Source organism: Pseudomonas sp. MWU16-30323 (assembly GCF_020515595.1).
Lineage (GTDB): Bacteria > Pseudomonadota > Gammaproteobacteria > Pseudomonadales > Pseudomonadaceae > Aquipseudomonas > Aquipseudomonas yamanorum.
Genome location: NZ_JAIWYM010000017.1, coordinates 56,704 through 112,958, shown reverse-complemented (window position 1 = coordinate 112,958; position 56,255 = coordinate 56,704). Strand labels below are relative to the sequence as shown.

General features: G+C 60.0%; 53 protein-coding genes (2 of these 53 only partly in view). 32 read left to right on the top strand and 21 right to left on the bottom strand.

Annotated elements, in window-relative coordinates; genetic code table 11:
* The 9 genes from LIY45_RS19690 to LIY45_RS19650 all read left to right on the top strand — a co-directional run.
* Positions 1–160, top strand: partial view of a beta-ketoacyl-ACP synthase III gene (locus tag LIY45_RS19690; RefSeq protein ID WP_226477313.1) — the 3' portion only. Its footprint begins 869 nt before the window's first position; 160 of the gene's 1,029 nt are visible here — the last part of the coding sequence; its start codon lies beyond the left edge, outside the window; its stop codon occupies positions 158–160.
* A gap of 46 nt (positions 161–206) precedes the next feature.
* Entirely contained in the window at positions 207–437 is a 231-nt protein-coding gene (locus LIY45_RS19685) for an acyl carrier protein (RefSeq protein ID WP_226477312.1), read from the top strand.
* Positions 437–1,654, top strand: coding sequence for a beta-ketoacyl-[acyl-carrier-protein] synthase family protein (locus tag LIY45_RS19680; protein ID WP_226477311.1), 1,218 nt, complete (start codon positions 437–439; stop codon positions 1,652–1,654). Before LIY45_RS19685 ends, LIY45_RS19680 begins: the two co-directional genes overlap by 1 nt.
* Positions 1,655–1,684: 30 nt before the next feature.
* Positions 1,685–3,514, top strand: a complete 1,830-nt coding sequence (locus tag LIY45_RS19675; RefSeq protein WP_226477310.1) for an acyl-CoA dehydrogenase — start codon at positions 1,685–1,687, stop codon at positions 3,512–3,514.
* Positions 3,515–3,560: 46 nt separating this feature from the next.
* Positions 3,561–3,992: a thioesterase family protein gene (locus LIY45_RS19670; RefSeq protein ID WP_076016944.1), complete on the top strand. Its 432-nt coding sequence runs from the start codon at positions 3,561–3,563 to the stop codon at positions 3,990–3,992.
* Positions 3,980–4,843, top strand: coding sequence for a fumarylacetoacetate hydrolase family protein (locus LIY45_RS19665; protein WP_226477309.1), 864 nt, complete (start codon positions 3,980–3,982; stop codon positions 4,841–4,843). The genes LIY45_RS19670 and LIY45_RS19665 overlap by 13 nt, the downstream gene beginning before the upstream one ends.
* 20 nt (positions 4,844–4,863) lie before the next feature.
* Complete coding sequence (locus LIY45_RS19660; RefSeq protein WP_226477308.1) at positions 4,864–6,309, top strand: FAD-linked oxidase C-terminal domain-containing protein; 1,446 nt, start codon at positions 4,864–4,866, stop codon at positions 6,307–6,309.
* Positions 6,306–7,064, top strand: a complete 759-nt coding sequence (gene fabG, locus LIY45_RS19655) for a 3-oxoacyl-ACP reductase FabG (protein WP_226477307.1) — start codon at positions 6,306–6,308, stop codon at positions 7,062–7,064. The genes LIY45_RS19660 and fabG overlap by 4 nt, the downstream gene beginning before the upstream one ends.
* Before the next feature lie 363 nt (positions 7,065–7,427).
* Positions 7,428–8,291, top strand: a complete 864-nt coding sequence (locus LIY45_RS19650) for a sensor domain-containing diguanylate cyclase (RefSeq protein ID WP_226477306.1) — start codon at positions 7,428–7,430, stop codon at positions 8,289–8,291.
* A gap of 14 nt (positions 8,292–8,305) precedes the next feature.
* Here LIY45_RS19650 and LIY45_RS19645 read toward each other — a convergent pair whose 3' ends face one another.
* The 3 genes from LIY45_RS19645 to LIY45_RS19635 all read right to left on the bottom strand — a co-directional run bounded on the left by LIY45_RS19645 (position 8,306) and on the right by LIY45_RS19635 (position 11,531).
* Complete coding sequence (locus LIY45_RS19645; RefSeq protein ID WP_226477305.1) at positions 8,306–9,802, bottom strand: methyl-accepting chemotaxis protein; 1,497 nt, start codon at positions 9,800–9,802, stop codon at positions 8,306–8,308.
* Between the two features lie 161 nt (positions 9,803–9,963).
* A complete protein-coding gene (locus LIY45_RS19640) occupies positions 9,964–10,584 on the bottom strand; it encodes an NAD(P)-binding domain-containing protein (protein WP_226477304.1) in 621 nt (206 codons plus the stop codon).
* Positions 10,581–11,531 carry an SDR family oxidoreductase gene (locus LIY45_RS19635; protein WP_226477303.1) on the bottom strand — a complete coding sequence of 317 codons (951 nt, stop codon included), beginning with the start codon at positions 11,529–11,531 and terminating at the stop codon, positions 10,581–10,583. The genes LIY45_RS19640 and LIY45_RS19635 overlap by 4 nt, the downstream gene beginning before the upstream one ends.
* Before the next feature lie 141 nt (positions 11,532–11,672).
* Here LIY45_RS19635 and LIY45_RS19630 point away from each other — a divergent pair, with 141 nt between their 5' ends.
* Positions 11,673–12,125 carry a helix-turn-helix domain-containing protein gene (locus tag LIY45_RS19630; RefSeq protein WP_226477302.1) on the top strand — a complete coding sequence of 151 codons (453 nt, stop codon included), beginning with the start codon at positions 11,673–11,675 and terminating at the stop codon, positions 12,123–12,125.
* Between the two features lie 49 nt (positions 12,126–12,174).
* Here LIY45_RS19630 and LIY45_RS19625 read toward each other — a convergent pair whose 3' ends face one another.
* Entirely contained in the window at positions 12,175–13,092 is a 918-nt protein-coding gene (locus tag LIY45_RS19625; protein ID WP_226477301.1) for an AraC family transcriptional regulator, read from the bottom strand.
* Between the two features lie 239 nt (positions 13,093–13,331).
* Between LIY45_RS19625 and LIY45_RS19620 the strand changes: the two genes are divergently transcribed.
* The gene (locus tag LIY45_RS19620; RefSeq protein WP_226477300.1) at positions 13,332–14,066 is read left to right on the top strand and encodes an SDR family oxidoreductase; all 735 of its coding nucleotides are present in this window, start codon (positions 13,332–13,334) and stop codon (positions 14,064–14,066) included.
* 150 nt (positions 14,067–14,216) lie between these two features.
* On the opposite strand, the gene LIY45_RS19615 is transcribed toward LIY45_RS19620, so the two are convergent.
* The 3 genes from LIY45_RS19615 to LIY45_RS19605 all read right to left on the bottom strand — a co-directional run bounded on the left by LIY45_RS19615 (position 14,217) and on the right by LIY45_RS19605 (position 16,147).
* Complete coding sequence (locus LIY45_RS19615) at positions 14,217–14,783, bottom strand: adenylate kinase (RefSeq protein ID WP_226477299.1); 567 nt, start codon at positions 14,781–14,783, stop codon at positions 14,217–14,219.
* A 15-nt stretch (positions 14,784–14,798) separates the two neighbouring features.
* Complete coding sequence (locus LIY45_RS19610) at positions 14,799–15,425, bottom strand: LysE family translocator (RefSeq protein WP_017475268.1); 627 nt, start codon at positions 15,423–15,425, stop codon at positions 14,799–14,801.
* Positions 15,426–15,520: 95 nt separating this feature from the next.
* Entirely contained in the window at positions 15,521–16,147 is a 627-nt protein-coding gene (locus tag LIY45_RS19605) for a glutathione S-transferase (RefSeq protein WP_226477298.1), read from the bottom strand.
* Between the two features lie 145 nt (positions 16,148–16,292).
* On the opposite strand from LIY45_RS19605, the gene LIY45_RS19600 reads away from it, so the two are divergent.
* Together LIY45_RS19600 and LIY45_RS19595 are read left to right on the top strand one after the other, a co-directional pair.
* On the top strand, positions 16,293–16,454 hold the full coding sequence (locus LIY45_RS19600) for a DUF2986 domain-containing protein (RefSeq protein WP_081253170.1): 162 nt from the start codon (positions 16,293–16,295) through the stop codon (positions 16,452–16,454).
* Between the two features lie 46 nt (positions 16,455–16,500).
* Positions 16,501–17,031 carry a hypothetical protein gene (locus LIY45_RS19595; RefSeq protein ID WP_226477297.1) on the top strand — a complete coding sequence of 177 codons (531 nt, stop codon included), beginning with the start codon at positions 16,501–16,503 and terminating at the stop codon, positions 17,029–17,031.
* A 7-nt stretch (positions 17,032–17,038) separates the two neighbouring features.
* Here LIY45_RS19595 and LIY45_RS19590 read toward each other — a convergent pair whose 3' ends face one another.
* The 8 genes from LIY45_RS19590 to LIY45_RS19555 all read right to left on the bottom strand — a co-directional run bounded on the left by LIY45_RS19590 (position 17,039) and on the right by LIY45_RS19555 (position 26,081).
* Positions 17,039–18,604 carry a DHA2 family efflux MFS transporter permease subunit gene (locus LIY45_RS19590; RefSeq protein WP_226477296.1) on the bottom strand — a complete coding sequence of 522 codons (1,566 nt, stop codon included), beginning with the start codon at positions 18,602–18,604 and terminating at the stop codon, positions 17,039–17,041.
* Positions 18,601–19,710 carry an HlyD family secretion protein gene (locus LIY45_RS19585; RefSeq protein WP_226477295.1) on the bottom strand — a complete coding sequence of 370 codons (1,110 nt, stop codon included), beginning with the start codon at positions 19,708–19,710 and terminating at the stop codon, positions 18,601–18,603. Before LIY45_RS19585 ends, LIY45_RS19590 begins: the two co-directional genes overlap by 4 nt.
* 238 nt (positions 19,711–19,948) lie before the next feature.
* Positions 19,949–21,379 carry an MFS transporter gene (locus tag LIY45_RS19580; RefSeq protein WP_226477294.1) on the bottom strand — a complete coding sequence of 477 codons (1,431 nt, stop codon included), beginning with the start codon at positions 21,377–21,379 and terminating at the stop codon, positions 19,949–19,951.
* Positions 21,380–21,552: 173 nt separating this feature from the next.
* Positions 21,553–22,023, bottom strand: coding sequence for an Lrp/AsnC family transcriptional regulator (locus tag LIY45_RS19575; RefSeq protein WP_226477317.1), 471 nt, complete (start codon positions 22,021–22,023; stop codon positions 21,553–21,555).
* A 26-nt stretch (positions 22,024–22,049) separates the two neighbouring features.
* Positions 22,050–23,357 (bottom strand): FAD-binding oxidoreductase, encoded by a 1,308-nt coding sequence (locus tag LIY45_RS19570; protein ID WP_226477293.1) that lies wholly within the window; start codon positions 23,355–23,357, stop codon positions 22,050–22,052.
* A gap of 82 nt (positions 23,358–23,439) precedes the next feature.
* A complete protein-coding gene (locus tag LIY45_RS19565) occupies positions 23,440–24,270 on the bottom strand; it encodes a transporter substrate-binding domain-containing protein (RefSeq protein WP_226477292.1) in 831 nt (276 codons plus the stop codon).
* A gap of 65 nt (positions 24,271–24,335) precedes the next feature.
* Positions 24,336–25,100, bottom strand: coding sequence for an amino acid ABC transporter ATP-binding protein (locus LIY45_RS19560; protein ID WP_226477291.1), 765 nt, complete (start codon positions 25,098–25,100; stop codon positions 24,336–24,338).
* Between the two features lie 15 nt (positions 25,101–25,115).
* Positions 25,116–26,081 (bottom strand): amino acid ABC transporter permease, encoded by a 966-nt coding sequence (locus LIY45_RS19555; RefSeq protein WP_226477290.1) that lies wholly within the window; start codon positions 26,079–26,081, stop codon positions 25,116–25,118.
* 782 nt (positions 26,082–26,863) lie between these two features.
* On the opposite strand from LIY45_RS19555, the gene LIY45_RS19550 reads away from it, so the two are divergent.
* The gene (locus LIY45_RS19550; RefSeq protein WP_226477289.1) at positions 26,864–28,909 is read left to right on the top strand and encodes a hypothetical protein; all 2,046 of its coding nucleotides are present in this window, start codon (positions 26,864–26,866) and stop codon (positions 28,907–28,909) included.
* A 161-nt stretch (positions 28,910–29,070) separates the two neighbouring features.
* On the opposite strand, the gene LIY45_RS19545 is transcribed toward LIY45_RS19550, so the two are convergent.
* Positions 29,071–29,400, bottom strand: a complete 330-nt coding sequence (locus tag LIY45_RS19545) for a DUF6124 family protein (protein ID WP_226477288.1) — start codon at positions 29,398–29,400, stop codon at positions 29,071–29,073.
* 624 nt (positions 29,401–30,024) lie between these two features.
* On the opposite strand from LIY45_RS19545, the gene LIY45_RS19540 reads away from it, so the two are divergent.
* Positions 30,025–30,681: a peroxiredoxin-like family protein gene (locus LIY45_RS19540; RefSeq protein WP_226477287.1), complete on the top strand. Its 657-nt coding sequence runs from the start codon at positions 30,025–30,027 to the stop codon at positions 30,679–30,681.
* Here LIY45_RS19540 and LIY45_RS19535 read toward each other — a convergent pair.
* Positions 30,678–31,565 carry a LysR family transcriptional regulator gene (locus LIY45_RS19535; protein WP_226477286.1) on the bottom strand — a complete coding sequence of 296 codons (888 nt, stop codon included), beginning with the start codon at positions 31,563–31,565 and terminating at the stop codon, positions 30,678–30,680. The two genes, LIY45_RS19540 and LIY45_RS19535, sit on opposite strands and share 4 nt — an antisense overlap.
* 541 nt (positions 31,566–32,106) lie before the next feature.
* On the opposite strand from LIY45_RS19535, the gene LIY45_RS19530 reads away from it, so the two are divergent.
* Positions 32,107–34,164, top strand: a complete 2,058-nt coding sequence (locus LIY45_RS19530) for a methyl-accepting chemotaxis protein (protein ID WP_226477285.1) — start codon at positions 32,107–32,109, stop codon at positions 34,162–34,164.
* A 51-nt stretch (positions 34,165–34,215) separates the two neighbouring features.
* On the opposite strand, the gene LIY45_RS19525 is transcribed toward LIY45_RS19530, so the two are convergent.
* The gene (locus LIY45_RS19525) at positions 34,216–35,019 is read right to left on the bottom strand and encodes a 2OG-Fe(II) oxygenase (protein ID WP_017479008.1); all 804 of its coding nucleotides are present in this window, start codon (positions 35,017–35,019) and stop codon (positions 34,216–34,218) included.
* A gap of 81 nt (positions 35,020–35,100) precedes the next feature.
* Complete coding sequence (locus LIY45_RS19520; RefSeq protein ID WP_226477284.1) at positions 35,101–35,910, bottom strand: glycosyltransferase; 810 nt, start codon at positions 35,908–35,910, stop codon at positions 35,101–35,103.
* A gap of 336 nt (positions 35,911–36,246) precedes the next feature.
* On the opposite strand from LIY45_RS19520, the gene gcvA reads away from it, so the two are divergent.
* From gcvA to LIY45_RS19505, 3 genes are all read left to right on the top strand, one after another.
* The gene (gene gcvA / locus LIY45_RS19515; protein WP_017479010.1) at positions 36,247–37,152 is read left to right on the top strand and encodes a transcriptional regulator GcvA; all 906 of its coding nucleotides are present in this window, start codon (positions 36,247–36,249) and stop codon (positions 37,150–37,152) included.
* Positions 37,153–37,227: 75 nt separating this feature from the next.
* The gene (locus tag LIY45_RS19510) at positions 37,228–38,055 is read left to right on the top strand and encodes a DMT family transporter (protein ID WP_017479011.1); all 828 of its coding nucleotides are present in this window, start codon (positions 37,228–37,230) and stop codon (positions 38,053–38,055) included.
* Positions 38,056–38,098: 43 nt separating this feature from the next.
* The gene (locus tag LIY45_RS19505; protein WP_017479012.1) at positions 38,099–38,860 is read left to right on the top strand and encodes an SDR family oxidoreductase; all 762 of its coding nucleotides are present in this window, start codon (positions 38,099–38,101) and stop codon (positions 38,858–38,860) included.
* 61 nt (positions 38,861–38,921) lie between these two features.
* Here LIY45_RS19505 and tkt read toward each other — a convergent pair whose 3' ends face one another.
* Positions 38,922–40,982, bottom strand: a complete 2,061-nt coding sequence (gene tkt, locus LIY45_RS19500) for a transketolase (RefSeq protein WP_226477283.1) — start codon at positions 40,980–40,982, stop codon at positions 38,922–38,924.
* A 186-nt stretch (positions 40,983–41,168) separates the two neighbouring features.
* Between tkt and LIY45_RS19495 the strand changes: the two genes are divergently transcribed.
* The 13 genes from LIY45_RS19495 (at position 41,169) to LIY45_RS19435 (ending at position 55,118) form a co-directional block, all read left to right on the top strand.
* Positions 41,169–41,426 (top strand): DUF465 domain-containing protein, encoded by a 258-nt coding sequence (locus LIY45_RS19495; protein WP_017479014.1) that lies wholly within the window; start codon positions 41,169–41,171, stop codon positions 41,424–41,426.
* 299 nt (positions 41,427–41,725) lie between these two features.
* On the top strand, positions 41,726–44,353 hold the full coding sequence (locus LIY45_RS19490) for a PAS domain S-box protein (RefSeq protein WP_226477282.1): 2,628 nt from the start codon (positions 41,726–41,728) through the stop codon (positions 44,351–44,353).
* Complete coding sequence (locus LIY45_RS19485) at positions 44,350–44,979, top strand: response regulator transcription factor (RefSeq protein ID WP_017479016.1); 630 nt, start codon at positions 44,350–44,352, stop codon at positions 44,977–44,979. Before LIY45_RS19490 ends, LIY45_RS19485 begins: the two co-directional genes overlap by 4 nt.
* Before the next feature lie 163 nt (positions 44,980–45,142).
* On the top strand, positions 45,143–46,306 hold the full coding sequence (locus tag LIY45_RS19480; RefSeq protein ID WP_226477281.1) for a methyl-accepting chemotaxis protein: 1,164 nt from the start codon (positions 45,143–45,145) through the stop codon (positions 46,304–46,306).
* 13 nt (positions 46,307–46,319) lie between these two features.
* A complete protein-coding gene (locus tag LIY45_RS19475) occupies positions 46,320–46,688 on the top strand; it encodes a response regulator (RefSeq protein WP_017479018.1) in 369 nt (122 codons plus the stop codon).
* 34 nt (positions 46,689–46,722) lie between these two features.
* Entirely contained in the window at positions 46,723–47,040 is a 318-nt protein-coding gene (locus LIY45_RS19470) for an STAS domain-containing protein (RefSeq protein WP_026078177.1), read from the top strand.
* A gap of 4 nt (positions 47,041–47,044) precedes the next feature.
* On the top strand, positions 47,045–49,174 hold the full coding sequence (locus LIY45_RS19465) for a chemotaxis protein CheA (RefSeq protein ID WP_017479020.1): 2,130 nt from the start codon (positions 47,045–47,047) through the stop codon (positions 49,172–49,174).
* A gap of 23 nt (positions 49,175–49,197) precedes the next feature.
* Positions 49,198–51,615, top strand: coding sequence for a methyl-accepting chemotaxis protein (locus tag LIY45_RS19460; RefSeq protein ID WP_226477280.1), 2,418 nt, complete (start codon positions 49,198–49,200; stop codon positions 51,613–51,615).
* A gap of 3 nt (positions 51,616–51,618) precedes the next feature.
* Complete coding sequence (locus LIY45_RS19455) at positions 51,619–52,125, top strand: chemotaxis protein CheW (protein WP_017479022.1); 507 nt, start codon at positions 51,619–51,621, stop codon at positions 52,123–52,125.
* Positions 52,126–52,199: 74 nt separating this feature from the next.
* Positions 52,200–52,712, top strand: a complete 513-nt coding sequence (locus tag LIY45_RS19450) for a chemotaxis protein CheW (protein ID WP_017479023.1) — start codon at positions 52,200–52,202, stop codon at positions 52,710–52,712.
* Positions 52,713–52,733: 21 nt separating this feature from the next.
* On the top strand, positions 52,734–53,537 hold the full coding sequence (locus tag LIY45_RS19445; RefSeq protein WP_226477279.1) for a protein-glutamate O-methyltransferase CheR: 804 nt from the start codon (positions 52,734–52,736) through the stop codon (positions 53,535–53,537).
* Complete coding sequence (locus LIY45_RS19440) at positions 53,530–54,051, top strand: chemotaxis protein CheD (RefSeq protein WP_226477278.1); 522 nt, start codon at positions 53,530–53,532, stop codon at positions 54,049–54,051. The genes LIY45_RS19445 and LIY45_RS19440 overlap by 8 nt, the downstream gene beginning before the upstream one ends.
* Complete coding sequence (locus LIY45_RS19435; RefSeq protein ID WP_017479026.1) at positions 54,048–55,118, top strand: chemotaxis response regulator protein-glutamate methylesterase; 1,071 nt, start codon at positions 54,048–54,050, stop codon at positions 55,116–55,118. The genes LIY45_RS19440 and LIY45_RS19435 overlap by 4 nt, the downstream gene beginning before the upstream one ends.
* A gap of 123 nt (positions 55,119–55,241) precedes the next feature.
* Here the strand turns inward: LIY45_RS19435 and LIY45_RS19430 are convergent, their stop codons facing one another.
* A protein-coding gene (locus LIY45_RS19430) for a VOC family protein (protein WP_226477277.1) crosses the window boundary here: on the bottom strand, positions 55,242–56,255 show its 3' portion. Its footprint extends 354 nt past the window's final position; 1,014 of the gene's 1,368 nt are visible here — the last part of the coding sequence; the start codon falls outside the window, past its right edge; it ends in the stop codon at positions 55,242–55,244.

Below are 56,255 nucleotides of genomic sequence, written 5' to 3'. Positions count from 1 at the left end.
CGCCTCCATTCCGCTGCTGCTCAATGACCTCGCCCTGAGCGGCGACCTGCAGGCCGGCCAGCGGGTCCTGGTGAGTGCATTCGGTGCGGGGCTTTCGTGGGGTTCTACCGTGTTGCGCTGGCCGCAACTGACCACCCGCAACAGTGAGTGGCAAGACTGATTCAGTTTTTTCCCAACCTACAGTTCCACACAACAGGAGTCATGTGATGACCGTAAGTAACGAAGCAATCGCCCAAGCCATTTCCGCGCGTTTCAACATCGAAGAAAGCCGTATCGTTCCCGAGGCCTCCCTCGAAGACCTGGGTTTCGACTCGCTGTCGCAGGTCGACCTGGCCCAGTTGCTGAGAAAGAAACTCGGCGTGCAAATCAGTGATGCACAGCTCTCGGACGTCGCCACGGTCGGTGACGTTCTGGCGCTGGCCAACGGTAAGGCGTGATGGGCGTCGAGGCTGTGGTGGTGACCGGCATCGGCCTGGTCACGCCGGCCGGCATTGGCATCGAGGCGAACTGGCGGCGGGTGTTGGCAGGTGAAGCCACCGCCGCGCCAGACAAGACCCTCGAAGCGTTGCCGGTGGGGATCTCTTGCCGAGTACCGAGTTTCGACAGCGCCCTGCTGGGGGTGAAAAGCCCCTGGCAATGGGACCGTTACGCGCAGTTCGCGCTACTGGCGGCGCGCCAGGCCCTGGAGGATGCAGGGCTCGAAGCGGGCAACTGGAAAGACGAGAGTCGCGTGGCCGTCATCATCGGTTCGGGTGCAGGAGGCACCGCCACCCTGGAGCAACAGCACGCCGTGCTGTTGGCTGAAGGTGCCGATGATATTTCCTCCCTGACCCTGCCCATGGGCCTGCTGAATATGGCTGCCGGCCAAGTGGCCATAGAGTTGGGCGCACGCGGCCCGTGCCTGGCGCCGTGTTCGGCCTGTGCTTCCGGCGCTTCGGCGCTGGGCATGGCCAAGGACCTGATCAACCGTGGGGTTTGCGACATTGTAGTGGCCGGCGGTGCAGAAGCCCCGATCACTGCGCTGTATGTCGCGGCGTTTGCGAAGATGCGGGCGTTGTCGCGCAACACCGACGCGGGCGGCGCATCGCGCCCGTTCGATGTGGCGCGGGACGGCTTCGTCATCGGCGAAGGCGCGGGGATATTCGTGCTCGAGTCCGAGGCGCATGCCAAGGCCCGTGGTGCGCGGAGCAGGGGGCGCCTGCTCGGCTACGGTGCTTCCGCCGACGCTCACCACGTGACGACGCCTCACCCTCAAGGGCTCGGTGCGCGGTTGGCGATGCAAGGTGCGCTGCGTGATGCGGGCATCGAGGCAGGCGCTGTGGATTACGTCAACGCCCACGGCACCTCGACGCCGGGTAACGACGTGACCGAGTCGAAGGCCATCGCCGAGCTGTTCGGGCCGCAGATTCTGGTCAGTTCGACCAAGGGCGTTACCGGGCATCTGCTGGGCGCTGCCGGTGCCATCGAGGCGGCTTACACCTTGCTCGCCCTTGAGCACGGGCAAGTACCGCCGACGGCAAACTTGCGCAACCCCGACCCGCTGATCGCGGTTGACCTGGTCCAGGGCGAGGCCCGCACCCAACCGATCAAGGTGGCGCTTTCCAATTCGTTCGGATTTGGCGGCCAGAATGTCTCACTGGTGTTCGCCGCCTGAGACGCTGCCGCTCACTGCACAGGACATGTCATGACTGATTCAAGCATCCCGGGCGCTGACGCCCTGAAAGCGCGCGATGAGCTGCGCGACGTGCTGTTCGCTGGCACGTTTGAAAGCCATCACCAGAGTATCCGCGAGGTACTGCTCGACCCGATCTTCGACCCGCAGTCGGGCCTGAACATGGAGCAGGCCGGGCGGCTGGCCTATGCCCGCAGCCGTCATGTGCATGGGGCGCTGGAACGCCCGCTGGAGATTCTCGCCAACCCGCGCCGGCTGTTTGCCCTGGCCGAATGGCCGAGCCTGCTGGACGTCGCCAGCTTCTCGTTGCTGATGGTCCACTACAACCTGTGCCTGGGCACGGTGTTCGACCATGCCCGGGACCGTTCCGACATTGCCGACCTCACCGAGGCACTGGACGGCCTGACCTCGTTCGGGCCCTACATGGCCACCGAACTGGGCTTTGGCAACAACGTCGCGGCGTTGCAGACCGAGGCCGTGTACGACCGGCAGAGCCAGACCTTCACGCTCAATACGCCGAGTGTGAGTGCGCAGAAGTACATGTCTTACAGCGGGTTTGGTGACATTCCGAAAGTCGCCACGGTGATGGCGCGGCTGAAGATCGAGGGCAAGGACTACGGCGTTTTCCCTTTCCTGGTCCGGCTGTCGACCGAAGCCGGCCTGTGCCCGGGTATCCGCGCCGCGCTGTGCCCGGAGAAACCGGTGCAAGGGCTGGATAACGGCCTGACCTGGTTCGACAACGTGCGGGTGCCACGCAGCAGCTTGTTGCACGGCGACATGGGGCACTTCGCGCAAGACGGCCACTTTGTGGTCGGCGCGGGCAATGCGCGGTCGCGTTTCCTGCGGGCTATGTCGCGTATCGTCCCGGGCCGCCTGTGTGTGGCCAGTGCCGCGCAGGGTGCAAGCCGTGCCAGCTTGTACATCGCCTTGCGCTACGGCCAGCAGCGGCTGACCAACGCGCCGGGCACCAATGACATGCCGGTCATCGAGTACCGTAGCTACCAGGTGCCGCTGTTCTCCGCGCTGGCCAGTACCTACGCGATGACCCTGCTGCTCAACGAGGCCAAGGCTCGTTTCCTGGCCAACACGGCTGAGCCGGCGGCCGATGTCGTCAGCCTGATCAATATCACCAAGGCACTCGCGACCTGGGATGCCAGCGCCGTGATTGCCGAGTGCCGCGAGCGCTGCGGTGCCCAGGGTATTTTCAGCGCCAACCGCATCGCCGATTACGGTTCGCTGCTGCAAGGCCTGGTGACCGCTGAAGGTGACAACCTGGTGCTGCTCGCAACGGTGGCTGGCCAGTTGTTGGCTCAGGTCTGGCAAGGGCCGGAACCACAGCGCCCTGTGCGTGCACGGCGCCTGGCGGAGCCGGAGTGGTTGATCGCGGCGATTGCCTTGCGCGAGTACCAACTGTGGCTGACGATTCGCGAGGAGATGAACACCGACGAGCGCGGCTATTTCGAGGTGTGGAATGACGCCATGAATCCGGGCCTGGAACTCGCGCGCCTGCGGGGTGAGCGTCTTGCCCTGGAACAACTCTGGAGTGCCTCGCTGCATGCACAACAGGACGAGGCCAAGGCGGCGCTCAATTGCCTGGCATCGCTCTACGGGCTCAACCTGCTGCGCCGCGATGCGGCCTGGTACCTGGCACATGAGCTGATCGATGCCGGCCAGGCCCTGTCGTTGCCGGGCCGGATCGACCAGCAGTGCGTGGCCCTGCGCCCGCATGTGTCGATGCTGATCGACGGCTTCGGCCTGTCGCCTGAACTGCTGCGTGCGCCAATCGCACAGGACGACTACATCCAGGCCTTCTGCAAACAGGTGAATGCCAATGTCGACTGATACCGCCAGCGCGCTCGCTGCGCGCCCAGCCACTGCGGAGAGCCCCATGTCCGTGCACGTTTATCAATGCCCCGTCCGCTGGTCTGACATGGACGTTTATGGGGTGGTCAACAATGTCTCATTCCTGCGCCTGCTGGAGGAGGCGCGGGTCGACTTCATCTGGCGCCTGGGGGCCGAGCAGGGTGACGCGTTCTTCAGTGGCGGCTCGGTGGTGGTCAGGCATGCGATCGAGTACAAGCGCCCGCTGGTGCACCGTCACGAACCTGTGGCGATTCATATGTGGGTGTCGGAGGTCCGCGCGGCGGCGGTGACCATCGAGTATGAAGTGCGCGATGGTGAGACCTTGTGCGCACTGGCATCGACCACCATGGCGCCGTTCAATTACGAAGGGCGTTACCCCCGCACCATGAGTGACGAGGAGAGCGCGTTTTTCGAGCGCTTTCTCAACCCGCGCAAGGCCGTGTCATGCGCCTGCTGAGGGTCGGTGCAGCGGGGCGCGAGCGCCCCTGCGCCGTCGCGGTTGATGGCTCGGTGCGTGACTTGAGTGCCTGGGTCGATGACTGGGCCGGGGCGTCCCTGGCGATTCCGGTGGTCGCGGAACTGGCTCGGCGTTTCACCCAGGGCTGGGCGTCGCTGCCCCTGGTGCACACCGAGCATGAACGCATCGGCCCGGCGCTGCGCCCGGGGCAGATCCTGTCGATCGGCCTGAACTATCACCGGCATGCCCGTGAGGCGGGCATGCCGGTGCCGGACGAGCCCATCGTGTCGAGCAAGTCTGTGCACGCGCTGGGCGGCCCCTTCGATGAACTGGTGCTGCCCCTGGACGGCGACAAGACCGACTGGGAGGTGGAACTGGGTGTGGTGATTGGGCGTCGGGTCCAGTATCTGCCCACGCCGGCCGACGCTGCAGCCTGCATCCTCGGTTATTGCACCGCCAATGATTTGTCCGAGCGCGGTTGGTTGCTGGAGCGGGGCGGGCAATGGATCAAGGGCAAGTCATTCGATGGCTTTGCGCCGTTGGGCCCTTACCTGGTGACGGCCGAAGAGGTGCCGTCGCCCCAGGCGCTGGAGTTGATCTGCCGGGTCAATGGCGAGGTCATGCAGCACGACAACAGCCAGGACATGATCTTCGACGTGCACCACCTGGTTCACTACCTCAGCCGCTTCATGACCCTGCACCCTGGCGACGTGATCCTCACCGGCAGCCCGGGTGGCATGGCCCTGGGGCGCCCGGACCAGCCGTTTCTGCGGGAGGGCGATGTGGTGGAGGCCGAAGTGGTTGGCCTGGGTGCCCAGCGCCAGGTATGCCGCAGGTTCGATGGACGCTGACACGCTAATAAGGAAATGACATGACAGTTCCCGCCCAGGCTTTTTTCCGCAGCGCGTTGCGCGAGGCGCCGGCCGAGTTGATCGAGGCCCTTGCCGCACGCTTCGCCGCACGCTTTTCCACCGCCACTGCTGTGCGCGAGCAGCACGGCCGTGACGAGTCGGCCTATGTCGACGCACCGTTGCCCCAGGCCGTGGTGTTCGCCCAGGGTACCGACGACATCGTTGACACGGTGCGCCTGGTCGCCGCCCACCGCGTACCCTTGATTGCCTACGGTGCCGGCTCGTCGGTCGAGGGCCACCTACTGGCGGTGCAAGGCGGTATCAGTCTTGACCTGAGTCAGATGAACCAGATTCTGGCGATCCATGCCGAAGACATGACCGTCACTGTGCAGCCGGGGGTTACCCGTCGCCAACTCGAAGAAGCCTTGAAGGGCACCGGGCTGTTCTTCCCCATCGACCCGGGCGCCGACGCCTCCATCGGTGGCATGTGCGCCACCAGCGCCAGCGGTACCAATGCGGTGCGTTACGGCACGATGAAAGAAAACGTGCTGGCGCTGCAGGTGGTAACCGCGCGCGGCGAGGTGATCCGCACCGGTACTCGGGCGAAGAAAAGCAGTGCCGGCTACGACCTCACTCACCTGATGGTCGGCAGCGAAGGCACCCTGGGCGTCATCAGTGAAATCACCTTGCGCCTGCACCCGGTGCCGGAGTCGATCTGTGCCGCGGTGTGCTCGTTCGACAGCATCGACCAGGCGGTGAACGTGGCGATCCAGGTGATCCAGTCCGGGATCGCCGTGGCGCGCATCGAATTGATCGACGCCAACACCGTGCGCATGGTCAATGTGCACAGCAAGCTGGAGTTGCCCCAGGCGCCGATGTTGCTCATGGAGTTTCATGGCAGTGAGCTGGGCGTGCGTGAGCAGGCCCAGGCTGTGGAGGCGATCGCCAGTGACTGGGGCGGCCAGGCGTTTCAGTGGGCCACCAGCGTGGAGGACCGGCGGCGGCTCTGGACGGCGCGGCACCATGCCTATTTTGCGGCGATTCAGTCGCGCCCCGGTTGCCGGGCGATCAGCACCGACACCTGCGTGCCGATCAGCCGCCTCGCCGAGTGCCTGCTGGAGTCCATTGCCGAAGTCGATGCGACCGGCATGCCGTATTTCCTGGTGGGGCATGTGGGCGACGGGAATTTCCACTTCGGCTACCTGGTCGACCCTGAAGACCCCGAGCAATGGGCGTTGGCCGAGTCCCTGAACGATCGCCTGGTGGCCCGCGCCATCCGCCTCGCCGGCACCTGCACCGGCGAGCATGGTGTTGGCCTGCACAAGCAGGGGTACCTGCTCGACCAGGCGGGTGAGGGCGCCGTGGAGATGATGCGCGCGATCAAGCGCACGCTGGACCCGGACAATATTCTCAACCCCGGAAAGATCTTTTCCTTCGATAAACCTGCCAGGGAGGCACGCCCATGAACACTGCATCTAACGCACCCGGCGCCAATATGCGCACGGTATTGGTCACCGGAGGCTCTCGCGGGCTTGGCGCGGCGGTGGTCGCAGACCTCGCGGCGCGGGGCCTGAACGTGTGTTTCACGTACCTCAATAGCGACGAGCAGGCGCAACAGTTGGCGGCGTCGCTGGGAGCGGACAAGGTGTTGCCGGTGCGCGCCGACGGGCGTGACGCGAGTGCCATTGCGCAGGCGGTCAAGCAGTGTATCGCGCATTTTGGTGGTCTCGACGGATTGGTCAATAACGCCGGTATTACCCGCGACCGCGGTGCACTGGCGATGAGCGCCGAGCATTGGCACGACGTGATCGGCGGCAACCTCGACAGTGCGTTCTACGCCTGCAAGGCGGTATTGCCGCTGTTCGTCGAGCAGGGCCATGGTGTGGTGGTGAACATGGCCTCGATTTCCGGGCTGGTCGGCGTCGCGGGCCAGGCCAACTATTGTGCGAGCAAGGCCGGGCTGATCGGCATGACACGCTCGATGGCGGTCGAGTTCGGCGCGCGTGGCGTGCGGATCAATGCCGTGGCGCCGGGCTTTATCGACACTGACATGACCCGCAAGCTCAACGAGCGGCGCGTAGCCGAGATGGAAAACCGCATCCCCATGCGTCGCTTCGGCACCCCTCAGGAGGTGGCCAAGGTGGTGGCGTTCATGCTCTCGGATGAAGCCGCCTACATCACCGGTCAGGTCATGGTCGTGGACGGTGGCCTGGTGACCTGAGCGGTCTGGCGGCCACGGTACTTTGCCTTTTCGGAGCAGATCGACATGACAAGGGAGGCCAGGCTCGGGGGCGTGCGCCAGGTGGCTGCGCTGTTGCGCTGGAACGCCATGGTCATGGTGGTCCAGGCCAACTGCGGGCAGGCCCCGTGACCGGGGCCGTGTTCCACTTCTATTATTATTCGCTGTGGGTGCTCTGGCGGGCGCTGTCCTATGACCTTGAAGGATGGCGCAGCCTGCTGGTGGCGACGCATCTGGTTCAACAACATTGCCTGGGGCTATTTTGCGGGCCGCTATGATTCCTTTTTGCCATCCATCATGATCGGGCTATGATCGGCAAATCCGAACCAGACGCTTCACAGACCTATGGCCGTTGACCTGCAAGCCCTCTATCCCAAACTGATCCACTTGATGCTGGATACCGTGTTCGTGGTCGACAGTGAAAACCAGATAGTTTTTGTGAGTGATGCCTGCGAAGCGCTGCTCGGTTACCGCGCCGACGAACTGACCGGCACCCTGATCACCGACTATATGCACCCCGAAGACCTGGCACGCACCCGCGCTTCCATTGTCCGGGTCATGAATGGCAAACCTCACGTCGACTTCCGCAACCGTTATATCCGCAAGGATGGCAGCGTGGTGCAGATTTTGTGGGCGGCTTTCTGGTCTGAAGAGGTGGGCGCGCGGATTGGTGTCGCGCGGGACATCACGGCCCTGACACAAGCCGAAGAAGAGCTACGTTTCCTTGCCCATCATGACCCGCTGACGGCCCTCACCAATCGATCGCTGTTCAATGATCGACTGGACACGGCCCTGCAAGCGGCCCTGCGACACAACAGCAAGCTGGCGCTGCTGTTTCTGGACGTCAATGACTTCAAGTGCATCAACGATGTGCATGGCCATGCCATGGGCGACCGCGTGCTCTGCGTGATTGCACGGCGGCTGGAAGGCTGTGTGCGTGGCAGCGACCTGGTGGCCCGAATGGGCGGCGATGAGTTTACGGTGCTGCTGACGGACATCCAGTCGGAAGACGCCGTTTCCGCAAAAGTCGCGCAGATACTCGCCGTCATGGCCGAGCCGCTGAGCGCTGAGTTTGGCGCGGTGAAAATGCCGTCCTGCAGTATTGGCGTGGCGTTTTATCCCGCGGACGGGAAAGACGCCGACACGCTGCTCAGCCATGCGGACGGCGAGATGTACCGGGTAAAAAGAAATCGGTTTGCAGGTGAGTGACCTGAGTCAGGCCTCTACTGATGAAACCTTCGCCCCAGCGCATCCAGCCGCACTGCAATCGGCGGCAAGCGCTCACTGCTCCTGGCCAGCGTCTCCACATCCTGGGCCGTGTTCTGCGCAATGCTCTGCACTGATTGCAGCCGTCCCACAATCTCTCCATTCGCCGTGGATTGCTCACGGGTGGTCGACACAATCCGCCCATTGAGCTGATCAATCTGCGAAATATCATTGCCCACCGCCCGCAGCATCTCCACCGCCAGCTGGCTGTCTTCCACGCAGCGCTCCACCCCTTGGCGGCTATCGTGCATGGCTTCAACCGCTTGCCGGCTGCCGTGTTGCAAGCCTTCAATAATGGTCTTGATCTCCTGGGTCGACACCGCCGTGCGCTGCGCCAGGCTGCGTACCTCATCGGCCACCACGGCAAACCCGCGTCCCTGCTCACCGGCGCGGGCGGCTTCGATGGCGGCGTTGAGGGCCAGCAGGTTGGTCTGGTTGGCGATGCTGTTGATGACTTCCAGCACCGAGCCGATCTGTTCAGCTTGCACGGCCAGCCCTTCGACCGTCTCGTTGGTGTCGTGGAGGCGGGTGGCGAGCTGGGTGATTTCCTGTTGGGCACGACCGACGCTTTCCTGGCCACGGATGATTTGCTGGCTGGCTTGACCCGCGTGGTCGACGGCCTGTTCGACGTGTACCGCGATGTGGCCCATGGCGTCTTCCATGCGCTGCATGGAATCGGTCATTTGCGCGATTTCCGCCAGTTGATGGCGCGCACCTTTTTCCAGGGTGTCGCTGGCGTGGCCCAGTTCCTGGCCGAGTTGGCCGAGGCCGTGGGAGTCGCGGGCGACGCCGTCGATCAGGCTGGTGAGCTGGGTCAGAAAGTGGTCGAAGCGCGTAGCGAGTGAAACGTGGACTTTTTCCGGGTTGCCCTTGGTGGCCTCACCGCTGAACCGGGTGGTGACGGCGAGCATCTTTTCGAGCATTTCCTGGCTTTCTAACGCTTCTTTTTGGCTGTGAACGGCGAGATAGAGCAGGGCGACCGTCTCCATCACCACGTAGAACGCGTGGACGAAAATCATGCTCCAGCCGCCGTGATGCTCCATCACAAACACCGGGAAGCCCTGGTGCTGCAAGGCATGGAACACCACGTGGTGCACCGCGATGGTGGCGGCGGCCACCAGGATGGGCAGCCAGTCGCGGTAGAAGGTCAGCACCGCCAGCAGTGCGAAGATACCGAAGTGCGATTCGATGACGCCCTCAGCCTGGTTGATGTGCAATGCCGCCATGATCATCAGGCCAACGCCAAGCGCACAGCGCATCAGGCGAGTGCCGCCGATGACGCGATAGGCCAGGGTCAGCACCACGCTGGTGCCTCCCCCGACGATGAGCGCTTGCAGCAGCGTGTCGTGCCAGAACGCCAGGCCCAGGGAAAACAGGGCCATCAGCCAGAGCAGGGCAAGCATGATGCGGTCGGCTTTGCGGTAGTGCTCGATGAAACGGGCTTGCGCGGGCATTCACTCGTACTCCATGTGGTCTGGCCAGGATCAGGCAAGCATGCGACGTGCCACACGCGCATGCGGGGGAGCGAATCAGTTGTAAGGGAGCTCGGATTGATTGATGCCAGGAGGTTATCGGCATGGGTGGGAGGGGCTTTAGAGGGGATAACGGTCAACAGTTAGCCGATATCGACGTTCATGGATATGTCCCAGGTGCCGGCACCGTTTTTAGCCAGGCCGATCATCATCAGGCCTAGCCACTCGAGCGTCTGGGCCATGCACAGGTCGCCGACATCCAGCGGACGCAGCCCGAGACTCTCGAGCAAGGTCGAGACGCGCGCCTTGGCGTCTGCATCGTCCGCCGCGATGAACGCATCGAGGCGTTTATCCTTGGCCAGTATGTGGCCGAAGAGGGTATTGAACGCCTTGACGACCTGCGCGCTGGCCGGGGCAAGCTTGGCGATCTCCTGCGCGCCGGAACTGCCGTGGGGAGTAACGAGGCCAGTCAGATCGGGAGCGACCGGGTTGGTGATGTCGATGATCACCTTGCCATCGAGCGCTTTCCCGAAGTCGGCCAGGACCGCCACCGCATGGGTGTAGGGTACGGCGAGAATCACGATGTCGCCCGCCGGAATGGCGCCGTAAGTCCCCGTGATCGCGCCGCAAGCGAGCTTGTCGGCAAGCGCCCGTGCCTTGGCGGGATCGCGGCTGACCACCTCGACGGTGTGTCCGGCCTTGGCGATACGGCCGGCGATCGCCGTGGCCATGCCTCCCGAACCGATGATGCTGATCGTGCTCATGGGCGGCCTCCGGCCGGGAAGTAATGGCCGCTATCCAGATCGGCGAAGAGTCCGGGCTGGGTCGGTTCCCAGCCAAGCACCTGACGCGTGATGGCGTTCGACGTCGGGGTGTCCAGCGTGACCAGATTCGCAAGGAACCCGAAGTAGCCAGGCAGCATCAGCACGTCTGCGGGAATAGACACGGCCGGCAGGTTCAACCGGCTGGCAATGGCTTCGGCGATCTGGCGGTAGGGGATAGCCACCTCGGCGATTGCATGCCAGCTTCTGCCCGGCGCGCCTTTTTCCAGCGCCAGGCGAAATACAGTGGCGAGGTCGCGTGCGTGCACGGCCCCCCAACGGTTGGCACCCTCTGCGGGGTAACCGACAACCCCCTTTTCCTTGGCCAGCCCGATCAACAACGGAAGGAAGCCCGCGTTATCGGTGGCGCTGTGCATGATCTCAGGGATCCGCACGATCGAAGACCGTATGCCTTTTTCGGCCAGGCCGATCACCGTGGTTTCCACGATGTTCCGAACCCGCAGGGTGTTTTTGTACGGATCGCCGCCGGGAAGGGGCGGATCCTCCTCGGTGGCCGGCCGGCCCAGGCCCGCCCACCCGGGTGAGCCGACGCTTCCAGACACGACCAACGGCTTCGCGCTTCCGGCCAGTGCTTCGCCATAGGCGAGCATGATCTCAAGCTCCGCGGCCGCAACGGCGTTGATCCCGCCGGTTGGAATCAGGTCCTGCCGGTGCGCGAGGTGAATCACGCCGTCCGAGGCAGCGGCCGCCTCCTTGAGCCCGTCGAGGTCCTCGAGATTGCCGCGACGCACTTTGGCGCCGAGCGCCGCAACCTGCGCCGCGGCCTTGTCGGATCGAGCCAAGGCAGTGACCTCATGGCCGGCGGCGATAAGGTCGGAGATGACGTACGGACCGGAATGGCCGGTGCCGCCGGTAACAAAAACGTGCATATGCGTTCTCTCATGGACAGAGCGCCGAACCATTCGGCGACTGCATCAGGTGTGGAAATCATGCTGGGCTTTTCACTTGTATAAAGCAAGTGAAATGCTGAAATTTTACTTGTGATGTGCAAGTGATGCTAAAGTTCGGCCATGAAAACGACACGAAAAGAGGCCTTTCGGTCTCACTGCGCAGTGAATTACGGCGTGGAGGTATTTGGCGATCGCTGGTCGCTGCTGATCATCCGCGACATCGTCTTTACTGGGAAAAAGACCTACGGCCAATTCCTTAAATCGGAAGAGGGAATCGCGACCAACGTCCTGGCGTCTCGTCTTGCCTTTCTTGAGGAGCAGGGAATTCTCTCGAAGGCGCCCAACCCTGATGACCGGCGCAAGGATTTTTATGGGTTGACGGAGAAGGGCATAGACCTCATTCCGATCCTGCTGAACATCGTCTTGTGGAGCGCGAAGCACGATTCGCAATCGTACGTGCGTCCGGACTCAACGCTCTTTGAGCAGTTGAGCCAAAGCCCCGCACAGGTGATCGAAGAGGTGAAAGCGCTATTGCGTGGGGGCGGATGCATCTTTCCAGCGGGTAACGAATGAGCCGGCTGCGAGCGGGTATCGTCGCAGCCGCAGGCAGCCCGTCAGACTTTCACGCAGGGCGGCAGACTCGGTTGGTGTCTCTGGAGGGCGGACACCCAAACTGGCGGCTGTACTCTCGGCTGAATTGCGATGGGCTTTCGTAGCCCACTCGATAACAGGCACTCGCCACATCCAGTCCTTCGACGAGCATCAGGCGCCGGGCTTCTTGCAGACGGAGTTGTTTCTGATACTGCAACGGACTCATGGCCGTCACCGCCTTAAAGCGATGATGCAACGTAGAGCTGCCCAAATTGGCTACCCGGGCGAGTTCTTCGATGCGTAAGGGTTGGGTGTAATGGTTATTCAACCAATCGATTGCCCGGGTGACCCGACGCGTTTGCGAATCACCGAGGGCGAGTTCATACAGGCGGCGTCCGTGCACGCCCCGCAGGAGGCGGTAATACAGCTCTCGCAGGGCCAGCGGAGCCAGCATGCCGATGTCTTTCGGCGTCTCCAGCAGCCGTACCAGGCGAAGCATTGTTTCCAGCAGCGGCACGTCGACTTTTTCAAGGAAAAGGCCAAGCGCCGGCTCGTCCGGCACGCCCGTCGGGGGAGCATCGGCGATGACCTGAGCGATTTCCGTGGCCTCGAAATCAAAACGGACACACAGGTAGGGCGCCTCCGGACTGGCCATCAACACGCGACCGGAAACCGGAAGTGTCACCGATACCACCAGGTAATTGAGCGGGTCGTACAGATAACGGTCGTCACCCAGGCCGACTTCTTTTTGCCCCTGCACGATCAGGCAAAGTGCCGGCTTATGGACGGTATGGATAATTTCCGAGGGCGCGTCCAGGCGAATGACCTGCAGGGGCGCTATCGCGGTCTCATAGACCCCGGGCGCCGTAAACCGTTGCGTCAGCAGGCGAACCAGTTCATGACGGTAGATGGCTGTGTTTTGAAGGATGAAAGCATCATGCTGTTCCATTTCAAGGCTCTCACACGTATTCATGAGCGTCTGCCTGGGGGTCCAGGCACTCTTGTTTTTACCACGAGCCCGTCGTAACGCCCAGTCGCGTGCACAGACACGAATAGGCAAAAGTTGCGCAGGTTTTGGCACGCGTCGACCAGGCCCGTCCCCTTAATCTTTTCGACGTACCCCGCAGCAACGCCCGCGTCATCGGCGGTCGATGCTGAACTTCAATGCCTACAGCAGGAGCTACGGATATGTCGAACATTCAAAACAAAGTCGTCCTGATTACCGGTGCGAGCAGTGGTATTGGCGAAGCGGCGGCCAGGCTGATCGCCGCCAAAGGCGCACGGGTGGTACTCGGTGCCCGCCGTACCGAGCGGCTGGACAACCTGGTGCGCGAGATCCAGGCCGAAGGCGGCTCGGCGAGCGCCAGCGCACTGGACGTTACGGATCTGGCGTCCATGCAGGCGTTCGTGGCGTTCGCCAAGGCGCAACATGGAAAGGTCGATGTGATCATCAACAACGCGGGTGTGATGCCTTTGTCTCCCTTGGCTTCGTTGAAGGTCAACGAGTGGAACCAGATGCTCGATGTGAACGTTCGCGGGGTGCTGCACGGTATTGCCGCCGTCTTGCCGGGCATGGAGGCGCAAGGGTTCGGCCAGGTCATCAATATTTCATCGATCGGCGGTCTTGCGGTCTCTCCGACCGCTGCGGTGTACTGCGCGACCAAATTCGCAGTCAGGGCAATCTCGGATGGCCTGCGACAGGAAACGGACAAGATCCGGGTCACCGTGGTGTGCCCGGGCGTCGTCGAGTCCGAACTGGCCGATACGATTTCCGATGAGGGAGCCCGCGAGGTAATGAAAGCCTACCGGCGTGTGGCTATCAACGCAGACGCCATTGCGCGAGCACTCGCCTATGCCATCGAACAGCCCGACGATGTGGATGTGAGTGAGATTGTGGTTCGTCCGACCGCCAGCCCACACTGAGCCGTTCGGATGGATGGCATGCTTGAGTTCGCAGGCAGTCGTTCATGAACGGCTGCTCTCGTCCGATTGCGGCACGTCACGAATGGCAGCTAATGGCGAAAGTGGCATTTGGAACAGCCCAGCCCCGCGTTGGGCTATTTGCCTCGCAGCTCAGTCACCTTCCTGGTTTCGAGCTATTGCGATGCCTTGCGACAATGCATGCATGACATTCGCCGCCATTTCCTCAGTACTGTTCAACCCGTCCACTCTGACAATCGGTACTGTTTGCTGCGACATCCAGCGCTCGTGCCACGCCCTGTTGCGTCCGGCAAAGGTCGGGTCGTCGTACTGGGATGCCCATTTCCGGAAGGCCACATGTATTTCATACATGTCGCCGCCTGGCGCGATTCGATCTCCATAGCGCGCCTTTTCACGTGCAGCCAAGCGCTCAAGACGAACCGAGGTAGGCGTTGCGACAAACACAATCAGGTCGGCGTCGTTGATCAGTGCATCTCCCCAACCCATACAAGAACCGGTGAGTATCCAACCGTCATCACCGAAGCATTGCTGAATCAGGGCCACGCGCTCATCGGGCGGGCGCTTGGTTGTAAAAGGAGGGTTGGTGGGCAGCCAATAGAAGTCATCGACATCAAGATGGCGAAGGCTGAGCAAAGAGGCGAGGGTACGGCCCAGGGTGGTCACGCCTGCACATGAGGCGCCTGTGATGTAGATCCGCATGAGTATCCGCCGGTCTTAGCGCTGCTGAAGCGCTATTTTCAGCCCCAGCCCCATAAACAGAGTACCGATGATCTTTCCCTCCCAGCGGCGCAGCCTTGAAAGGCCCACCATCCATTTGCTCAACGGACGAATAGAGATCGAGATGAGCGTGGTGTACACGGCACTTAGTCCCGAAAAGATCAACCCCAGCACCGCGAACTGCGCCAGGGAAGAACCGGATTCCGGGTGGATGAATTGCGGCAGGAACGCCAGGAAGAAAATCGCGGTTTTCGGGTTCAGCACTTCGGCAACCACCGCCTGGAAATACGCCTGGGTCGAGGTCACCGTGGGCAGGTCTTTACGCGTGGTTGCGCCAGGCTTGGCCATAAACGCTCGTATGCCCAGGTAGATCAGGTAACAGGCGCCGACGATTTTGACCACGTTGAACGCCACGGCCGAGGTCATCAGGATGGCGGACAGGCCCAACGCGGCACACAACGTATGGATAAGGTCGCCCGAGGCCACCCCCAGCCCGGTGGCAATCCCGACCTTGCGGCCACCCTGGAGGGTGCGGGTGATCACCAATAGCACGGCTGGGCCTGGGATCAGGAAAAGGCCGATGACCACGGCGACATACGTCAGGATGGGGGCGAGTTCGAACATGCTGTGTTATCTCAAAGCCGGATGCGTCCTACAGTAATCCTTATCCCGGGGATTAACGCAATACAGATGGGCACCCGCCGGAACCGCCTGGCCTTTTACTTCGCGAACGCGTATTCGCCACCCTGTTCCAGGGCCTTTTGATACGCGGGTCTTGCCTGAAAGCGTTGCACCCACGCCGCCACATTCGGGTACGCCTGCAACTTGCCCTGGGCCCTGGCGATTTCGCCGATGAAGCTCATCTGGATATCCGCGCCGGTCAATTCGTCACCCACCAGGTAGGGTGTTTGCCCCAGCGCGTTATCCAGGTAACCCAGGTAGTTCGCGACCTCGGATTCGATACGCGGATGCAAGGGCGCACCCGCTTCACCCAGGCGCCCGACGTACAGGTTAAGCATCAGCGGCAGCATGGCCGACCCTTCGGCGAAGTGCAGCCATTGCACGTATTCGTCATAGGTGGCCGTGGCAGGATCGGGTTGCAGGCGGCCGTGGCCGTGACGGCGAATCAGGTAGTCGATGATGGCACCGGACTCGATCACCACCTGTGCACCGTCTTCAATCACCGGCGATTTGCCCAGGGCATTGATGGCCTTGAGTTCCGGTGGCGCGAGGTTGGTTTTCGGGTCGCGCTGGTAGCGCTTGAGCTCGTAGGGCAGGCCGAGTTCTTCGAGCAGCCACAGGATGCGTTGCGAACGGGAGTTGTTGAGGTGGTGGACAATGATCATGGTGGCTCCGCTGGGCGAGAATAGGGGCGTATAGGGACAGACCGCTGTGGCGCTGTGGAGTGCCGTGAATTAATTGTGCTTCGATAAAGGCATGAAAGATGGATAATCACCGCGGCAAGCACTGATTACAAACCGGATAAACCACATGAATCGTCAAAAGAAACTGCAACAGCTGTTCAAGGCCAAGGCCAAAAAGGCCAGCGCCAAATTGGCACCCGCGCGCAAGGACAAGTACATCAGTAAAGCAGACCGATTGAAACTGGCTGCCGAATCCGCTGATGAGCCAGCTGTTTCTTCTGAGAGTTGATCCAGAAGGCCTGAGCATCATCCGATAGGGAATCGACGGAAAAACCATGAACACTGCTCAACTTGCGATTCAGCACTACATACTCGCCAAGGACGGCAACCGTCCGCATTTGCTCAGCCGGGCGTTTGTTCCGGAGGCGACCCTGGACATGGTAGTGCGCACCGGTTCCATCTCGTTCCCGCCCCACGTTGAAGGGGTTGCCGGTATTGGCGATGTGCTGGTGCGGCGATTCGGGCAGACCTTTGAAAACGTCTATACATTTTGCCTGGGGCAGCCGCCTGAAGAGGGGGCCGACACCTATCAGTGCAAATGGCTGGTAGGGATGTCCGATAAGAATTCCGGAGAAGTTCGGGTGGGGTGTGGGGTGTATGAATGGCAGTTCAGCGCCGAATCAGGGCTTGTTGAAAAGCTCACCATCACCATCGAGCATATGAAGACGCTGCCCGCTGCGGATTTGGGAAGCGTCATGAAGTGGGTGTCAGGTCTGAGTTACCCATGGTGCAACTCGCAAGCAGCAGTGAGCGATGCTCCCGATATTGAAGCGATGGGCGAGGTGATCCAGTACCTCACTGTCTGACGGCGACTCAATGCGCATCCGCCGTCGGCTGCTTCGGCGGCTGCACCTTGCGCATCAACGGCACCAGCAACACGGCGACGATGAAGCACACCATGATCATCAGGAACGCATCCGCATAGGTCAGCGTCTGCGCCTCACGCCAGGTCAGCGCCCACAGCTGATGCAGCGCAAACTGGCTCGCGTCCAGGTTGTTTTGCCCAAGCAACTGGGCATTGCCTGAAAGCTGGTCAAGCCACACATTCATCGACTCGTTCCGGATGTTCAGGTGCTCGGCCAGGCGCAGGAAGTGCAGGTTGGTGCGGTCGTTGAGCACCGTGGCGCAGGCGGCGATACCGATGGCGCCGCCGAGGTTGCGCATCAGGTTGAACAAACCCGAGGCGAGTTTCAGTCGGTCGGGGGCCAGTGCGCCGAGGGTCAGGGTGACCACGGGCGGCACCGCCATTTGCTGGGCAAACCCACGAATGGCTTGGGGCAGCAGCAGCTCCTTGGCGCCCCAGTCGTGGGTGATGGGGGAGAAGTCCCACATTGACAGGGCAAACAATGACAACCCGAACATCAAAATCCAGCGCAGGTCGAAGCGGTTGGCCAGCACCGCGTACACCGGGATCGCCAGCAACTGGAACACCCCCGTGGAAAACACCGCCAGGCCGATATCCAGCGAGCCATACCCGCGCACCCGCCCGAGAAACAGCGGCGTGAGGTAGATGGTGGCGAAAATGCCGATGCCGGTGATGAACGAAAACAGACAGCCCAGGGCGAAGTTTCTATCCCGAAGCGCGCGCAGGTCGACAATCGGTTCCTTGATTTCCAGGCAGCGCCAGATAAACAACCCGCCGCTGACGGCGGCGATCCAGGCGGTGGTGGAGATGATGCTGTCACTGAACCAGTTCCAGCGCGGGCCTTCTTCCAGGGTGTATTCCAGGCAGCCGAGAAACACCGCCATCAACGCCATACCGATATAGTCGGCGCCCTTGAGCAATGACGGGTTGGGGCGGTCGACCTTGACCAGCATCGGCACGGCAAAGGTCACGAACAGGCCGGGCATCAGGTTGATGTAGAACAGCCAGTGCCAGGAAGAAATGTCGGTGATCCAGCCGCCCACGGCCGGGCCCAATGTGGGCGCAAGGGATGCGATGGCGCCGATGGTGGACGCCGCGATCACCCGTTGCTTGCCGTTGAAGTACATGAACGCGGTGGTGAACACCAGCGGGATCATCGAGCCCCCCAGAAACCCCTGCAAGGCGCGAAACGCGATCATGCTCTGGATGTTCCAGGCCATCGCGCACAGCAGGCTGGTCAAGGTAAAACCCGCCGCCGACGCCGCGAACAGCCAGCGCGTGCTCATCACCCGGGAGAGCCAGCCCGACATGGGGATCACGATGATTTCCGCGATCAGGTAGGCGGTCTGCACCCACGCCGTATCGTCCGCCCCGGCAGACAGGCCGCCGCCGATGTCCTTGAGGGAGGCGGACACGATCTGGATATCAATCAAGGCGATAAACATGCCCACGCACAGGGTGGCGAAGGCCGCGACCTTTTGTGCGGTGCTGAGGGCGGGCAGCGGGCTGTTCACAGCTGGGCCTTGAGGGCGCTGGGCTGGTCTTCGAATGCCTCACCGGTGTTGACCTTCGCTATCACCGACAAGCCCGGGCGCAGGGCGCCGAAGTCGGCGTCGGTGCTGTCGAGCCGCACGCGCACCGGCACACGCTGCACGATCTTGGTGAAGTTGCCGGTGGCGTTTTCCGGCGGCAACACACTGAATTGCGCCCCGGTGGCAGGGGCCAGGCTCTCGATGTGGCCGTGGAATTCACGTCCCGGGAGGATGTCGGCGCGGATGCTCACGCTTTGCCCAATTTGCAGGCGGCCCAGTTGGTCTTCCTTGAAGTTGGCGTCCACCCACAATCCCTTCGCCGGCACCACCGAGATCAGTTGGCTGCCCGCCGCAGCGTAGGCGCCAACCCGGGCGCGGCGGTTGCCCACATAGCCGTCTACCGGGGCACGCAGCTCGGTGTAGCTGATGTTCAACTGCGCCTGGTCACGTTCGGCCTGGGCCTGTTGCAGCGCGGCGCGGGCCTGGCCGCGCTGGGTTTCAATCACGTCGATTTGCCGGTTGGCCGCCTGAAGCCCGGCCTGTGCCCGGGAATGGTCGGCGCGGGCGGTCTTCCACACGGCGCTGACCCGTTGCGCGCTTTCCACCGACACGGCCTGGCTGCGCACCAGGTTCTGGTAGCGGGTCTGATCGTCGCTGGCCCGCTGCGCTTCGGCATCGGTGGCGTCGATCTGCGCCTTGGCCTGGTTGATCACCGCCAGTTGCAGTTGCTCGGTGGCGTCCAGGTTGGCGAGCGTCGCCTGTTGCGCGGCCACGGCACCGTCGGCTTTGGCCAGGGCGGTGCGGTAGTCGCGGACATCGATGCGGGCCAGCACGTCACCGGCGCGTACGAACTGGTTGTCCTGCACGGCCACTTCGCTGATATAGCCCGGCACTTTGGCGCTGATTACCGTTACGTCTGCACCCACGTAGGCGTCATCGGTGTCTTCGATAAACCGGCTGACCAGCCACCAGTGGCTGGCGTACCAGACGCCGCCCACCACGGCCAGGGTCAGCAGCACCAGGCGCAGGGCCTGCTTGGGCCGGGAAGTTGTCGTGGGTTCGGGCACAGCGCTGACTTGAGCGTCCATGGCGAAATGACCTCGTTGAGTTTGAGTGGCGAAACGAACGCCCGCTGGCTTGTTACTGAATATTACATGCGTAATATGTCATGGTGAGTTTCATAATGAAAGTCACCCGATGGAAATTATTGCCGCATCAACGCAAGGGCAGGAGCGGGGTATTGATCGAGGAAATAAAAAAAGCCCTGAGGTTCAGGGCTTTTTCAGAAGAGGGTGTTTATTGGCGCAGCAGCAACGGATTTCAGTCTCAAGCCACCGTCAATTCTTCCCCGACGTTGGCCTTCGTCCGTGTTGCCCGCAGCGCCATGATCAACGCCAACATCGGTGCCAGGGTAAACACGGCGAACAACCAGCGTGCCGCATTGGCGACGCCGGCATCGCCCGCCACGTCATTGATGCCCGCCATGTTCGAGATCACCCCGGCCAATGCTGCGCCCATGGCCATGGCGAACAGTTGCAGGGTGGTGATCGACGATGCCGCCGTGTCCTTATCCTGCTCCGACGCCACTTGCAGGATGCGCGTCAGCAGATGCGGCCAGCCCAGGCCGATGCCGAAACCCACCAGGAACAGCCCGAGGCAGATAGGGGCCAGCAGCATCCAGTCACCGTGACCGGCGATGGGTGTAGTGATTGCCAGCATCACCAGTCCGGCCACGATAAACAGCGGCCCCGCGATAATGGCGCGGTGTGGACCACGGCCGGTCCAGCCAGAGCTGAGGATTTCCGAGACGGTCCAACCGGCCGCCATCAGCGCCGCCATGTAGCCGGCGACCAATGGTGACTGGCCATGCAGGTGCTGCAGAAAATACGGCATGAAAATCTCGCTGCTCATGCCGATCACCAACAAACACGTAGTCGCATACAGCGCGCAGAGCGGGGTGCTGAACTTCAGCGCATCCCGTGGCAGAAGGCGGACCGTGGCGTTGGACTCCTTGCGGATCAGCAACCACACCAGCACCCCACAGGTCACGATGCCCAGCAGGTTCCAACTCGGCAGCGACGAGACGCTGCCCGCACACACCGCCAACACCGCGCCGGCCAACAGCACCAACTGCGGCACCGGCAAACGAGCCGTGGCGGTCACGGTGGTGTCCCGTGGGGGCAGCGCACGGCTGGTGAGCACCATGTACGCCAGGCTCACCGGGACCATCGAGCCGAAGGCGAAACGCCAGGCGTCCATTTGCGCAAACACACCACCCACCGCTGGCCCGACGAGCGTCGCCACTCCCCACATGCCCGATACCAGAGCCATTGCCCGTGGCCATAGCCGTTCTTCGAACACCAGTTGGATCATCGAGTAACACAAGGCCAATAAAACACCGCCACCCAGGCCCTGGATAAAGCGTCCCGCCAGCATCACCGGCATGTTTGGCGCCAATGCGCAGATCAGCACGCCAGCCATGAACACCAGCGTGGCCACGGCATACGCCTGCCGTGGACCGGTACGCTGCAAAAGCTTGGAGGTGAGGGCCGAACCCAGGATCGAGGCCACCACATACAAGGTGGTACTCCACGCATACAGCGCCAGGCCACCGATTTCTGCCACCACCGACGGCAGGATCGTGGTGGCGATGTAGGTGTTGGTGGCATACAGCGCGATGCCGCCTGAAAGCGCGATGGAGCGGGTGGCGTTCTTGCCGCGGAGCAACTCGCCCCAACTGCTGTCTTGGGTTTGCATCAACGATTCCTTGAACTGCATTCGCGGTGGAGTCCGGCGAATGGCATGGGTGTCAGGCTTGGCGTTAATTAGCCAAGAGATTGCTTTGAATATTGAGGCGAGGCGAATTATTTTGCAAGAAGTGACGTGTCAGCCATTGAAGCCGTTCGTGGAGACGAAGCGTTTCCCACGGCTCACACTGTCAATTTCCGGCTGAACTTGGTTTCCATCACGATATGGGACGCGGTGTGCGCCACGCCTTTGATCATGTTGATCCGGGTGAGCTCGGCGTTGAGCTCGCTCAACGTGGAGGTGGCGAGATGGATGATGAAGTCGGACTCGCCCGAGACCGCATACACGGCCTGCACGGCGTCCATCTTGCGCAGGGACGTCATGACATCGGTGTAACTCTTGTTGGTGCAGGAGGTCATGGTGAAGCAGATAACCGTCTGTTGCAGCCGGTCCTGGTCGATGCGCACGCTGTACCCGGTGATGACACCCGCCTTTTCCAGGCGGGTAATCCGCTCCTGCACCGCAGAGCGCGAGACGCCGAGCTTGCGGGCCAATGACGCAGTGGGTTCGCGGGCGTTGGCTTGCAGGAGGCCCAGCAATTGCCGGTCCTTGTCGGTGAGGTTAAACAGTGGACCGGGATTCTGCGTATCCATGGACATGTGCTTGACCTCGCGGGGTTTTAGTTCTTATGAGTTGCCCTGTGTTGCGAACGCCTTTCCTGAAACATGTCCATCATCTTCAGGCCGGCGTAAACCGTTTGTGCGACCGCCGGGCCCAGCGGGCCGCCGTTCCATTCCAGGCCATAGGCATCGAACAGACGGTAGCGATCGGTTTCGCCGCAGATCGCTTCAGCGATGACGCGTCCACCGATCGGCGCGGTGTTCATACCATGGCCACCAAATGATGTACATGTCCACAACCCCTGCCCAAGCGGGCCAATGTGCGGCATTTTGTGCCGCGCATAGCCCATCAGCCCGGACCAGGCTTTGTCGATCCTGATGCCGCGCAATTGCGGATAAACGTCGAGGATATCTTGGGTCAGCAACTGCCCCAGGCGTTTTTCATCCTGCAGGTTCCGGGTGGTGATACGCCCGCCCCAGAGCAGGCGGTCGCCCTCGACGACGCGGTAATAATCCGAGGCCCGGCGGTTATCGCCCACGGCATCGGTGGTACGTACGGCCTCTGCCAGGCGATCACCCAGATGTTCGGTCAGCACCGCATAGGTCGCGATGGGCAGGAAGGCGCGGCGTAATTTGCCGAACTCCGGCCCGCCATAACCGCCGCAGCAGTACACCACATGGGCACAATCGACAGTGCCCTGATCGGTGGTGACCCGGTGTCGCCCGTTGCGGCTTTCGACGCGGGTCATGGGCGAGCGTTCATGGATGTTGCCGCCGCTGCCCTCGATCAGCCGGGCCAGGCCAAGGCAATAGTTCAAGGGGTGGAAGTGAAAGCCATGGCTGTCGCGCAATGCCTGGAAATACCGCTCGGTCTTGAGCTTTTCGCGCACCGCCTGGCGATCCAGGTACTCGAGGTGAAAGTCGAAATCCGCCGCCATTTTGTCGCGCATGCGCTGGAGGTTATCGCCGTCTTCGTAGCGAACCACGCTCAGTTTTCCCGGGGTTGGCGTGCAGCCTGGGAATTGATGATGGGTGATCATGTCTCGAACAATATCGACCCCCTCAAGCGACAGTTTGAACAGCGCGGCAGCGTTGGGTTTACCGCAGCGCCGCTCGATGGAAGACAACCCTTCGGACCAGCCTTGCAGCACGAACCCGCCGTTACGTCCCGAGGCGCCCCAGGCCACACGCCCGGCGTCCAGCAACACCACGGACTGCCCGCGCGAGACCAGCTCCCACGCCGTGCTCAGCCCCGCCAGCCCCGCGCCGATGATGCAGACATCGGCCTGGGCATTGCCACACAGCGCAGCGCGCTCAGTCGTCTCGCGCATCGTGGCGGTGTAGTAATTGTTGTTATAGGTGTGCATGAAGTCCGTCGTCCTTTTTTTCGCGGCGCAGGCGTACAGCGCGCCGCGTCGAGGACGGGCGCCTGTCGTGCATAGGCGGGTGTTATTGCACTTGGGTAAGGTCGGCGCCGTACCATTTTTCAGACAGCTGCTTCAGCGTGCCGTCGGCTTTCATGTCGGTGACGATCTTGGTCAGGGCGCTGTTGAACGCCTCATCACCCTTGTCCACGGCGATGGCCAGGGGTTCATAGTAGGCCGGCTTGCCTTCCACTCTGACGACGGGATAGCCATTCTTGATGGCCGCCACGATGGTGGGAAGCGCGGACAAGGTGGCGTCCAGGCGAACCCCGTTACCCATGCGCAGGTCATCCAGCGGGCCCATGCTGTCGCCGTAGGTGCGAACCTCGCCGGGCGTGACTTCATAGGTAAATGGCGGCACATCGGCGGCGTCGATCTTGAGGCGACGATTGATGTAGTCCTCCGACGTTGTACCGGCTTCGACGCCGATAATCTTGCCGTTCAGGTCCGCCAACTTCGTCCCCGCGGCGTCCTTGTGCACGGCGAATACGTACGGCGTGTAGTAGTAGATCGCGGGAAAGTCGAGCACTCGGGTGCGCTCGGTGGTCGGCGTCATGGAGCCCACCGACAAGTCCCAGCGATTCGACCAGCGCCCGGCGGTGATGATCCCGTATTCGGGCGTCACGAAGTCGACTTTGCTGCCCAGGCGCTTGCCGATTTCGCTGGCGACATCGATATCAAAGCCTTGCAGCTGATTGTCCGGGCCCAGGAACGATTGCGGTGGCCAGTTGGCCGAAGTGGCCACTTTGAGCACTTTGGTTTCCTGGATGCGGTCGAGTGTTGAACCCGCCCAGGCGGTGCCTGTGAGGGCGGTGGCGACAGTGGCTGCTGCGACGAAGCGAGTGAGCGAGATCATGGGTAAGCCTCCAGATATCGGGAATGCGGATTTTTGTTGTTTTGGTCGATGTCCGACGATGCTTCTCAGTGGCTGAGAATCTGCGACAGAAACTCCCGGGCACGTTCGTGCTGCGGGTTGTCAAAAAACTCGGTGGGTTTGGCCTGCTCGATGATGCAGCCCTGGTCCATGAAGATGATCCGGTCGGCCACCCGCCGCGCGAATCCCATCTCGTGGGTGACGCAGACCATGGTGATGCCGTCCTGGGCCAGTTCGCCCATCACGTCCAGCACCTCCTTGACCATCTCCGGGTCAAGGGCGGACGTGGGCTCGTCGAACAGCATGATGCGCGGGCGCATGCACAAGGCGCGGGCGATGGCGACGCGCTGTTGCTGGCCGCCCGAGAGTTGGCTGGGGTATTTGTCGGCCTGGTTCCCGATGCGTACCCGGTCCAGGTATTCAAAGGCCAATTCGCGCGCTTGGGGCTCGCTGAGCTTGCTCACCAGGCGCGGTCCCACCATCAGGTTTTCCAGGACTGTCATGTGCGGGAACAGGTTGAACTGTTGAAACACCATGCCGACCTGGCGGCGTATCCCGGCCACGCAGGCGGCATCACGGGTCAGCTCGGTACCCTCGATGAACACGTGGCCTTTCTGAAAGTCTTCCAGCAGGTTCAGGCAGCGAATCAACGTGGATTTGCCGGAACCCGACGGCCCGCACACCACCACGATTTCACCGCTGGCAATGTGCAGGTCGATGCCCTTGAGCACATAAAAATCGCCGTACCATTTGTGCATGTCCTGGATCGATATTGCAGGGTATGGAGCAGGGACTACGGAGGGCTGATTCATCGTCATGCTCCTGATTCAGCGATGGGCGCGGTTGAAATGCTTTTCCAGGCGGGCCTGAACGGTTTCCAGCACGATCGACAGCAACCAATACAGCACGGCGGCGGTGATCAGCATTTCCAGGTGACGGAACTCGGCGCGTCCCTGGGTTCGCGCGAGGAACATCAGCTCCCAGACCCCGATCACCGACACCAGCGAACTGTCCTTGAGCATCGAGATGAACTGGTTGCCCGTTGGCGGAATGATCAGGCGCATGGACTGCGGCAGAATCACCCGGGTCATGGTCTGGAACGGATTCAGGCCAATCGCCCGCGAAGCTTCCCACTGGCCCCGCGAGATACTGCTGATACCGGCACGGAAGATCTCCGTCATGTAGGCGCCATAACACAGGGAGAGCGCCAGGATGCCTGCCGGCACCGCCCCGACGACATAACCGAGCTGAGGAATGCCCAGGTAAATCAGATAGATCTGGATCAGCAGCGGAACGCCGCGGAAAAACGAGGTGTAGAAGCTGGCAATCGCAATCGCGAAGCCATTGGACGACAAGCGTGCGGTGGCGCCCAGCAAGGCCAGGACGAACGCAATCGCAATCGAAATTGCCGACACATAGACGGTGGTGAACACCCCTTGGGTGATCATGAATCCGATTTTGGTGGCGATAAAACTATAGGAAAGGTTGAAGGTGTCGAAGAACAACAGGAACAGCACCAGCAACTCGCACCACACCGTGATGATCTGCGCACGCAAGGGAAAGCGGCCGAGGATGAACAGGTTCAGCACCACCGTCAGGGTGAACGTGCCGCCCACCGCAATGTCACGCGCCAGCGGTGCCTTCAGGTCGAGAACGATGGGACCCATCAAGTGGGAAAGACGGCCTTCACCCACGCCGCAGGCCAGCGTGATGATGAAAATCACCACGGCGACCACGCCCATGAATGCGGCGCTGTCCGTCATGCGAGTCTTGACGATATGGTCTTTGTACATGGCTTACGCGCCCTGGGGTGAGCCCCTTTATTGTTGTAGGTTCATTATGGGTTGGCGAAATGCCGGGCGGCACCCTGCGGATTGTTGGGATTGGCGGTTTTTAAGGGCGTATGAGGGGAGGGGAGCCGTACATCTGCTGTGTGAGGTCATCAGGCTTTCGCCTGCAATCATTTCGCGCCAGACTCATGGGCATTTATAGCCCCAGAGTGGCCACTATGATTTCCCATGTATTTTTAGGTACAGGTGATTTTGATCGGGCTTTTGCTTTCTATTCGAAGCGGATGGCTGAGTTGGGCCTCACGTTGAAACTCTGTGATGCCGACAAACCGTGAGCTGGCTGGGTTTCCAAAACCGCACCTCGTCCAATTTGTGTCATAGGCGCGCCGTTTGATGGCAACCCAAGTGCACCGGGGAAGGGGCAGATGGTGGCGCTACTTGCGCCTATTCCTACATATTAGGGAGCATGTTTTTCGCGTTTTCCTTGAGCGAGTGCTGCCTGTCAACAAGGGGGACACTCGTCTAAAGCGTGCGACTACAACAGGCTGCTGTAGGTAAGAATAATACTTTGACGGCTGATATCTGAAACTCATAGATAACGCCGCACAAAGTTTTGCTGCAATGATCCCGCTGCGCTACCTACGATGAACCAAATCACATAGTTGGTTGGGTTTTTCTAAATCGTAAAATATTTTACGTGATGGTACTTGAATGTCACGGATAAATTGGATCAAATGATGAGCGTCGTACGTTAATTTCTACCAAAAATTACATTAAGGACTGACATGCAAACTCCATTTAGGGATCTACTTCGGAGTCAAAAATTAAAGGGGCCGACAGATCGAGGTTTTGATTTAAAAAAATGGGAAAAGGCTTGGCAGAGTGTAGCGAATGGCGATGAACAACATATATACGATGCTGGGATTACGTTCAATCAACTGCTCATAGATATAAGAAGTGCCACATCAAGTCATTATGATGAAAATTTTCCTGGAACAAGCCTTAGTCGAATGTTGGAGCTTTACTGCTGTCTGTCTAATCGCGATATTGCTGTCGCATCAGAAGCAATAAAAGGTAAATTGTCAGATGGGTCAAGCATTCATAGCCTGTTGATGGAAAATAATCCTGCCGGAAATCCTCTTTCTGGTGAGGAAGTTGCGGTAGGTGCTGTGGATGGGTTTCAGCCGGCTATCCGAAATTGTATATTAAATATAAACGCTGGCGTAAAATTTTCGGTCGGGAAAAACATAATTAAGCCAATTAATTTTATTAAGCAGGAGGCACTTCTTTCAAATCTCTATTCATCGTATGAGCAGTATTTTCAGGCGCTTGTGTGGGGAGATTACTCTTATGAGAAAACTGGGAGTGAAATATCAATTCAGCAGATAGCTTCTCCTGGAGAGCTTGCTATCGAAGTAAGTAATTTAAGAAAGAGTCGTTCCTACATTAGTACGGCATTGTTCTCCTCGCACCCCGAAGCTATCAAAATGCTCCATGGGCGATATGAATATCTAAAGGTTGAATTTAAAGGGGCTCATTGTGAAAAGTTGATCATTAAAGCGATCCAAGAGGCATCTTTACGCTTGCAGGCGGAGAACGCTAGTCTTGTTGTTAACGCGGGTGATGCTATAGGTAGCTTTCCTGATGAGCTTCTGCAAAGAAATGTCGATGGTAAAAGTTTCTGTCTAAAAGAAGCGCTGGAAGTATTAAGGCATTTGAGTTTAATTGCGAAGCAAATGGCATCTAGAACGATGCGGTATGATGCTGATATATTTAATACTAATCAGATGCTCAATTACATCGCGCAGATCAGTAGGAAAGATTTGATAGCTTCCATGTGTAGAGCTACTGGCTTCAGTAGTTCAAAGACAAGAGAAGTAATAGACTTCATATGCTTTTCTGGTGCACCTAAGCAAGACCTTTGGTCTCATCCGATTATTGAAACGAGAAAAGGTAAGCTATCATTTATTCTTGCTGCTGCCGCATCGCCGATTATGCAAAGAGTGCTGGAGCACTGGCTGGCAGAGTGTTTTAGTAACGACGACATCAAAGAAAAAGGAAAAGTTTATGAGGAGGTAGTCTGTAGTTCAGTGAATGAAATTATCTCAGCCAATAAACTTATAACTAGCTTTTCGCCAGCTATTTCTACTACTATAGGTGTCGATGGAAGAGAAGAAGAGATCGATTTGCTTGTTAGAATCGGCTCAATTGTCTTGGTTGGGGAGTTAAAGTGTTTTGTTACAAGCGATAACCCTAGATCTCATTTTAGATCTAGAGAAAAACTTGAGTTTGGTGCGGTCCAGGCTAAAAGGAAATCATTTTTTGTAAAAGAAAATTTAAAGTTAGTGTTTGATCAGGCTGGATGGGATTTTCAAAGCGACGTAGCATATACAGTGCTCCCTTTAGTTGTCAGTAATAATAAGATGCTCTCCGGGTTTCCCATACAGGAAATTCCTGTTGTGGATTTGACGATTCTTCGGGGCTACCTTGGAAAAAATACGTTTCCCTTGATCAGCTATTATGATAATGAACTTGAGGAGACCGTAACTGCTGCAATGTATCGTTTGTACGATGACTTTGAGCAGCTCCAAAATAACCTATTAAAATTTTTACTCTTGCCACCAGCCATTGAAGGGGAGTGCGAGAATTTTATCAGCAGGCCTACGCGCATTCCAGGCACAAATTATGAGAGTCAGATAATTAAATTCACTAGGCTCGTATATAGTGAATTATCAGGAGCTGAAATAAAGCTTAGTCGGTCAAAAAACTTCCCTGTTGAGAAACTACCAAGGTATGATGAGCTGATTAATACATTCCATACTTTGTGTTAGATTGTCGATGCTAACCTCTGGGGCAAATTTTGGCGGAAGTGTTTAGCCAATTTTCACTTAAGTATAAGTTGTTGGGTCGCCGTATATCGCTAAATCGCTACTGCGACCCGACTGATTAATTAGTTGAGTTGGGAGGAACTAGCTCTGCATGCATTGGTCCCTTAGGTACAAGAAGGCACTTCGCGGTCTATTAGTTTGCCCATCAACAATACCCCCAACTCACTCAGTTGGTGAATCGCCAAGGCTACATCCCGGTTTTTACCGGTCAGTTCTTCAGACAGGTCAAGTAGCAAGGCATTTACAGAAGAGATGGTTTCGTCGCTGTTGGTAATCAGGCTTTCGCTGCTGGCGTCGGCCGCGACGCTGAACAGGGTTGTCGGCAGCGGGGCGTTATTGGTGCTTGGATTGAGGTAGTGATCCATGGCGCGCTGGGCGGCCTGGTGGAGTTTGGGATCGGAAGTTCCCGGAGGATTAGGGGTAATCTTGAACATTGTCTGGATGCTCCATTTTGGCCCCGCCTTCTCGCTACTAAACGAAAGGTGGCAGCTGTGTGCAGGTTAGTAGACCGGATATTCCAGACAAAACCGGCGCGCCCGAGGGCGCCCTGCGCACAGCCACCATTAAGCACAGACAAAGACGTCTGACAGATGATGCTTATGCACATTGCCTAGAATACTTCGGGCTACTAAACCCGATCACTGAGGTTTCAGCGACTGAGCAACCTTAGAGACCCATACCCTAGCGCACAAGCCGGCGGATTCTGACGCAACTGTAGGCAATGGAGCAAGGCGCTGTTCATCCTCCGCGTAACGTTCATTGAGCATGCCAAGGCAAACGCCGCAGAGGAGCCGATGCATCAGTTGTAGCCGCTTTTTCCTGTGGCGAGCGAGCCTGCTCGCGTTGGGTCGCGAAGCGGCCCCGGAAAATGGGACTGCTGCGCAGTCCAGCGCGAGCAAGCTCGCTCACCCCAACAAGCGCGCTACCCACGGGGATCGCATTCCGCCGAAGAATAGCTCCTATGCGCTCGGCCTCTCTACTACCGCACCCTGCAAACAGCAATGCTGGTCTGGCGATCAACTCCGGGCGGTCAACCGCCCCCATGCCAGGAACTGAACATGACTCTTCAAGCAAAACTCGATGCATTCAAGGCTGACTTCGTAGCCGGCAAACCACCCTATAACGCGCCGCCCCAAGTACACGCGCTGATGCAACGCGCCACCGACGAACTGATCGCCACCGGCCAGGCCGAACGCGCGCTGAAGGTCGGCGACAAGGCCCCGGCATTCAAGCTTAGCGACCCGGACGGCAATCCTGTTTCCTCCGTAGAACTGTTGGCCAAGGGCCCGCTGGTGATTACCTTCTACCGAGGCGTGTGGTGCCCGTACTGCAACATGGAGCTGCAAGCGCTGGAGGAGGCCTTGCCGGCGTTTCGTGAGCTGGGCGCAAGCCTGGTGGCGATTTCCCCGCAGAACAAGGTGAACAGTCGCAAGTCGGTGCGTGAGAACACACTGAGCTTTCCGATTCTGTCCGATACCCTGAGCGAAGTGGCCGATGCCTTCGGGCTGCGTTTCAAGCTGCCCGACTATCTGGTCGACCTGTACAAATCCTTCGGCAACGACCTGCCAGCCTTCAACGACAACCCGGCCTGGGTGTTGCCCATGCCGGCACGTTTCGTGATCGGCCAGGACGGTGTGATCACCTACGCTGAAGTCAACCCGGACTACACCCGTCGCCCGGATCCGTCCGAGTTGCTTCCCGCGTTGCGTGGTTAACGGTTTTCCATCAACTGCTCGACAAAGTCGATAAAGGCCCGGGCCTTGGCACTTGCCATGCGCCCGGTGGGGAAGATCGCCCACAGGTCCAGCTCCGGCAGTGCCCAGTCCCGAAGAACGGCCACGACCTCGCCACTCGCCAGCTCGGGTGTGAACATCCATTCTGACGAGACGGTGAGGCTGTAGTTTGACAACACCGCTGTGCGCACACCCTCGGCAGCGCTCACCCGGATGCGGCCGGAGAGCGCGACCGGCTGCTCGGCGCCGTCTTTTTTGAACACCCATGAGGTACCACCGCCGCCCAGCGTGTAGATCACGGCTTCGTGATCGGCCAGGTCGGTGGGGGATTCGGGTAGGCCGCAGCGTTCGAGATACGCCGGCGTTGCCATCACCCACCGCCGGCACTGGCTGATTTTTCTCGCGGTCAGATTGGAGTCGCTTAGGTTGCCCATGCGCAGGGCGACGTCGATCCCTTCCTCAATCAGGTTCATCGAACGGTCGTCCAGGCGCACGTCCACATCCAGCAGCGGGTGCTTCTCCAGGAACTCGCCAAGGTGCGGAAGAATGTGCAATCGGGCGAAGGTGGTCGCCGCTGAAATACGCAAGAGGCCGGTCAGTCCTGCAGCCGACCCGCGAGCGGCAAGTTCGGCTTCGTTTGCGCCGTCGATAACCCTGATGGCGTGCTCAAAAAAGAGCGTACCGGCCTCGGTGGGCGTCAACCCACGGGTGGAGCGGATCAGCAGGCGCACGCCCAAGTGTTCTTCCAGTTGCGCGATGGTTTTTGAAATAGCGGGTTGCCCGACGTCCAGACGCCTGGCCGCCGCAGAGAAAGAACCTGTCTCTACTACGTAGACGTAGGTTTCCATCGCCGCCAGCCGATCCATCCTGTGCTTCCCCGCAATGATTCATCTCTTTGCAGGCAGTCTGCCGGGATTGCCGGGGAGGCGCCAGTACATCAAGGCTTGCGGTAAGCCCTGTATTCGTTCTGCAAAACAATGTGATCCGCCACGTACACCGCTGCGCATGCCAACGGCAATCCTGATTCAACAAGCACTCACCCTGTGGCGAGGGCGCTTGCTGTGGCGAGGGAGCGTGCTGTGGCGAGGGAGCTTGCTCCCGCTGGAGTGCGCAGCGCTCCCGCTTTTTCTTGGGGCCGCTTCGCAGCCCAGCGGGAGCAAGCTCCCTCGCCACAGGGTTTGCGGTATTGGTCAGACGGTTACCGTTCTGCCACCGGCGCTGAGTGCTTTCGCCCCATTTTCGCGCACGGCACCGCGTTTTTTGAACGACGCCCCGCGTATCTGCGGGCCTGCCACCTGCGGTCCGTTTCTTGCTTGAGCCAGCTTAATCAATGACATGGCATTTTGCCGTCAGTCATTTCAAAGCTTGATTCGCCGCACAGGCGAGTGGTTCTAGGAGTCGTCGGACATGCAAAGCCTTTTGTCGCCAGGAATCCGCCTGCTCGGACGTTTTGGATTCGCGCGCAAGTTCCAGATCCTGTTTTTTCTGTTCATGCTGCCCCTGGCGGGCAGCCTGTGGATGATCGCGCAGGAGTACCGCACCAAGCAGACGGTGATTTCCAATGAGCAATCCGGCGTGCGCGAACTGTTGGCCCTGGATGCCCTGGACGCGCAGCTGACCGCCCAGCGCAACCTGGCCGCGCGCTGGAAAGCCGCCGACATCCTCCACGACCAGACACCCGCGGCCAAAGCCGCAATGACGGCCGTGGACACCAATTTTCCGCTGATCCTGCAAAGCGTGCAGGCCCTGGGCGAGGCCCTGAAAGCCCAGAACGCGAGCGCCGACACCCTTGCACGCTTCGAGGCATTGCAAGCTTCGGTCACGGGCATGGATTCCCAAGCCCTGCGCACTGTGGGCTGGTGGCCGGATGGCTACGACCGCTTCACTTCCGCATTGAGCGCGATGCAAACCCTGCGCGAGCAGATCACCATGGACACCGGCTTGATCCTCGATCCTTGGCTTGAAACCTATTTGCTGATGCAGATATCCACCCAGCAGACGCCTGACCTGATCGAGCGTATCGGGCGCATGGCGAGCGTCGGGCAGTCGTCCATCGCATCGGGCCAGTTCACCCTGCAAAGCCGGTTGCAGATGCGCGACCTGCGGGGGCGTATTGGTGATGCCCGGGATCAGTTGGTCAAGGCCGCCGCATCCCTCAAGGCCAAGCAATACCCCGGGCTGCAAGCCTGGATCGCGCAATACGACGACAGCTTGCAACTGCTGGACAATGAGCTGAAAGCCCTGGACGAGGGCGTATTCGGCGGCACCATCAAGCTCGATACCGCCGGCTTCGAACGCAGTGTCGACGGCATGCTCGGTACCCTGGGGGCATTGCGTAATCAGTCACTGAGTTCACTGGATGCGCGTCTGGTTTATTACCGCGACAGTTCCCTCAAGCAATTCGTCCCGGTGGCGGTGACGTTCAGCGTGCTGGCGCTGGCGGCCCTGTACCTGTTCGTGTGCTTGCAGGCATCGATCCGCCGCAGCGCCAGCGGCATCACCACCCTGGCCGAATCCCTGCGCGACGGTAATCTGTGCGTTGAAGTGGCGGTGGAAGGGCGCGATGAACTGGCGGCCATCAGCACCGCGCTCAACGTCGCCGTGGTGCAGTTGCGCACCAGCCTGCTGGGGGTTAATCACGAGACGCAGCAACTCGGCTCTGCGGTGCTGACCCTCAATTCGCAATCGGGCAGCACACTGACCGAAGTGGAAGACCAGCAACAGCAAATCAGCCAGATTGCCGCTGCCGCCACGCAGTTGGCCGCGACCTCCATGGGCGTCGCCAAAAGCTGCGAGCAGGCCTCCGGCAGTGCGCAGAAAACCCGGCAGATTGCCGAAGACAGCAGCCGCGACAGCCAACGCACCACCACGAGTATCCAGCAGCTCAACCAGCGGCTGACCGACACCTCCGATGCATTGGAGCGCGTCAGCCAGCAGGGCCAGCAGATCCAGTCGGTAGTCGACACCATTCGTGGCATCGCCGAGCAGACCAACCTGCTGGCGCTGAACGCCGCCATCGAGGCTGCGCGGGCCGGCGAGCAGGGCCGGGGTTTTGCGGTGGTGGCCGATGAGGTGCGCAGCCTCTCGCAACGGACCCAGGCTTCCACGGCGCAGATCGCCGGCACGGTGGACAGCTTGCGCGCAACGGTGAGCCAGGCGGTCACCCTGATGGGCGCGGCCTGTGAGCAGGCGGTGACCGATGCCGAGTCCGTCACGGGCTTGGGCCATCGCCTGGGCGAAATCGCCAGCGCGGTGCAGAGCGTCACTGACACCCTGGCGCAGATCGCCACGGCGGTTGAAGAGCAGGCGGCGACGGCGGATGAAGTGAGCGGCAATATCCAGCAGGTTGATCAGGCCGCAGGGCGTTTGCTCGAGGGCGCGCGGGCGGTGAATCAGGCGGCGGATGTGTTGAGCAAGGGCAGCCGGGCATTGAGCGATAACACAGCGCGGTTCCAACTGGGTTGACGGGGTGCCAACCGGGCAGGAGGTCGGGGCACCCGACCCATGCCGATCCGACTAGTTTTTCTTCTTGATGAGCTTGTTGATGTAGTACTTGAGGCTTAAACGATCTTTTGGCCTGGGTTTGTAGTGGGTCTTGTTTCTTTGCGTGGGGTCGATGGCCACGGCCGAGGCGGTGTAGTAATAAAGGGCGATGGATTTGCGCGTAATGTGTTCAGGCGTGGTGAGAGGCTCAGGGTGTCCGTGATTGCTGTCTTTATCTGTATTGAAAATGACACAACGGTTGTACACGGGTAACACTTTCTTAAGGCAGGTTTTCATGCCGACATCCCAAAGCTCCAGGTTGCCGCCGTATGCCTCCTGCCAGTCTTCATTCAGATAAATGATGATGTTCAGTCGGCGCTCAATATTCAGTTTCTTGTTGAGCCTGAAGTCGGAGTGCACGCCCAGGTACCCACCGCTTTTTGTTTCATGCAGCCCGCCCCCGGTGAAGTAGGGGTCGGGTATCAAGCCGTCGATGCCCGTGAGGTGCTCAAGAAACTGCAACATGGGGGCCGAGTTGAACGCGTTGAATACCGATTTTAAATAGGGATCACATTCGTTAGGGCTGATTTGGCGTTTGCGCTGGCCTTTGTACCCGCGCTCGTAGAGGGTTTCGTTCTGGGTTGGCTCAACGGGGAAATGCGAGCTAATGCTCGCGATCAGCTCGTCCTGCAGGAAGTTGTCGATGACGATATGGGGAAACGGCGTAGCCTGCACATACAGGCTGCTCAATGAAGTACCTAGATCGCTGGCCGCTTTCTGGTCGAAGTCGAGCGCTGGAGAAAGGCTCATGGGTAGCGTTTGAGAGTTAGGTGCCATTACCGCTCCGATACTGAAAATAAAAGCCTGTGGAGGGCTTCGATCACGCGCGGGAGCGCCCCGATCGCGTGTTTGCGAAGCCTAGCCTCCCAGGCCATCCTTGTTAAGGCGCTTGAGGATGTTGTTATACATCCGGGTTCGCCTGTGGGTCGCGCCATAGCCACCCGCCGCCGAGACGGTACCGGCCTGGATGTGATCCAGGTAACTGAAGATTTTGCGCGGCGAAAGCATTTCAACGGTATAGCCGAGCGCAGTCATGCGCTCTTGAAGCGTGTAGCCAGGCACCCGATCATCCATTGAAAAATGCAGCCCATGTTGCTTGATGAGCTTGCAATTCCATAAGGTGCAAAAGCTCTTCAGGTAGAGCTCCCGGTAGGGCTTGGGCTCTCTTGAACGTAGCCCCAGGGCAATTTTCAAACGTCGGAAATAATGCTTGAACAGGCGCGAGCTAAAGCGCCAAAACGTTCTCGTGAGACCGCGATTGAGTTGCTCCACACAACCCACGGCAGCGACGCCTGGATGGTTGGCGCACTTGTTCAGCAGCATCGGAAAAACATTCTTGTCGAAAATGAATGTGTCGGTATGAATCAGCAGTAAGTAATCAGTGCTGACGCGCTCCAGTACCCGGTCCAAGGCTTTGCCATGGGCGATATGGCCTTGCTCGGGCTCGGAAGTGGTGCGCTCGATTAAATGGATCCAATCAAGTGTCCTTAAATACTCGGTGCTTTCATCGGCAGAATAGTTGTCAACGACCCACACCGGCGTCTCGCGGGGGTCGATGTGCTGGTGCAACAGCTCCAGGCAGATTTTGGTGATTTCCGGAGTTTTGTAATTGACCAGTACAATACTGAAAGGGGTGGAGTTCTCGTTTGGTGCGTCAGTTTTGTTCATCACTCACACACTCAAGATATTTGTAAGTGAATGTAAGAAATAGCAGATTTTATTTGCGCTTTAGTTTCATTTGGCGCAACTGCGCTGACGCGAAAGTTAGTTGGGGTTGCGTATGAAGTTGTCGTCGATTGTATTGCGCCTGACATATTCGTGGCTCACTGAGTCGCTATAAACGGGGCTGCGGTATTACGGTCTCCGTTATAGATAAATGAATGTGAAATAAGTATGAAAAGGCAGTGGATGAAGTGTTGGCGTTGGACGCAGGCGGAGAGGGCAGTCGGGCAATGGGCAGATGTTCTATCATGAGCGTCTATTCATAAACAGCGATGTGCCGCCATGAGAGACCTGCCACCCACCTCGACATTGCGCGCCTTTGAGGTTGCGACTCGGCACACGACGTTCACCTCTGCTTCGCAAGAGCTGCACGTCACCCAAAGCGCCGTCAGCCATCAACTCAAGCACCTCGAAGAACTCTGGGGATTGCAGCTGTTCCAGCGGGGCAAGTCACTCAGCCTGACGCCTGCCGGCGCAGCCCTTGCGCCCATCGTGCGCGAGTTCTTCATGAACCTTGAGGCCACACTCGCGGACCTGCGGGAACAAAAGGGCAGGGTTCGGCTCAAGGTCAGCACCACCTATTCCTTCGCGCTGAAATGGCTGCTGCCACGTTTGCCGAGCCTGGCCCAGCGGCATCCGGAAATACTCGTCACGCTGGACTCCAGCGACAAGATCATCAACTTCTCCAGTGCGGAGGCTGATGTTGCGATCCGCCTGGGCAATGGGAATTACCCGGCGCTTTACTCGGAGTTCCTGTTCCGCGAGCAGATTTTTCCGGTGGCCAGTCCCGATCTGTTGAAGCGCTTTGGCCGGCCAAACACGCCAGCCGAATTGCTGCGCTATCCCTTGCTGATGCGCGACGGCGCCGATTTGGTGCCGAAGTGGGAAGTGTGGTTCCAGCACGTCGGGCTGGCGATTTCGCCACTCAATGAGAGTGTCAGGTTTCCGGATACCAACATGACGATCGAGGCGGCGTTGCTCGGCCAGGGCATTGCGTTGGCGCGCAGTGGGCATGTGGAATCAGAGCTGAGCGATGGCAGCCTGGTCAAGCTGTTCGAGGTGCCGTTCCCATCCCCGGTTGCCTATTATTTTGTGTGCCCCAAAGGGCTCGAATCCCAGCCTCACATCGTCAGCTTTCGTGATTGGTTGATGCAGGAAGCGGTAAACGCCGGACTCGCCTACGAATAAAGCATGAGGATTTGCTCATTCTTCAATGAGGAGACTTCGTTTCAGTTGAGGCGCCGGTTTACTTAGGATAGGCGCATGCCATATCACATCATTCTCCTGGTCCTCTTTGCCGCCTTACTGCACGCCAGTTGGAATGCGCTGCTGCGTGGCGGCGCCGACCGCCTCTGGTCGATGACGGTGATGTGCCTGGCGGTCGCTATTGCCAGTGGCGCCGCTGCCTTGTTCCTGGAAGTGCCGGCGCCAGCCAGTTGGTTCTATGTGGTGCTGTCAGCGCTACTCCATGTGGGCTACAACCTGTTCCTGGTACGCAGCTACAAGGTGGGCGACCTGGGGCAAACCTATCCGATTTCACGGGGCTCCTCGCCGGTGCTGATCACCCTCGGCGCCGCAGTGTTTGCCGGGGAGAGCGTATCGGCCAGCTCACTGCTGGGCATTGCCCTGGTGTCTGGCGGGATTATTTCGCTGGCGTTCAGGGGCCGCCGCCTGGCCGTGCCCAGCCTGCCATACGCCCTGGGCACCGGGTGTTTCATTGCCGCCTATAGCGTCACCGATGGCATCGGCGCACGCCTGTCCGGTGCCCCGATGGCCTACACGGTCTGGATGTGCGCCCTGTGGGGCGTGTTGATGCCGGCGGTCTATATCGGCCTGCGCGGGGCAAAGAGTTTGTTCAGTGTGCGGCCTGGTTTCTTCACGGCGTTCGCCGGCGGGCTGGTGTCGCTCCTGGCCTACGGAATCATCATCTACGCAATGGCCGGTGCGCCCATGGGCGCGGTGTCGGCGTTGCGCGAAACCAGCGTGTTGTTTGCGGCGCTGATTGGCTATTTCTTTCTCGGCGAGACACTGACGGTGCGCAAGGTATTGGCGTGCGTGGTGATCGCCACCGGCACCCTCCTCATCGGCTGAGGACAGGTAACGCATTTCCCACCACCACATGAAGGTTCGCTCAATGGATACCGTCCCGCAGGCACCGCTGATTCTGATCACGGGTGGAAGTCGTGGCGTTGGCGCCGCCACCGCGCGGCTGGCTGCCGCACAAGGTTATGACGTGGCGATCAGCTTCGTTTCCGACGAATCTGCTGCCCTCGCGGTGGTGGCGGATGTAGAAGCGGCGGGGCGCCGGGCCTTGGCCGTACGCGCAGACAGCGCAGACCCGGAGCAGGTCGTTCAGTTATTTGCCGCGATAGATCGGGCGTTCGGGCGCATCGATGTACTGGTTAACAACGCCGGGATCAACGCATTGCAATCCCGGGTCGAGGACCTGGCGTTCGAGCGCATGCAGCGGATTTTCGCGGTCAACGCGATCGGGCCGATGCTGTGTGCCCAGCAAGCGGTGAAGCGCATGTCGTTTCGTCACGAGGGGCGGGGCGGTTCTGTGATCAATATCTCGTCGGCCTCCGCCCGGCTTGGCAGCCCCAACGAATACGTCGACTACGCCGCATCGAAAGGTGCGCTTGAGACCTTTACCACCGGGTTTGCCAAGGAAGTTGCCCGGGAGGGAATACGCGTCAACTGCATCCGCCCCGGGCATATCTACACCGACATTCACGCCAGCGGCGGCGAGCCGGGGCGGGTTGACCGCGTCAAGGATTCGATCCCCATGGGGCGGGGTGGTCAGCCTGAAGAAGTGGCCAGGGCGATTCTGTGGCTGGCAGGCGCCGAGGCGTCCTTCATCACGGGTACGTTCCTGGATGTCACCGGCGGTAAATGAGCAGCAGGGCGTGGCACCGAGGCTCCCCTCGGTAGGCCACGCCAGGCATGCTTGCGCCGGGTCAGCTGTTGAGCTTGATCTGCTCCTTCGCCAGCTTCACCACATTCTCCAGGGTAAAGCCGAACTTGGCCTGCAACTTGGCCAAGGGTGCCGAGGCGCCAAAGCTGTTCATCACCACCTTGGCCCCGGTCTGCCCTACGTAGCGGTCCCAGCCCAACGGGCCGGCCTGTTCCACCACCAGGCGTGCCTTCACCGTCGGCGGCAGCACGCTGTCGCGGTAGGCCTGGTCCTGTTCTTCGAACAGTTCCCAACTCGGCATCGACACCACTTGCGCCGCCACGCCTTCAGCCTTCAGTTGCTCATAGGCCTCCACCGCCAGGCTGACTTCACTGCCGGTGGCCATCAGGATCACCTGGGGCTTATCGGCGCCGGCCAGCACATAAGCGCCACGGGATGTACCCGTCGCCGCCGCGTACTTCGTGCGATCCAGGGTCGGCAGATTCTGCCGCGACAGCACCACGCAGGTCGGGCGATGGGTCTGGGCCAGAGCGATCTTCCAGGCCTCCAGGGTTTCATTTGCGTCGCCTGGGCGCAGGGTCAGCAAGCCCGGCGTGGCCCGCAGTTGGGTCAGGTGTTCGATGGGCTGGTGGGTGGGGCCGTCTTCGCCGACACCAATCGAGTCATGGGTAAACACGAACACCACCGGCAGCTCCATGATCGCCGCGAGGCGAATCGGCGGCTTCATGTAGTCGCTGAACACCAGGAAGGTCGAGGTGTACGGCCGCAGGTACGACAGCGCCATGCCGTTGGCAATCGCGCCCATGGCATGTTCACGAATACCGAAGTGCAGGTTGCGCCCGCCGTAGTTCTCGGCACTGAAGCGCCCGGCGTCGTCGAACGTCAGGTTGGTCTTGGTGGACGGCGACAAGTCTGCCGAGCCCCCCAGCAGCCATGGGATCTGCTTGGCAAACCCATTCAACACTTCGCCACCGGCGGCACGGCTGGCGACGCCCTTGGCATCCGCGGCAAAGCTCGGCAGTTGCTCCTGCCAATGCTCGGGCATCTCGCCGGCACGCATGCGGCGCAGCTCGTCGGCCAGTTCCGGCTCGTACTGTTCGAGGTGGGACAGGGTTTCGGTCCATTGCTCATACAGCGGCTTGCTGCGCTTGAGCAGCGCATCCCGCAGGACCGTGCGGGCTTCCTCCGGTACCAGGAAGCTTGAGTCTTCGGGCCAGCCGTAAGCGGCTTTGGTCAGGCGGATTTCTTCTTCGCCCAAGGGTTCGCCATGGGCTGAGGCGGTGTTGTGCTTGTGGGGCGAGCCATAGCCGATCACGCTGTCGACCACGATCAGCGTCGGTGCCCCGGTGTTTTTCTGGAACGTGCTCAGGGCGTCGCTCAGGGCCAGCAGGTTGTTTGCATCGGTGACGTGCAAGGTGTGCCAGCCATAGGCCTGGAAACGCTTGATCACGTCTTCGCTGAAGGCCAGCTCAGTGTGGCCTTCGATGCTGATGGTGTTGTTGTCGTAGATCCAGCACAGGTTATCCAGCTTCAAGTGCCCGGCAATGGACGCCGCTTCGCTGCTGATGCCCTCCATCATGTCGCCGTCGCCGCACAGGGTGTAGACGTTGTAGTCGAACAGCACCTGGCCGTCCCGGTTGAAACGCTTGGCCAGCCAACGCTCGGCCATCGCCATGCCGACGCTGTTGGCGCACCCCTGGCCGAGTGGGCCGGTGGTGGTTTCTACGCCGGTGGTCATGCGGTATTCGGGGTGGCCGGGAGTTTTGGAGCTCATCTGCCGGAACTGCTTGATGTCGTCCAGGCTGATGGCCGGCTGGCCGGAGCGCTTGCCGTGGGCGTCAATCTCCACCACGCCCGCCAGGTGCAACAGCGAATACAACAGCATCGAGGCATGGCCCACCGACAATACGAAACGGTCACGGTTGGGCCAGTCGGGGTGCTCGGGGTGATAACGCAGGAAGCGGCTCCACAAGGTGTAACCGACGGGCGCCAGGCCCATGGGCGTGCCGGGGTGGCCGGAGTTGGCCTTCTGCACAGCGTCCATGGCGAGGGTACGAATAGTGTTGATGCACTGGGTGTCGACAGCGTTGGCAGCGTGATTCATGGAACCTGTTCTCCATCGGGTGACGATCTACAGTGGAGGGCAGCCTGCGCCAAAGGTTTTATGAAATCGTCTGCCCTGCGACGAACGGGGACGCAAACGCGACAGGTTGATCTCAGACATGACAAGAGGCTGCTGGATGGGCTAGGTTCAAGGGGTCAACCATCGATCAATGTGCGGAGGTACTCCATGCCAGTGAAACACGACCTGTATCAGGACCTGGGTTTGAGCAAGGAAGCTATTCATGAACGCAGGGCGAGCGATAACCGATTGGATTCGCTGCTCAACCAATACGACATTGCCGACAAGGCGGTGGTGCAGGCTGAGTCGTCCACCTCGGGGGCCAGTGACGATGAGTTGAAAAAACTGAAGGAAAAGCGCTTGGCGATCAAGGATGAGATTTCCAGCAAGCTCGAGGGCCTGGCGGCTCAGGCAGGCAAGGGCTGATTCGACCACGCTGTGCCCATGGGCTTGCCGTTCAGTGCAGGCCCATCCATTCGACAAGGTTGTTTATTGCAATGTATTCGGGTGAACAGCCGGGATCCTGATGAGGGTCAGATATCTCAAAAAAACCACCGATAGTTGCCGTCGGCATGCAGTGAATGCATGGGTTAGGTCTACTATGGGGTGTGGTCTGTCACCCTGGTGTGAACGATCGCGAAGGTATGGGTGGATGCGACGTTGCTGCTCAACCTGAGTGGTGGTGTGAGCGCACAGGCCTTTAACATGCCGCAGGGAGAGTGGCAATGACGCGCGACAAAGCATGGACCGCGCTGGGGGGCATGGTGGGCTGTCTGGAACCGGCAGCCACCGTCTCGGCAGCAGAGCAAGTCACCCATATACAGCTCAAGTCTATTTTCGATTCCTCCGGCACCGGCCTGGCGCTGGTGGCGTTGGACGGTCGCTGGCTGCGGGCAAATGGCGTCACTTGCCGTTTGCTGGGCTACAGCGAGGCGCAGCTGCAAGCCACCACCTTCATGGCCTTGACTCACCCTGATGATCGGGAGGTGGGGATAAGCCTGGTCGAGGAATTGAAGCGCGGTGCGAGGCCCAGTGCGACGATGCATAAGCGCTACCTTCACCGCGACGGACAAGTGGTCTGGGTGCGACTGACTGTGGGGCTGGTGCGCGACGAAGAGGGTCAGCCTTCATGCTTCGTGTCCCAACTGGAGGACATCACCGAGAACTGGCAACTGCGTGAAACCCTGATGGGGAGCGAGCTGAAATTCCTCTCCCTGGCGGAAAGCTCCCCCAACATCATTGTTCGCTATGACCGCAATCTCTTGCGCACTTATGTCAATCCGACGTTCTTGCTGCTCACCGGCTCGTCTTTTCACGATGCCATCGGTGTTGCTCCCAATGAGGAGTCCGCCGATTACCTGCGCCAACTGCGCCAGGTGCTGGCCACTGGTAATCCGGCTCAATTTCTCAACAGTTGGGCGGTCGAGCAGAATGGCGAGTGGGTAACGTGCGTGGTCAGCCTCACGGCGGAGCGCAATAATGCCGGTGAAGTGGTTGGGGTGCTGGCCCTTGCCCACGACATTACTCAGTTGCGTAAGCACCAGGACCTCGAAGAGGCCCGGCTGCATATCTTCGAAAAAATGGCCAGCGACGCACCGCTGGATGAAACCCTTGGCCTGCTGGTTGGGTATCTGAAGCTGGCCTTGCCCAATCGTGCCTGCAGCGTGATGTTGCTGGATCCTCAAACCCTGACACTGACGCCCTGCACAGGCGCCGGCCTGCGGGATGAATGGCCCCCGACCCCGGGGCAATACGCCTCCTGGTCCGAGCCGATCATGGATACGCAGGGCCGAGTCCTGGGGGCTTTTGTGGTGACCAACCCACAAGGCGTGCTTCCAGACGACAGTGACATCCAGCGCGTGCGCCAGACCTGTCACATTGCCGCGATTGCCATCGAACGCTGGCGCTCCGAATCACTGCTCAAGCACCGCGAACGACGTTACCGGGATATTTTTGACCATACCCTGGACATGCTCTGCCTGCTCGAAGTAACCGAGGTTGACCGCCTGCGCTGTGTCGAGGTCAATCCCGCCTTGCTGCGCGCCCTGGGCAAACCCCACGGCGATGTCATTGGCCAGACCCTTGAGCGTGTGTTCGACCGGTTGAGCGCCGGTAAAGTCCAGGACTTGTGCCAGCGATGCCTGGCCGCCGGGCGAGCGATGGAGTCCGAGGACACGGTGGTGCTGCGGGACGAAGTCCGTAATTTGCACTTCACCCTGATACCGGTCGCCGACCCGGAGGGCATGGGCCAGCGCATTCTGGTGATCAGCCGCGACATTACGCTTTCCTCAAAGGCCCGCCAGAAAGAACTTGAACGGCAGCACGATATCAGTGCCCTGGTGGAAAACAGCCCGGATGCCATTGTTCGTGTGAGCGCCCAAGGCGAAGTGCTTTACGTCAATGCCCAATTGAAAAAGTGGGTGGGTAGCGCCTGGCCGGACCTGCCGGGAAAATCCATAGGCGCCATGGCCCCCCTCAATGCCCAGGCCCAGCTGTTTTGCGAGTTGGTGGCCCAGGTGGTCAACGATAACAAGGCGGCAGAGCAGGAATTTATGTTGGCGGGTTTGAAAGGCGCGCCCAAGGTGCTGCTGATCCACTTTGTGCCCGAGGTCGATGGCAGGCGGGTGGTCAGTGTGCTGGCGGTAGGGCGCGACATTTCCAAGTTGCGTGCCGCCGAGCGGCGCCTGGCCAATTCCAACGCGCAGTTGCGCGACCTGTCGACCCGCCGGGAAACCGCGCGGGAAGAGGAGCGCAAACTGATCGCCAGGGAGATTCATGACGAACTGGGCCAGCATCTGACGGCCTTGCGCATGGGGATCTCGCTGTTGAGGTTTCAATTCGGCGCTACCACACCCGAACTCACCCCTCAGGTGGAGCGGTTGATGGCCCTGACCGACAAGACGATCCAAGTGGTGCGTGACGTTTCTACCAGCCTGCGGCCTTCGGCCCTGAACCTGGGGCTGGTCTCGGGCCTTGAATGGCTGACCACTGAGTTTGTCGACTTGACCCACACGCCCTGTCTACTGCACTTGCCCTTGAGCCCCATGACACTGCCCGATGCCCAGATTACCGCCGCGTTCCGCATCGTGCAGGAATCGCTGACCAACATTGCCCGTTACGCGCAAGCGACGCAGGTCAGTGTCACCCTGGCGCCGCAGGACGGGCATTGGTTGCTGGAAGTCCAGGACAACGGCGTCGGCTTCGAGCCCGACGCGGTCGGCCGGCAAACCCTCGGACTGGCCGGGATGCGTGAGCGCGGCCTGATGCTGGGCGGCAAGGTCATTATTTTCAGTCACCCCGGACAAGGCACCACCGTCCAGGCGTTCATTCCCATGCAGGAGACAGCTTCATGATTCGCATGTTGATCGCCGATGACCACACCATCATGCGCGAAGGGCTCAAGCAGCTGTTCACGCTGGTCGCGGACCTGCAGGTAGTGGCCGAGGCCGAGAGTGGCGCGCAAGTGATCGAGTTGCTGCGCCAGGTGGAGATTGACCTGCTGTTGCTGGACATGAACATGCCGGGCATCAGCGGTGAAATCCTGATTGCCAGGTTGCACGCACAGTACCCGAAGCTGCCCATCCTGGTGTTGAGCATGCACAACGAAATCCACATCGCGCAACGGGCACTGCGCGCTGGCGCACTGGGTTACCTGACCAAGGACAGTGACCCCGAGACGCTGTTGGCCGCCATCCGCCGAGTGATCGGCGGCCAGCGTTACCTGGACGCCGGCCTGGCGGAACAGATCGCCCTGCAAAGCAGTGGGTTGAAGCAACAGACCTATGTCGAGAGTTTGTCTGATCGCGAGTTCCAGATCCTGCGCTTGCTTGCCCACGGCATGAGCGTTAACCAGATCGCCGAGCAGTTGGTTATCAGCAACAAGACCGTGAGCACCCACAAGACGCGGTTGATGGAAAAGATGGGCTTTGTTTCCACGGCGGACATTGTGCGTTTCGCCATGACCTTGGGTATTTCCTGATCTCAGCCCAGAGGTAGGGATTTTCCTACCCCGCCTCCCGGTATCCCTACCCCAGAATAGGGATGCTCCGATGGTTGGGGTGCCATTATTGCGCCAGTATCTCCCTCAAGCAGTCGAACCGCCGGTTAACCGGTGACGGGCTGCCCTGACCGGGAGAGAGACCGTGAACGAACAGACCCCACCCCCTTCAGTTGTGTTGACACTGCTTCCTGCAGTGTTCTCTGGCCTGCTCGGCAGCTTTTCGATCATGTACAGCAATGGTTTTGACGGCCGGGCAGTGGGGGCGGGCGGTGTGCTGTTGCTGGTGTGTATCAGCCTGGGGGGGTGGGCAAACAGCCGCCTCCAGGCACACTGGCGCAGCATCCAGCACCAGGAGGCGGCCGCAGTGCCGGCCGTGGCCGTCGACACGGGGCTGGCCGAGGTGTGTCTCAACGTGTTGCCGGTGTGGTCCAGGCAGATAGACGCAGCCCGCCAGATCAGTGAAACGTCCATCCTCAAACTCAGCGAGCGCTTTGCCACTCTGTCCTCCAACATCAGCCACAGTGTTTCCAGCAGTGGTGGCCAGGATGCTTCCCAGCAACTGGTCGACCTGCTCGAAGTCGGCCAGCGCGATCTCAACGCCATTGTCCTGGCCCTGCGTGCGGCCCTCTGCAACAAAGAGAACGAGTTAAAGGAGGTCATGCTGCTCTCGGGGTTTACCGAGCAGCTCCAGCAAATGGCCAAGTTCGTCGGTGACATCGCCAGCCAGACCAACCTGCTTGCCCTCAATGCCGCCATTGAAGCTGCCCGTGCCGGTGAGGCCGGTCGAGGGTTCGCAGTGGTGGCCGATGAGGTGCGCAAGCTCTCCAGCATGTCCGGTGAGACCGGCCGCAAAATCAGCGAAACGGTCATCACCGTGAATGCCGCCATTGCCCGGACCGTGCAGATGTCGCGGCATCACGCCGAACAAGACACCTTGACCCTGGCGGACTCGGAGCGGGTGGTGTCCCAGGTCATTCAGAGCTTTGGCGCAAACGCCCAGACCGTCGTGCGCAACAGCCGCGACCTGCAACAGCAGAGCGCGAGTGTGGCTGACGAGATTGCCCAAGTGCTGGTTGCCCTGCAGTTCCAGGACCGGGTCAGCCAGATGTTGACCCTGATCACCCACGACCAAAGCCGCTTGCAACAACAGTTGGGTGAGCACCATGAGGGGGGTGTGATCACCCCGCTGGCCAGCGACCGCTGGCTGCAGGAGCTGTCAACCGCCTACACCATGCCGGAACAGCACGCTATCCATGGTGGCAAGCCGCTTTCCAAGGCTGACACCAACGACATCACCTTTTTCTAGAGGCGCTTTTCCAATGAGCAAAACCATTCTGATTGTCGACGACTCCGCTTCCATACGGCAGGTGGTGAGCATCACCCTCAAAGGTGCGGGCTACGACGTGATTGAAGGCTGTGATGGCAAAGACGCCTTGAGCAAGCTGGATGGACGCAAAATCCATCTGATTGTCAGTGACGTGAACATGCCCAACATGGACGGCTTCACCTTCGTCAAGGCGGCCAAGCTGCTGCCGGCCTACAAGTTCACGCCGGTCATCATGCTCACCACCGAAGCCAGTGACGCCATGAAGCAGAAAGGCCAGGCCAACGGCGCCAAGGCATGGATGGTCAAGCCTTTTCAGCCGGCGCAGATGTTGAACGCCGTCTCCAAGTTAATCCTGCCTTAGTGTTGGCCAGCGTTGGCTGGCCAGGAGGTTTTCCATGAGAAGTACACCCCCGATGTTACGTCGAATCCAGGTCATGGAAGGCCCGCTGACCATCTACACGGCCACGGAACAAAAAGACGTGTTGTTGTCACTGTTTCCCCTGGCCCATGAAGTTGAGTTGGACTTATCCAATGTCGATGAACTGGACAGCGCCGGCTTGCAATTATTGATCCTTATCAAACGCGAGTCGTTCAGGGAGGGGGCGCAGCTGTTATTGAGCAACCCCAGTCCGACGGTGATTGAGGCATTGCGACTCAGCGGCCTTGAAGACTACTTCGCTAATCCATCTTTTGCCCCATCGGCGGGAGCATGATCGTATGGCCCAGTCTATGAACATGGATGACGTGCTTCAGACCTTCATTGCTGAAAGTCGCGAGCTTTTGTTGCAGATGGAGGATGCGCTGCTGCAAATAGAGAAGTCGCCCCACGACCTCGATACCATCAATGCGTTGTTTCGCGTCGCCCACACCATCAAGGGCTCAGCCGGCCTGTTTGGCCTGATGCCGATTGTTGAATTTACCCATGTCGCCGAGAGCGTCCTGGATCGGGTGCGCAGCCTGGAAGTGCGTGTCGACGAAGCCTTGAGTGCCTTGTTTCTTGAAGCGCGTGACCATATCAGCCAACTGATCGATCTGTTGGCCGAAGACGGCAACCTGGATCGACTGGATGAGCCCCTTCAGGTGCAGGGCGACGGGCTGGTAGGGCGCCTCGCCCTGTACCTGGATACGCCGCTCTCCAGTGCGCCGCACATTCCCCAGGACACGCCCGCTGACAGCCCGCCTCTTGCCCCCGGGCATTGGCACCTGTCGTTGCGCTTCGGGCCTGATGTGTTACGCAGTGGCATGGACCCGTTGGCGTTTCTGCGCTACCTGGGCACCCTGGGGCATTTGCACCACACCATCACCCTGTTTGACTCACTGCCACCCTTGGCGGCAATGGACCCGGAAACCAATTACCTGGGGTTTGAGCTCGCGTTGGTCAGCGATGCCTCCCGGGAGATCATCGACGGCGCTTTTGATTTTGTGCGTGAAGAGGCCCAGGTGCTGATCCTGGAGCCCCACGCCACCCCCCAGGCGTGCCGGGCGCACCTCGATGCGCTGCCGGAAGAAAATGCGGACCTGCTGGAGCTGTTTGTCCGTTGTGGCACCTTGAGCGAATCCCAGGCCTTGCGGGTTGCGCAGGAAGGCGAGCCAGCGCTTTTGGTCGACGTATTGCCGGAAACGATGGCCCCCTCGCAGAAGGCGGTAAAGAGCCAGGCCACTAACGAAGGTAACCTGATTCGGGTCGATGCCGGCAAGCTGGATCAACTGATTAATCTGGTGGGCGAGCTGATCATTGCCGGTGCCGGTGCCAACCTGGTGGCAGTGCGCAGCGGGATTGGCGAAATGATCGAGGCCACCAGCCTGTTGTCGCGGCTGGTGGAGGAAGTCCGTGATTCTGCACTGACCCTGCGCATGGTGCAGATTGGCGCGACGTTCACGCGCTTTCAGCGGGTGGTGCGCGATGTCTCCAAGGAACTGGGCAAGGACATCGTGCTGCACATCGGCGGTGGCGAGACCGAGCTGGATAAAACCGTGGTCGAGCGTATTGGCGACCCGCTGACCCACCTGGTGCGAAATGCCATGGACCATGGCATCGAAGCGGCCTCCCTGCGCCTCCAGCGGGGCAAGCCGGCCCAGGGCACGGTGAGCCTGAATGCCTATCACGAGTCGGGCAGCATCGTCATCGAGGTATCCGACGATGGCGGCGGCCTGCGCAAGGACAAGATTCTCGCCAAGGCCCGTGACCGAGGGTTGGTGGGGGACGGCCAGGTACTGGCGGACAAAGACATTCTGAATTTGATTTTCGAACCGGGTTTTTCCACTGCCGACCAGGTCAGCAACCTGTCCGGCCGCGGTGTGGGCATGGACGTGGTGAAACGCAATATCACGGCGCTGCGGGGCAGCGTGAGCCTGGAAAGTGAAGAAGGCCTGGGCACCACCGTACGGATTCGCCTGCCGCTGACCCTGGCCATCATCGACGGCTTTCTGATTGGCGTCGGCAAAGCCTCCTATGTGGTTCCGCTGAACATGGTGGAGGAGTGCATCGAACTGGTGACACAGCCAGGTGCGGATACCGGCTACCTGGACTTGCGGGGAGATGTGCTGCCCATCCTGCGGCTACGCGAGATGTTTGAGGTGGATGAGCCGCGGGGCAGCCGCGAAAACGTGGTTGTCGTGCAATACGCCGGCTTGCGCGCCGGGCTGGTGGTTGATCGCTTGCTGGGTGAGTTTCAAACCGTGATCAAGCCATTGGGCAAGGTGTTTGGTGATGCCCATGGATTGGGAGGCTTCACGATCCTGGGCAGCGGTGCTGTTGCGCTGATTCTGGATATTCCCAATTTGTTGGGACACGTCGCCAGGGAATCGGCCAACCGTTCGACTCAAAGTTCTTTACTGACTCAATGAAGCGTCATCAGGAGTTACTTGCCATGACCGTAATCAAAAATATTGTATTGCTGGTTTGCGCGGCGATCGTCGGGGTTGTCGTGTTGTGTACCACCAGCCTCTACCTGGCCGGCCAGATCAACTCGACCGCCAGCTACGCCAACCTCAACACGGTGCCCAGCCTGCTGGAAATCGATCACGCCGCAGAAGCCTTCACGGCGCTTCATGCCTTGCAATGGCAGCGCCTGGGCGGTATCGAGAAAAACACGGTGCCCAGTTACGCCGATGGGGTGGCCGCCAACTTCAGCACGATCGGCAAGGCGCTGGATCACTATCAGAGCGAGCTGATCTCAGACCAGCATGATGCGGCATTGTTGACTCAACTGCGCGCCCGGCTGGCAGAGTTCGCAACCCTTCAAGCCCGTTTCGACAAATTGAGCGACAGCGGTGACCTGGCTTCCGCCAGGGAGGCGATCGAGTCCAGCCAACCGTTGCAGAATGCAGTCCTGGCGGCCATTGCCGACATGCGCCAGTACAACCTTGAGCTGGGCCGCAAAGCCGAGATACTGGCCACCAGCACCGAATCCAACGCCCGCTATCTTTTACTGCTGGTCAGCGGCTTGACGGTGTTGGCCACCGCGCTGATCGGGGCATTCCTGGGGCGTAACCTGATGCGCCAGCTGGGGGGGGAACCGGCCGATGTGCGTGTATTTGCAGCACGCTTGTCCGCCGGCGAGCTGGATGCAAAAGCCACACTCAGAGCCGGTGATACCACCAGCCTGATGGCCTCCATGCAACAACTGGGCACCACCTTGCATGAACTGGTTGTGGAAATGAACCGCATGTCCAGTGAGCACGACAAGGGCGAAATTGACGCACAGATTGATGCCGGCCAGTTCAATGGCAGCTACCGGTCCATGGCCGAAGGCATCAATAACATGGTCAATGGCCATATCGCAGTGAAGAAAAAAGCCATGGCCTGTATCCGCTCTTTTGGTGAGGGGGATTTGGTGGCGCCGCTGGAGCGGTTCCCGGGTAAAAAAGCCTTTATCAACGAGAACATTGAGCTGCTGCGCACCAATATTCTGGCCCTGATCAATGAAATGAAGCACATGTCCGTCGAGCACGAACAAGGTGACATTGATGTCATGATTGATGTCGCGCGCTTCTCCGGTTCGTACCGGGATATCGGCCAAGGCATCAATGACATGGTCAGCGGCCATATCAGCGTGAAGAAAAAGGCGATGGCCTGCATCCGGTCATTCGGGGAAGGCGATTTGTCGGCGCCGCTGGAGCGTTTCCCGGGCAAAAAAGCCTTTATCAACGAAAACATCGAGCAACTGCGGGCCAATATCCTGGCCCTGGTCGAAGACACACGCCAGATCAGCGACAGCGCCATGATCGGCAAGCTGGACACCCGGCCTGACAGCGCCCGTCACCAGGGAGATTTCCGGAGGATTATCCTGGGGATCAATGGCTCCCTGGACGCGATCATCGTGCCGATTACCGAAGCCATGGATATCTTGTCGGCGATTGCTGGCGGCGACCTGACCCGATCCATCACCGGCGACTACCAGGGCAAGTTCCTGGAACTCAAGAACTCGGTCAACGGCACCGTGGAAAAACTCTCGGAGATCATTGGCGAGGTGCGTAGCTCCGCCGATTCACTGTCCAGTGCCTCCGAGGAGATCTCCGCGACTGCACAAAGCATGAGCCAGTCGGCGTCCGAGCAGGCGGCGTCGGTAGAGCAGACATCCGCGTCGATGGAGCAGATGTCGGCTTCCATTGCCCAGAACACCGAGAACGCCAAAGTCACCGATGGCATGGCCGGCAAGGCCAACAAAGAGGCGACTGAAGGTGGGCGGGCGGTCAAGGACACCGTGGCGGCGATGAAGACCATCGCGGAAAAAATCGGCATTGTCGATTCCATCGCCTATCAGACCAACCTGCTGGCACTCAACGCTGCCATTGAAGCGGCCCGCGCCGGCGAGCATGGCAAAGGCTTCGCGGTGGTGGCCGCCGAAGTCCGCAAACTGGCCGAGCGCAGCCAGATTGCCGCCCAGGAAATCAGTGAAGTGGCCAAGAGCAGCGTGGCCCTGGCTGAGCGGGCCGGGAACCTGCTGGATGAGATCGTGCCCTCGATTGCCAAGACCTCCGATCTGGTGCAGGAAATTACCGCGGCGTCCGAGGAGCAGTCCATCGGGTCGGAGCAAATCAATAGTGCGATGTCGCAGATGAGTCAGCTGACCCAGCAGAATGCCTCCGCTTCCGAAGAGCTGGCGGCCACGGCCGAAGAAATGAGTGGCCAGGCCGAGCAACTGCAAGAGCTGATGGGCTTCTTCACCGTGCAGAGCAAGCGCCAGGGGCGGGCATTGTCATCGCCGGTACAGGCGCGTGCGACGCAGATGCCTGAGCACGAGGCCAATCTGGTGGAGGGCGGCTTTGTCCGCTTCGGGAGTTGAGCCATGTCCGCCTCCGCCGTTCAGCCAAGTGCATTCGAGCCGGCGTTACCGGTTGATGAGCCCTTGCAGTACCTGACCTTCCTAGCCGCTCACGAAATGTTTGCGGTCAACACCCTGAGTGTTCGCGAAATCATCGAATACAACCAGGTGACGGCGGTGCCGATGATGCCCGTGTTTATGCGGGGGGTGATCAACCTGCGTGGCTCGGTCGTCCCGGTGGTGGACTTGCGGGCCCGCTTTGGCAAAGGCACCACTGTTCTGGGCAGCCGCACCTGCATTGTGATTCTGGATGCGGCCAGCGAGGGCGAGGCACAGGTACTGGGAGTGGTGGTGGACTCGGTCAGCGAGGTGATCGAGATCCAGGATGTCGATATCAAGCCCGCGCCGGCCTTCGGTAATCGTATCCGGACCGATTTCATAAAGGGCATGACCAAGGTGCGTGGCGAATTCGTCACGCTGCTGCAAATAGAGCAGGTGCTGTGTGTCGATGAACTGGCAGGTCAGATGTGAGCCGCCGCGCAGTGACTCCTGCTGATTGCCGACCCTCGACACGTGACCAACAAGCCAACCATCCGAGGTGAATCATGGGCCCATCCGTCAGTACCACCGTCCCGAACCCGAGCCAATACCTCACCTTTGAACTGGGAGATGAAATGTTCGCTGTGGGGACACTCAATGTGCGGGAAATCATCGAGTACGGGCCAATTACCAGCGTGCCGTTGCTGCCTGCCAGTATTCGCGGGGTCATCAACCTGCGAGGTGCGGCGGTTCCCGTGCTGGACCTCGGCGTGCGCTTTCGCGGTGAGCGCACGGTCCAAACGTCAAGGACGTGCTTTGTGATTCTGGAAGTGCAGGCGAACGCGCAGCGCAAGCCCGTGGGAATCATCGTCGATGCGGTCAGCGAGGTGCTGGAAATTGCCGATCAGGACATCGAGCCGTCGCTGAATTTCGGCACCGATGTGCGGGCCGACTTCTTGTTGGGCATTGGCAAGCTGGACAGCGGGTTCGTGTTGCTGCTGGACATTGGTCAAGTGCTCTCCTTTGAGCAGATCGATGCCCTGGCTTCACTCGCCCCCAGTGGCTTATTAACGGATTGAAGACGACGGTGGATGCACCCTATGAACGTAATTCTTTCCGACGCTGAGTTTCTGCAGTTTCGCAGCCTGATTCATGAGATCGCCGGCATCAGCATGTCCGATGCCAAGAAGCAGTTGGTGAGTGGGCGCCTGTCCAAACGCTTGCAAATATTCAAGCTCAACACCTATGGCGCTTACTACAAGGTGCTGATGAAAGACCGCGCCGAGTTGCAGGTGGCGGTTGATTTGCTGACCACCAACGAAACCTACTTTTTTCGTGAACCCAAGCATTTCGACTTTCTGCGGGATGTGGCGCTTCCCGAACTGCGTGGCAGCGGACCGTTGCGTGTCTGGAGTGGGGCCTGTTCCACCGGCGAAGAACCCTACACCCTGGCCATGGTCCTGGCCGACAGCCTGGTGGGCCGGCCCTGGGAAATTGTCGCCTCGGACATCAGCAGCCGGGTGCTGGACAAAGCCCGGCAGGGGCGTTACCCACTGGACGGGATTCGCGGGATTCCCGAGGCGCTGCTCAAGAAGTACTGCCTCAAGGGCGTGGGTTCAAACCATGGTTGCTTCATGGTCGAGCCGGCACTGGCCTCGCGGATTGACTTCCAGTCGATCAATCTGAACAACCCACTACCGAAACTGGGCCTGTTTGATGTGATCTTCCTGCGCAACGTGATGATCTATTTTGACAACGACACCAAGGTGCAAGTGGTCAAACGCCTGTTGAGTCACCTCAAGCCTGGGGGTTACTTCATCGTCAGCCATTCGGAGAGTCTCAATGGCATTACCGATGAGTTGCGGCTGATCAAGCCTTCGATCTACCGGAGGCCCCATGCCTGAAGAACAGCTGTTCCGTGAGCGCTTCCTCAACCCCGGCGAATTGTTCTTCGGGGCCGGGTCCGGCCGATTGCGCACAGTGCTCGGATCCTGTGTCGCACTGGTGTTCTGGCACCCGCGACGGTTGTTGGGGGGCATGTGTCATTACCTGTTGCCCCAGCGCCCGCTGAAGGACCGGCGCGAACTGGACGGCCGTTATGGCAACGAGGCATTTGAACTCATGTTGCTACGGATCAAGGCCCTCAAGGCCCGGCCCGGGGAATTCCGCATTAGCGTGTTTGGTGGCGGGAATATGTTTCCTGGCCTGGCGCGTGCCGATAACCACTATGTCGGGCAGCGTAACGTCGAGCAGGCCAGGCAGTTGCTCGATGCCCATCATCTGCATTGCCACAACTTTCATGTGGAGGGCGTGGGATATCGAACGGTGGTGTTCGACCTGGCCACTGGAGACATTGAGCTTAAATACCTGGCCCTGGATCGGGCCTCTGGATGCTCTCGAGGAGCGCGCGCGATATGAGCCGTATCAAAGTGCTGATCATTGATGATTCCGCCGTGGTGCGCCAGGTACTGACCGCGACGCTTGGCCAGGACCCGGCGATCGAAGTCATTGGCGCGGCCGCAGACCCGGTGTTTGCCATGGACAAGATGAACAAGCAGTGGCCGGACGTGATCGTGCTGGACGTGGAAATGCCGCGGATGGATGGCATTACTTTCCTGAAAAAACTGATGGCCGAGCGACCCACGCCGGTGGTGATCTGTTCGACGTTGACCGAGAAAGGTGCGGCCACCACCATGCAGGCGCTGGCCGCCGGCGCGGTGAGCATTGTCACCAAGCCGCAACTCAACTTGCGCCAGTTTCTGACCGACAGCTCCGACGAATTGGCCGGTGCGGTCAAAGCGGCTGCCAAAGCCAATATGAAACGCATGGTGCCTGCGCCTGAACGGGTACCAGTCAGGTTGAATGCCGACGTGATTCTGCCTCCAGGCACCCAGGCCATGGCGCGTACCACTGAAAACATCGTCGCCATTGGTACCTCAACGGGGGGGACCCAGGCCCTGGAACTGGTACTGACTGCGCTACCCAGGGTTTGCCCAGGGATTGTGATCGTGCAGCACATGCCGGAGCACTTCACCGCAGCCTTTGCCGAGCGGCTCAACCGACTGTGTGAGATCGAGGTGCGAGAGGCGAAAAATGGCGACAGGGTCATGCCGGGCCGCGCCTTGATAGCACCCGGCGGCAGGCACATGCTGCTCAAGCGCAGTGGCGCCCAGTACCAGGTGGAAATTGTCGACGGGCCGCCGGTCAGCCGTCACCGGCCTTCCGTCGATGTGCTGTTTCGTTCCGCCGCCCGCAGTGCCGGGTGTAATGCCTTGGGGATCATCATGACGGGCATGGGGGATGACGGTGCCCGTGGCCTGAAGGAGATGCACGACAGCGGTGCGCGAACCATTGGCCAGGACGAAGAGTCTTGCGTGGTGTATGGCATGCCCAAGGAGGCGTTCAAGCTGGGGGCCGTGGAGCGTGAGCTTCCCCTGGAGCAGATTTCAGCAGCGATCCTGCAGGCGGCGTACCAACGCCGCTGAGATTTGTTCAGAATTGCCTGAAAGACAGCACCACCGCCGCTGCCTATCATGCCAATCGTTCGCCCGGCACTGGGGCTTTTAGACGGCGCATGGAATGCGCCGTGGCCGGGCGAACTCTCTCTTTCAAGCCAGCAGCGCGCGTTTGCATTCGTCAATCGAGCGCTGCTGGGTTTCTCCGTACAACTTCAGCTCATCAATCGTCTGGCGGCCCAGGGCCTTTTCAAACTCGGCCTGGTTGGAGTTGGCCGCGTAGTGACTTTGCGCCGCATCCCCCAGGTTCGACTGGAAAATACCCGCTGCACTCACAGGCAGAAAATCCTCGTACACCAACGGTTCCACGTCCACGTGGCCGGCGGCGATCAGTTCGTCCAGGGTTTTAACCTTCTCCTGGGCGGCCAAGCCTTTCTCGGTCACGAAGTAGCGGAAGTACGCCAGTTCCTGCTCGCGCATCTCGCGGTGATTGTCGGGAAACTCCTGAAAGTGCTGCTCCATCAATTCGGTGTAGCGCGCGGCATTGGCCTCATTCGGAAACGCGCCCAATTCATCCCGTGCAGCATTCAGCAGTTGGTCATACAGCGCGCGGCCCTTGGGGGTCAGCGCCACGCCGCGTTGTTCGATCTCACCGAAGCGCGCGCTGTGGCTGCCCTTGGCGTCGGTAAAGGCGATTGCCTCGTCGAGGGCCTTGAAGCTGGTCTGGCGCAACAGGATCGGGCACTGGCGGCGGGGCGGGCCTTCGATCACGGCCTTGGGGGTGATGCCTTTGCCGGGCATCGCGGCCTGTACCTGGTCGATGTCCAGGGTGCGCGGCGTCAGGTGGTTGATGTGCGGGCCCTTGAACGCCACCACGTCGGCGATCAGCCGGTGCTGGTCGCTCAGTTGCTGGTATTGCGCGGCGGTGACGGTGGCGGTGTGGTGCCAGCGGAAGGTTTCCAGGGCTTGCTGGATAAACGCTTCGGCGTGGGTAGCGTCGAGGCCGCCGTCGGCTTCTGCTTGTTGGATCAGCTCAAGGGCGCGTGGGGTGAAGATCGAGCGCTGGGCCAGGGCTGACTCGGCGAAGGCTCGCAGTTCAGGGTTTTCGATCAGTTCCAGGCGCAGCAGGGAGGTGAACACGCGGAACGGGCTGGTTTGCAGGGCGCT

What these genes read in the sequence shown, in the direction of transcription:
- LIY45_RS19685 (WP_226477312.1), top strand. Translation starts at nt 207, where the DNA reads ATGACCGTAAGTAACGAAGCAATCGCCCAAGCCATTTCCGCGCGTTTC.
- LIY45_RS19680 (WP_226477311.1), top strand. Translation starts at nt 437, where the DNA reads ATGGGCGTCGAGGCTGTGGTGGTGACCGGCATCGGCCTGGTCACGCCG.
- LIY45_RS19675 (WP_226477310.1), top strand. Translation starts at nt 1,685, where the DNA reads ATGACTGATTCAAGCATCCCGGGCGCTGACGCCCTGAAAGCGCGCGAT.
- LIY45_RS19670 (WP_076016944.1), top strand. Translation starts at nt 3,561, where the DNA reads ATGTCCGTGCACGTTTATCAATGCCCCGTCCGCTGGTCTGACATGGAC.
- LIY45_RS19665 (WP_226477309.1), top strand. Translation starts at nt 3,980, where the DNA reads ATGCGCCTGCTGAGGGTCGGTGCAGCGGGGCGCGAGCGCCCCTGCGCC.
- LIY45_RS19660 (WP_226477308.1), top strand. Translation starts at nt 4,864, where the DNA reads ATGACAGTTCCCGCCCAGGCTTTTTTCCGCAGCGCGTTGCGCGAGGCG.
- fabG (WP_226477307.1), top strand. Translation starts at nt 6,306, where the DNA reads ATGAACACTGCATCTAACGCACCCGGCGCCAATATGCGCACGGTATTG.
- LIY45_RS19650 (WP_226477306.1), top strand. Translation starts at nt 7,428, where the DNA reads ATGGCCGTTGACCTGCAAGCCCTCTATCCCAAACTGATCCACTTGATG.
- LIY45_RS19645 (WP_226477305.1), bottom strand. Translation starts at nt 9,802, where the DNA reads ATGCCCGCGCAAGCCCGTTTCATCGAGCACTACCGCAAAGCCGACCGC.
- LIY45_RS19640 (WP_226477304.1), bottom strand. Translation starts at nt 10,584, where the DNA reads ATGAGCACGATCAGCATCATCGGTTCGGGAGGCATGGCCACGGCGATC.
- LIY45_RS19635 (WP_226477303.1), bottom strand. Translation starts at nt 11,531, where the DNA reads ATGCACGTTTTTGTTACCGGCGGCACCGGCCATTCCGGTCCGTACGTC.
- LIY45_RS19630 (WP_226477302.1), top strand. Translation starts at nt 11,673, where the DNA reads ATGAAAACGACACGAAAAGAGGCCTTTCGGTCTCACTGCGCAGTGAAT.
- LIY45_RS19625 (WP_226477301.1), bottom strand. Translation starts at nt 13,092, where the DNA reads ATGGAACAGCATGATGCTTTCATCCTTCAAAACACAGCCATCTACCGT.
- LIY45_RS19620 (WP_226477300.1), top strand. Translation starts at nt 13,332, where the DNA reads ATGTCGAACATTCAAAACAAAGTCGTCCTGATTACCGGTGCGAGCAGT.
- LIY45_RS19615 (WP_226477299.1), bottom strand. Translation starts at nt 14,783, where the DNA reads ATGCGGATCTACATCACAGGCGCCTCATGTGCAGGCGTGACCACCCTG.
- LIY45_RS19610 (WP_017475268.1), bottom strand. Translation starts at nt 15,425, where the DNA reads ATGTTCGAACTCGCCCCCATCCTGACGTATGTCGCCGTGGTCATCGGC.
- LIY45_RS19605 (WP_226477298.1), bottom strand. Translation starts at nt 16,147, where the DNA reads ATGATCATTGTCCACCACCTCAACAACTCCCGTTCGCAACGCATCCTG.
- LIY45_RS19600 (WP_081253170.1), top strand. Translation starts at nt 16,293, where the DNA reads ATGAATCGTCAAAAGAAACTGCAACAGCTGTTCAAGGCCAAGGCCAAA.
- LIY45_RS19595 (WP_226477297.1), top strand. Translation starts at nt 16,501, where the DNA reads ATGAACACTGCTCAACTTGCGATTCAGCACTACATACTCGCCAAGGAC.
- LIY45_RS19585 (WP_226477295.1), bottom strand. Translation starts at nt 19,710, where the DNA reads ATGGACGCTCAAGTCAGCGCTGTGCCCGAACCCACGACAACTTCCCGG.
- LIY45_RS19580 (WP_226477294.1), bottom strand. Translation starts at nt 21,379, where the DNA reads ATGCAAACCCAAGACAGCAGTTGGGGCGAGTTGCTCCGCGGCAAGAAC.
- LIY45_RS19575 (WP_226477317.1), bottom strand. Translation starts at nt 22,023, where the DNA reads ATGGATACGCAGAATCCCGGTCCACTGTTTAACCTCACCGACAAGGAC.
- LIY45_RS19570 (WP_226477293.1), bottom strand. Translation starts at nt 23,357, where the DNA reads ATGCACACCTATAACAACAATTACTACACCGCCACGATGCGCGAGACG.
- LIY45_RS19565 (WP_226477292.1), bottom strand. Translation starts at nt 24,270, where the DNA reads ATGATCTCGCTCACTCGCTTCGTCGCAGCAGCCACTGTCGCCACCGCC.
- LIY45_RS19560 (WP_226477291.1), bottom strand. Translation starts at nt 25,100, where the DNA reads ATGAATCAGCCCTCCGTAGTCCCTGCTCCATACCCTGCAATATCGATC.
- LIY45_RS19555 (WP_226477290.1), bottom strand. Translation starts at nt 26,081, where the DNA reads ATGTACAAAGACCATATCGTCAAGACTCGCATGACGGACAGCGCCGCA.
- LIY45_RS19550 (WP_226477289.1), top strand. Translation starts at nt 26,864, where the DNA reads ATGCAAACTCCATTTAGGGATCTACTTCGGAGTCAAAAATTAAAGGGG.
- LIY45_RS19545 (WP_226477288.1), bottom strand. Translation starts at nt 29,400, where the DNA reads ATGTTCAAGATTACCCCTAATCCTCCGGGAACTTCCGATCCCAAACTC.
- LIY45_RS19540 (WP_226477287.1), top strand. Translation starts at nt 30,025, where the DNA reads ATGACTCTTCAAGCAAAACTCGATGCATTCAAGGCTGACTTCGTAGCC.
- LIY45_RS19535 (WP_226477286.1), bottom strand. Translation starts at nt 31,565, where the DNA reads ATGGATCGGCTGGCGGCGATGGAAACCTACGTCTACGTAGTAGAGACA.
- LIY45_RS19530 (WP_226477285.1), top strand. Translation starts at nt 32,107, where the DNA reads ATGCAAAGCCTTTTGTCGCCAGGAATCCGCCTGCTCGGACGTTTTGGA.
- LIY45_RS19525 (WP_017479008.1), bottom strand. Translation starts at nt 35,019, where the DNA reads ATGGCACCTAACTCTCAAACGCTACCCATGAGCCTTTCTCCAGCGCTC.
- LIY45_RS19520 (WP_226477284.1), bottom strand. Translation starts at nt 35,910, where the DNA reads ATGAACAAAACTGACGCACCAAACGAGAACTCCACCCCTTTCAGTATT.
- gcvA (WP_017479010.1), top strand. Translation starts at nt 36,247, where the DNA reads ATGAGAGACCTGCCACCCACCTCGACATTGCGCGCCTTTGAGGTTGCG.
- LIY45_RS19510 (WP_017479011.1), top strand. Translation starts at nt 37,228, where the DNA reads ATGCCATATCACATCATTCTCCTGGTCCTCTTTGCCGCCTTACTGCAC.
- LIY45_RS19505 (WP_017479012.1), top strand. Translation starts at nt 38,099, where the DNA reads ATGGATACCGTCCCGCAGGCACCGCTGATTCTGATCACGGGTGGAAGT.
- tkt (WP_226477283.1), bottom strand. Translation starts at nt 40,982, where the DNA reads ATGAATCACGCTGCCAACGCTGTCGACACCCAGTGCATCAACACTATT.
- LIY45_RS19495 (WP_017479014.1), top strand. Translation starts at nt 41,169, where the DNA reads ATGCCAGTGAAACACGACCTGTATCAGGACCTGGGTTTGAGCAAGGAA.
- LIY45_RS19490 (WP_226477282.1), top strand. Translation starts at nt 41,726, where the DNA reads ATGACGCGCGACAAAGCATGGACCGCGCTGGGGGGCATGGTGGGCTGT.
- LIY45_RS19485 (WP_017479016.1), top strand. Translation starts at nt 44,350, where the DNA reads ATGATTCGCATGTTGATCGCCGATGACCACACCATCATGCGCGAAGGG.
- LIY45_RS19475 (WP_017479018.1), top strand. Translation starts at nt 46,320, where the DNA reads ATGAGCAAAACCATTCTGATTGTCGACGACTCCGCTTCCATACGGCAG.
- LIY45_RS19470 (WP_026078177.1), top strand. Translation starts at nt 46,723, where the DNA reads ATGAGAAGTACACCCCCGATGTTACGTCGAATCCAGGTCATGGAAGGC.
- LIY45_RS19465 (WP_017479020.1), top strand. Translation starts at nt 47,045, where the DNA reads ATGGCCCAGTCTATGAACATGGATGACGTGCTTCAGACCTTCATTGCT.
- LIY45_RS19460 (WP_226477280.1), top strand. Translation starts at nt 49,198, where the DNA reads ATGACCGTAATCAAAAATATTGTATTGCTGGTTTGCGCGGCGATCGTC.
- LIY45_RS19455 (WP_017479022.1), top strand. Translation starts at nt 51,619, where the DNA reads ATGTCCGCCTCCGCCGTTCAGCCAAGTGCATTCGAGCCGGCGTTACCG.
- LIY45_RS19450 (WP_017479023.1), top strand. Translation starts at nt 52,200, where the DNA reads ATGGGCCCATCCGTCAGTACCACCGTCCCGAACCCGAGCCAATACCTC.
- LIY45_RS19445 (WP_226477279.1), top strand. Translation starts at nt 52,734, where the DNA reads ATGAACGTAATTCTTTCCGACGCTGAGTTTCTGCAGTTTCGCAGCCTG.
- LIY45_RS19440 (WP_226477278.1), top strand. Translation starts at nt 53,530, where the DNA reads ATGCCTGAAGAACAGCTGTTCCGTGAGCGCTTCCTCAACCCCGGCGAA.
- LIY45_RS19435 (WP_017479026.1), top strand. Translation starts at nt 54,048, where the DNA reads ATGAGCCGTATCAAAGTGCTGATCATTGATGATTCCGCCGTGGTGCGC.